46 protein-coding genes, 2 tRNA genes and 2 pseudogenes (1 of these 50 only partly in view) are annotated in these 50,660 nt (G+C 68.3%); 20 read left to right on the forward strand and 30 right to left on the reverse strand.

All coding sequences use genetic code 11. The features are described 5' to 3' along the window. Positions 1 to 1,459: the 5' portion of a 30S ribosomal protein S1 gene (gene rpsA, locus QJS31_RS29805; RefSeq protein ID WP_143980399.1), read on the reverse strand. It extends 2 nt beyond the left edge of the window; 1,459 of the gene's 1,461 nt are visible here — the first part of the coding sequence; the start codon lies at positions 1,457 to 1,459; its stop codon straddles the left edge of the window (only 1 of its three bases is visible, at position 1). Between the two features lie 283 nt (positions 1,460 to 1,742). Between rpsA and QJS31_RS29810 the strand changes: the two genes are divergently transcribed. Next, entirely contained in the window at positions 1,743 to 2,615 is an 873-nt protein-coding gene (locus QJS31_RS29810; RefSeq protein ID WP_306358266.1) for a class I SAM-dependent methyltransferase, read from the forward strand. 348 nt (positions 2,616 to 2,963) lie between these two features. Here the strand turns inward: QJS31_RS29810 and QJS31_RS29815 are convergent, their stop codons facing one another. The 9 genes and pseudogenes from QJS31_RS29815 to QJS31_RS29855 all read right to left on the reverse strand — a co-directional run bounded on the left by QJS31_RS29815 (position 2,964) and on the right by QJS31_RS29855 (position 11,739). Further along, the gene (locus QJS31_RS29815; RefSeq protein ID WP_282786648.1) at positions 2,964 to 3,128 is read right to left on the reverse strand and encodes a toxin-antitoxin system HicB family antitoxin; all 165 of its coding nucleotides are present in this window, start codon (positions 3,126 to 3,128) and stop codon (positions 2,964 to 2,966) included. Positions 3,129 to 3,130: 2 nt separating this feature from the next. Then, positions 3,131 to 4,015 (reverse strand): SPFH domain-containing protein, encoded by an 885-nt coding sequence (locus tag QJS31_RS29820; protein ID WP_282786650.1) that lies wholly within the window; start codon positions 4,013 to 4,015, stop codon positions 3,131 to 3,133. A 45-nt stretch (positions 4,016 to 4,060) separates the two neighbouring features. Next, on the reverse strand, positions 4,061 to 4,306 hold the full coding sequence (locus tag QJS31_RS29825; protein ID WP_306358267.1) for a hypothetical protein: 246 nt from the start codon (positions 4,304 to 4,306) through the stop codon (positions 4,061 to 4,063). Between the two features lie 32 nt (positions 4,307 to 4,338). Next, the gene (locus QJS31_RS29830; protein ID WP_306358276.1) at positions 4,339 to 5,439 is read right to left on the reverse strand and encodes an ABC transporter ATP-binding protein; all 1,101 of its coding nucleotides are present in this window, start codon (positions 5,437 to 5,439) and stop codon (positions 4,339 to 4,341) included. 183 nt (positions 5,440 to 5,622) lie between these two features. After that, positions 5,623 to 6,438, reverse strand: a pseudogene (locus QJS31_RS29835) (ABC transporter ATP-binding protein); the annotation flags it as partial. Beyond that, on the reverse strand, positions 6,435 to 7,454 hold the full coding sequence (locus QJS31_RS29840) for an ABC transporter permease (protein ID WP_372341641.1): 1,020 nt from the start codon (positions 7,452 to 7,454) through the stop codon (positions 6,435 to 6,437). The gene QJS31_RS29840 and the pseudogene QJS31_RS29835, both read right to left, overlap by 4 nt. Beyond that, complete coding sequence (locus QJS31_RS29845; protein WP_282785648.1) at positions 7,454 to 8,467, reverse strand: ABC transporter permease; 1,014 nt, start codon at positions 8,465 to 8,467, stop codon at positions 7,454 to 7,456. The genes QJS31_RS29840 and QJS31_RS29845 overlap by 1 nt, the downstream gene beginning before the upstream one ends. 83 nt (positions 8,468 to 8,550) lie before the next feature. After that, positions 8,551 to 10,104 carry an ABC transporter substrate-binding protein gene (locus QJS31_RS29850; RefSeq protein ID WP_282785646.1) on the reverse strand — a complete coding sequence of 518 codons (1,554 nt, stop codon included), beginning with the start codon at positions 10,102 to 10,104 and terminating at the stop codon, positions 8,551 to 8,553. 234 nt (positions 10,105 to 10,338) lie between these two features. Beyond that, positions 10,339 to 11,739 carry an FAD-binding oxidoreductase gene (locus QJS31_RS29855; RefSeq protein ID WP_306358268.1) on the reverse strand — a complete coding sequence of 467 codons (1,401 nt, stop codon included), beginning with the start codon at positions 11,737 to 11,739 and terminating at the stop codon, positions 10,339 to 10,341. 71 nt (positions 11,740 to 11,810) lie between these two features. On the opposite strand from QJS31_RS29855, the gene QJS31_RS29860 reads away from it, so the two are divergent. After that, positions 11,811 to 12,704 carry a LysR family transcriptional regulator gene (locus tag QJS31_RS29860; protein WP_306358269.1) on the forward strand — a complete coding sequence of 298 codons (894 nt, stop codon included), beginning with the start codon at positions 11,811 to 11,813 and terminating at the stop codon, positions 12,702 to 12,704. A gap of 270 nt (positions 12,705 to 12,974) precedes the next feature. Here QJS31_RS29860 and QJS31_RS29865 read toward each other — a convergent pair whose 3' ends face one another. The 4 genes from QJS31_RS29865 to QJS31_RS29880 all read right to left on the reverse strand — a co-directional run bounded on the left by QJS31_RS29865 (position 12,975) and on the right by QJS31_RS29880 (position 16,865). Next, positions 12,975 to 13,727, reverse strand: coding sequence for an amino acid ABC transporter ATP-binding protein (locus QJS31_RS29865; RefSeq protein WP_029929023.1), 753 nt, complete (start codon positions 13,725 to 13,727; stop codon positions 12,975 to 12,977). 26 nt (positions 13,728 to 13,753) lie between these two features. Continuing rightward, positions 13,754 to 14,716, reverse strand: a complete 963-nt coding sequence (locus tag QJS31_RS29870) for an amino acid ABC transporter permease (protein ID WP_306358270.1) — start codon at positions 14,714 to 14,716, stop codon at positions 13,754 to 13,756. A gap of 9 nt (positions 14,717 to 14,725) precedes the next feature. Next, entirely contained in the window at positions 14,726 to 15,640 is a 915-nt protein-coding gene (locus QJS31_RS29875) for an ABC transporter substrate-binding protein (protein WP_282786208.1), read from the reverse strand. A gap of 142 nt (positions 15,641 to 15,782) precedes the next feature. Further along, positions 15,783 to 16,865 (reverse strand): isocitrate/isopropylmalate dehydrogenase family protein, encoded by a 1,083-nt coding sequence (locus QJS31_RS29880; RefSeq protein ID WP_306358271.1) that lies wholly within the window; start codon positions 16,863 to 16,865, stop codon positions 15,783 to 15,785. 119 nt (positions 16,866 to 16,984) lie between these two features. Here QJS31_RS29880 and QJS31_RS29885 point away from each other — a divergent pair, with 119 nt between their 5' ends. Both QJS31_RS29885 and trxA read left to right on the forward strand, forming a co-directional pair. Next, positions 16,985 to 17,485: a 2'-5' RNA ligase family protein gene (locus tag QJS31_RS29885; protein WP_282786210.1), complete on the forward strand. Its 501-nt coding sequence runs from the start codon at positions 16,985 to 16,987 to the stop codon at positions 17,483 to 17,485. Positions 17,486 to 17,542: 57 nt separating this feature from the next. Continuing rightward, the gene (gene trxA / locus QJS31_RS29890) at positions 17,543 to 17,908 is read left to right on the forward strand and encodes a thioredoxin (protein WP_029929033.1); all 366 of its coding nucleotides are present in this window, start codon (positions 17,543 to 17,545) and stop codon (positions 17,906 to 17,908) included. 143 nt (positions 17,909 to 18,051) lie between these two features. On the opposite strand, the gene QJS31_RS29895 is transcribed toward trxA, so the two are convergent. Then, complete coding sequence (locus tag QJS31_RS29895) at positions 18,052 to 18,495, reverse strand: 2-keto-3-deoxygluconate kinase (RefSeq protein WP_282785845.1); 444 nt, start codon at positions 18,493 to 18,495, stop codon at positions 18,052 to 18,054. Between the two features lie 385 nt (positions 18,496 to 18,880). On the opposite strand from QJS31_RS29895, the gene QJS31_RS29900 reads away from it, so the two are divergent. Continuing rightward, the gene (locus QJS31_RS29900; RefSeq protein WP_282785844.1) at positions 18,881 to 19,222 is read left to right on the forward strand and encodes a hypothetical protein; all 342 of its coding nucleotides are present in this window, start codon (positions 18,881 to 18,883) and stop codon (positions 19,220 to 19,222) included. 271 nt (positions 19,223 to 19,493) lie between these two features. On the opposite strand, the gene polA is transcribed toward QJS31_RS29900, so the two are convergent. Continuing rightward, a complete protein-coding gene (polA, locus tag QJS31_RS29905; RefSeq protein WP_282785843.1) occupies positions 19,494 to 22,235 on the reverse strand; it encodes a DNA polymerase I in 2,742 nt (913 codons plus the stop codon). A gap of 144 nt (positions 22,236 to 22,379) precedes the next feature. Between polA and QJS31_RS29910 the strand changes: the two genes are divergently transcribed. Continuing rightward, positions 22,380 to 22,979: a hypothetical protein gene (locus QJS31_RS29910; protein WP_282785842.1), complete on the forward strand. Its 600-nt coding sequence runs from the start codon at positions 22,380 to 22,382 to the stop codon at positions 22,977 to 22,979. A 56-nt stretch (positions 22,980 to 23,035) separates the two neighbouring features. Next, positions 23,036 to 23,108: transfer RNA gene (locus tag QJS31_RS29915), tRNA-Trp, on the forward strand. 57 nt (positions 23,109 to 23,165) lie between these two features. Here the strand turns inward: QJS31_RS29915 and QJS31_RS29920 are convergent. The 6 genes and pseudogenes from QJS31_RS29920 to QJS31_RS29945 form a co-directional block, all read right to left on the reverse strand. Further along, a complete protein-coding gene (locus QJS31_RS29920; RefSeq protein WP_228812569.1) occupies positions 23,166 to 23,879 on the reverse strand; it encodes an ABC transporter ATP-binding protein in 714 nt (237 codons plus the stop codon). A gap of 360 nt (positions 23,880 to 24,239) precedes the next feature. After that, positions 24,240 to 25,148: pseudogene (locus QJS31_RS29925) on the reverse strand (ABC transporter ATP-binding protein); the annotation flags it as partial. After that, the gene (locus tag QJS31_RS29930) at positions 25,145 to 26,377 is read right to left on the reverse strand and encodes a branched-chain amino acid ABC transporter permease (RefSeq protein ID WP_282785451.1); all 1,233 of its coding nucleotides are present in this window, start codon (positions 26,375 to 26,377) and stop codon (positions 25,145 to 25,147) included. The pseudogene QJS31_RS29925 and the gene QJS31_RS29930, both read right to left, overlap by 4 nt. Then, the gene (locus tag QJS31_RS29935) at positions 26,374 to 27,402 is read right to left on the reverse strand and encodes a branched-chain amino acid ABC transporter permease (RefSeq protein ID WP_282785450.1); all 1,029 of its coding nucleotides are present in this window, start codon (positions 27,400 to 27,402) and stop codon (positions 26,374 to 26,376) included. The genes QJS31_RS29930 and QJS31_RS29935 overlap by 4 nt, the downstream gene beginning before the upstream one ends. A 92-nt stretch (positions 27,403 to 27,494) precedes the next feature. Then, positions 27,495 to 28,685, reverse strand: coding sequence for a branched-chain amino acid ABC transporter substrate-binding protein (locus tag QJS31_RS29940; protein ID WP_282785449.1), 1,191 nt, complete (start codon positions 28,683 to 28,685; stop codon positions 27,495 to 27,497). A 247-nt stretch (positions 28,686 to 28,932) separates the two neighbouring features. Then, positions 28,933 to 29,559, reverse strand: coding sequence for an ANTAR domain-containing response regulator (locus QJS31_RS29945; RefSeq protein ID WP_029929050.1), 627 nt, complete (start codon positions 29,557 to 29,559; stop codon positions 28,933 to 28,935). Between the two features lie 218 nt (positions 29,560 to 29,777). Here QJS31_RS29945 and QJS31_RS29950 point away from each other — a divergent pair. The 5 genes from QJS31_RS29950 to QJS31_RS29970 all read left to right on the forward strand — a co-directional run bounded on the left by QJS31_RS29950 (position 29,778) and on the right by QJS31_RS29970 (position 33,712). Next, positions 29,778 to 29,864: transfer RNA gene (locus QJS31_RS29950), tRNA-Leu, on the forward strand. Positions 29,865 to 30,226: 362 nt separating this feature from the next. After that, entirely contained in the window at positions 30,227 to 30,406 is a 180-nt protein-coding gene (locus QJS31_RS29955) for a hypothetical protein (RefSeq protein ID WP_282785448.1), read from the forward strand. A 41-nt stretch (positions 30,407 to 30,447) separates the two neighbouring features. Next, the gene (locus QJS31_RS29960; RefSeq protein WP_282785447.1) at positions 30,448 to 30,906 is read left to right on the forward strand and encodes an NUDIX hydrolase; all 459 of its coding nucleotides are present in this window, start codon (positions 30,448 to 30,450) and stop codon (positions 30,904 to 30,906) included. 94 nt (positions 30,907 to 31,000) lie between these two features. Then, on the forward strand, positions 31,001 to 32,638 hold the full coding sequence (locus QJS31_RS29965; protein WP_306358272.1) for an HNH endonuclease signature motif containing protein: 1,638 nt from the start codon (positions 31,001 to 31,003) through the stop codon (positions 32,636 to 32,638). Positions 32,639 to 33,139: 501 nt separating this feature from the next. Beyond that, complete coding sequence (locus QJS31_RS29970; protein WP_282778190.1) at positions 33,140 to 33,712, forward strand: GNAT family N-acetyltransferase; 573 nt, start codon at positions 33,140 to 33,142, stop codon at positions 33,710 to 33,712. Between the two features lies 1 nt (position 33,713). Here QJS31_RS29970 and hutC read toward each other — a convergent pair whose 3' ends face one another. Beyond that, the gene (gene hutC / locus QJS31_RS29975; protein ID WP_282778191.1) at positions 33,714 to 34,487 is read right to left on the reverse strand and encodes a histidine utilization repressor; all 774 of its coding nucleotides are present in this window, start codon (positions 34,485 to 34,487) and stop codon (positions 33,714 to 33,716) included. 206 nt (positions 34,488 to 34,693) lie between these two features. On the opposite strand from hutC, the gene hutI reads away from it, so the two are divergent. Continuing rightward, the gene (gene hutI, locus QJS31_RS29980; RefSeq protein WP_306358273.1) at positions 34,694 to 35,875 is read left to right on the forward strand and encodes an imidazolonepropionase; all 1,182 of its coding nucleotides are present in this window, start codon (positions 34,694 to 34,696) and stop codon (positions 35,873 to 35,875) included. Between the two features lie 138 nt (positions 35,876 to 36,013). Beyond that, positions 36,014 to 36,511 carry a hypothetical protein gene (locus QJS31_RS29985; protein ID WP_282778195.1) on the forward strand — a complete coding sequence of 166 codons (498 nt, stop codon included), beginning with the start codon at positions 36,014 to 36,016 and terminating at the stop codon, positions 36,509 to 36,511. 35 nt (positions 36,512 to 36,546) lie between these two features. Here QJS31_RS29985 and QJS31_RS29990 read toward each other — a convergent pair whose 3' ends face one another. Continuing rightward, positions 36,547 to 38,118, reverse strand: a complete 1,572-nt coding sequence (locus tag QJS31_RS29990) for a bifunctional phosphatase PAP2/diacylglycerol kinase family protein (protein ID WP_282778197.1) — start codon at positions 38,116 to 38,118, stop codon at positions 36,547 to 36,549. 357 nt (positions 38,119 to 38,475) lie between these two features. On the opposite strand from QJS31_RS29990, the gene QJS31_RS29995 reads away from it, so the two are divergent. The 6 genes from QJS31_RS29995 to QJS31_RS30020 all read left to right on the forward strand — a co-directional run bounded on the left by QJS31_RS29995 (position 38,476) and on the right by QJS31_RS30020 (position 44,066). Then, complete coding sequence (locus QJS31_RS29995; protein ID WP_282778199.1) at positions 38,476 to 39,411, forward strand: hypothetical protein; 936 nt, start codon at positions 38,476 to 38,478, stop codon at positions 39,409 to 39,411. Between the two features lie 306 nt (positions 39,412 to 39,717). Further along, complete coding sequence (locus QJS31_RS30000) at positions 39,718 to 40,554, forward strand: helix-turn-helix transcriptional regulator (protein WP_282778201.1); 837 nt, start codon at positions 39,718 to 39,720, stop codon at positions 40,552 to 40,554. Between the two features lie 322 nt (positions 40,555 to 40,876). Further along, a complete protein-coding gene (locus tag QJS31_RS30005) occupies positions 40,877 to 41,806 on the forward strand; it encodes an SDR family oxidoreductase (RefSeq protein WP_282778203.1) in 930 nt (309 codons plus the stop codon). 95 nt (positions 41,807 to 41,901) lie between these two features. Beyond that, the gene (locus tag QJS31_RS30010; RefSeq protein WP_282778205.1) at positions 41,902 to 42,402 is read left to right on the forward strand and encodes a monooxygenase family protein; all 501 of its coding nucleotides are present in this window, start codon (positions 41,902 to 41,904) and stop codon (positions 42,400 to 42,402) included. Positions 42,403 to 42,821: 419 nt separating this feature from the next. Then, on the forward strand, positions 42,822 to 43,541 hold the full coding sequence (locus tag QJS31_RS30015) for a low molecular weight phosphatase family protein (RefSeq protein ID WP_282778206.1): 720 nt from the start codon (positions 42,822 to 42,824) through the stop codon (positions 43,539 to 43,541). Positions 43,542 to 43,703: 162 nt separating this feature from the next. Then, the gene (locus QJS31_RS30020) at positions 43,704 to 44,066 is read left to right on the forward strand and encodes a hypothetical protein (RefSeq protein WP_282778207.1); all 363 of its coding nucleotides are present in this window, start codon (positions 43,704 to 43,706) and stop codon (positions 44,064 to 44,066) included. 194 nt (positions 44,067 to 44,260) lie between these two features. Here QJS31_RS30020 and QJS31_RS30025 read toward each other — a convergent pair whose 3' ends face one another. The 6 genes from QJS31_RS30025 to lgt form a co-directional block, all read right to left on the reverse strand. Next, on the reverse strand, positions 44,261 to 45,172 hold the full coding sequence (locus QJS31_RS30025; RefSeq protein ID WP_244961812.1) for an acyl-CoA thioesterase II: 912 nt from the start codon (positions 45,170 to 45,172) through the stop codon (positions 44,261 to 44,263). 1 nt (position 45,173) lies between these two features. Then, complete coding sequence (gene pyk, locus QJS31_RS30030; RefSeq protein ID WP_172544850.1) at positions 45,174 to 46,598, reverse strand: pyruvate kinase; 1,425 nt, start codon at positions 46,596 to 46,598, stop codon at positions 45,174 to 45,176. 120 nt (positions 46,599 to 46,718) lie between these two features. Continuing rightward, positions 46,719 to 47,387 carry an amino acid ABC transporter permease gene (locus QJS31_RS30035; protein ID WP_029929080.1) on the reverse strand — a complete coding sequence of 223 codons (669 nt, stop codon included), beginning with the start codon at positions 47,385 to 47,387 and terminating at the stop codon, positions 46,719 to 46,721. A gap of 14 nt (positions 47,388 to 47,401) precedes the next feature. Beyond that, positions 47,402 to 48,157 carry an amino acid ABC transporter substrate-binding protein gene (locus QJS31_RS30040; protein ID WP_282785547.1) on the reverse strand — a complete coding sequence of 252 codons (756 nt, stop codon included), beginning with the start codon at positions 48,155 to 48,157 and terminating at the stop codon, positions 47,402 to 47,404. Between the two features lie 206 nt (positions 48,158 to 48,363). Next, positions 48,364 to 48,852 carry an NINE protein gene (locus QJS31_RS30045; protein WP_306358274.1) on the reverse strand — a complete coding sequence of 163 codons (489 nt, stop codon included), beginning with the start codon at positions 48,850 to 48,852 and terminating at the stop codon, positions 48,364 to 48,366. A gap of 38 nt (positions 48,853 to 48,890) precedes the next feature. After that, positions 48,891 to 50,231, reverse strand: a complete 1,341-nt coding sequence (gene lgt, locus QJS31_RS30050; RefSeq protein ID WP_306358275.1) for a prolipoprotein diacylglyceryl transferase — start codon at positions 50,229 to 50,231, stop codon at positions 48,891 to 48,893. Between the last annotated feature and the right edge of the window lie 429 nt (positions 50,232 to 50,660).

The following is a 50,660-nucleotide window of genomic DNA, read 5'->3' on the forward strand; positions in this document are numbered from 1 at the left end:
AGGCGTTGCCCGACAGCTTCTCGCGCAGCGCGGCCAGCTGGGCATCGCTCGCCAGCGAGCCACCGGCGGACTCGTTGGTCTGCGCGGCCTGCGCGCCGCTCTCGGAGGAGTAGTTGGACGAACCACCGTTGGCGGCCTCGGCGGCGGCGTCGGCGGCCATCTTCTCCATCTGAGCGGTGTGCATCTTGTGGCGACGCTCCGCCTCGGCGTAGCGGGACTCCCACTCCTCGCGCTGCTTGTCGTAGCCCTCGAGCCATTCGTTGGTCTCGGGGTCGAAGCCCTCGGGGAAGATGTAGTTGCCCTGCTCGTCGTAGCTGTCGGCCATGCCGTACTTCGACGGGTCGAACTCGGCGGAGTAGTCCTCGTTGGCCTGCTTCAGCGACAGCGAGATGCGGCGACGCTCGAGGTCGATGTCGATGACCTTGACCATGGCGTCGTCGCCGACGGCCACGACCTGGTCCGGCACCTCGACGTGGCGCTCGGCCAGCTCGGAGATGTGCACCAGGCCCTCGATGCCCTCTTCGACGCGGACGAACGCGCCGAACGGCACCAGCTTGGTGACCTTGCCGGGCACGATCTGGCCGATGGCGTGGGTGCGGGCGAACTGACGCCACGGATCTTCCTGGGTCGCCTTGAGCGACAGGGAGACACGCTCGCGGTCCAGGTCCACGTCGAGCACCTCGACGGTGACCTCGTTGCCGACCTCGACGACCTCGGACGGGTGGTCGATGTGCTTCCAGGACAGCTCGGAGACGTGCACCAGACCGTCCACGCCACCCAGGTCCACGAAGGCGCCGAAGTTGACGATGGAGGACACGACGCCCTTGCGGACCTGACCCTTCTGCAGCTGGTGCAGGAACTCGGAGCGGACCTCGGACTGGGTCTGCTCCAGCCAGGCGCGACGGGACAGCACCACGTTGTTGCGGTTCTTGTCGAGCTCGATGATCTTGGCCTCGATCTCCTTGCCGACGTACGGCTGGAGGTCGCGGACACGGCGCATCTCGACCAGCGACGCCGGGAGGAAGCCGCGCAGACCGATGTCCAGGATCAGGCCGCCCTTGACGACCTCGATGACGGTGCCCTTGACGGCCTCGTCACGCTCCTTGAGCTCTTCGATCGTGCCCCAAGCCCGCTCGTACTGAGCACGCTTCTTCGACAGGATCAGGCGGCCTTCCTTGTCCTCCTTGGTGAGAACGAGGGCCTCGACCTCATCGCCCACGGAAACGACCTCGGCCGGGTCGACATCGTGCTTGATGGACAGTTCGCGGGAAGGGATGACGCCTTCGGTCTTGTAACCGATGTCGAGAAGGACCTCGTCGCGGTCGACCTTGACGATGGTGCCTTCGACGATATCGCCGTCGTTGAAGTACTTGATCGTCTTGTCGATAGCGGCGAGGAAGTCCTCGGCAGAGCCGATGTCGTTGACGGCTACCTGCGGCGAGGTGACAGTGGTGGGCATGTGTTGGGAGGCTCCGGACGGATTGTGGTCGGTAGTGGACATGTGGGCTTTCGGTATTGCTGCGAACACACAGCGATGGAACTAACGTTGGCTCATGCCACAGCGCGTCGCTGTGGCGGAGCACAACGCTGCACTCAAAGCATGCGGACTCACAGCACGAATCTCCGCCGATACCCGGGTCCTGCGATCCGAGTACAGTAGACACTCGCGGAAAACAGCGTACGCGACGTCAGTTGCACCAAGCAAACACGGGTCTACCCGCGCGGGTCGATAGGGTGCTGCCATGTCCGAAGATCATCGCGTGCTGCCCGACGATGCCCGCCACGCCGAGGCCAATGCCCTGCTCGGGACCATGGGGGTGACCCGCGCCAAGATCGACTCGGCGGCGAGCCAGCGCGCCAGCCGCCGCTGGTGGGACGCCGATGCCGGACAGTATCACGATACCCACGCGGACTTCCTCGGCGTGGACTCGCCGACCGGGGAGTTCGTGTGGTGTCCGGAGGGGCTGCACGAGGGTGACTGGCGGCTGCTCGGCGACATCACCGGCAAGCGCGTGCTGGAGATCGGCTGCGGGTCCGCACCGTGCTCGCGCTGGCTGGCCGCGCACGGCGCGCATCCGGTGGGCCTCGATCTGTCACGCGGCATGCTGGAGCGCGGGCTCGCGGCCATGGCGGCGGGCGGGCCGCGGGTGCCGCTGGTCCAGGCCGGTGCCGAGGAGTTGCCCTTCGCCGACGCGTCGTTCGACATCGCCTGCTCGGCCTTCGGCGCGGTGCCCTTCGTGGCCGACTCCGCCGGGGTGATGCGGGAGGTGGCGCGGGTGTTGCGGCCCGGCGGGCGCTGGGTGTTCTCGGTCAACCACCCCATGCGCTGGATATTTCCCGACGACCCCGGCCCGGAGGGGCTGCGCGCGACCATCCCCTACTTCGACCGCACCCCTTATGTGGAGGTGGACACCGACGGCGAACCCACCTACGTCGAACACCACCGCACCATGGGCGACCGAGTCCGCGAGATCGTCGCCGCGGGCCTGACCCTCCTCGACGTCATCGAACCCGACTGGCCGGAATGGCTCGACCGCGAATGGGGCCAGTGGAGCCCCCTGCGCGGCGAGATATTCCCCGGCACCGCCATCTTCGTCACCGAGAAACCGGCCTGAGACGAACCGATCTCACCACCGCATCGGCGCGACGGCCGTGCAGGGACCACGACGCCACGGCATACCGGCCGCAGCCGCGACACCGCCTCCAGGTGGCGATCCACGCCGAGGAGACGCTCGGGCCGCACCGCACGTCGGGCCATGACCTCAGGACGCGCAGGTCCGCCGCGATCACGACACCCGGCCGATACAGCCGACGGACACATGGCACCCGAACTCGTGGCGACCTGCGCGCACCCGGCGAGGGCGGCTCGCGGCGGCCCTGTCCGCGCACGCCGGGCCACACCGCCGCTCCCCCACACACCGCGTGCCCCTCCCGCTCACGGGAGGGGCACGTTTCCCCTTGTCCTACTTCGGTTCTCGGCCTGCCTGTTTGAGCGCCAGGCGTAGGGCGTATTCGATTTGGGCGTTGACGCTGCGGAGGTCGTCGGCGGCCCACTGGGCGATGGCCTCGTGGACCGCCGGGTCCAGGCGCAGCAGCACCTTCTTCGGCTCGCGCTTGCCCTGGGCCATGGTCAGTTGTAGAGAGTGCCGGTGTTGACGACGGGCTGGGTGGGCCGGTCACCGCAGAGCACGACCAGCAGATTGGAGACCATGGCGGCTTTGCGCTCCTCGTCGAGTTCGACCATGCCCTGGTCGGTGAGGCGTTCCAGGGCGAGCCCGACCATACCGACCGCCCCCTCCACGATGCGGGTGCGGGCGGCCACCACCTGGGCGGCCTGCTGGCGGACCAGCATGGCCTGAGCGATCTCCGGGGCGTAGGCCAGGTGCGTGATGCGCGCTTCCAGGACCTCGATTCCGGCCATCTCGGTGCGGTCGCGCAGTTCGGCGGTGAGCTCCTCGGCGATCTCCTTGCCGTCGCGCAGGCTGGTGCGGTCGTCGTCGTGGGCGTCGTAGGGGTGGATGGTCGCGAGGTGGCGCACGGCAGCCTCGGACTGGGTCTCCACGTACTGCTCGTAGTCGTCCACGGCGAAGGCGGCCTTGAAGCTGTCGACGGCCTTGTAGACGACCACCGCCGCGATCTCCACCGGATTGCCGTCGGCGTCGTTGACCTTCAGCTTCTGGGTCTCGAAGTTGCGCACCCGCAACGAGATTCGCCGCCGGTCGGTGAGCGGCACGGTCCAGAAGAAGCCGGGCTCACTGACCGATCCGATGTAGCGGCCGAAGAACTGGATGACCCGCGCCTCATTGGGGTTGACGATCACCAGGCCGCTCAGCGCCAGCAGCGCGGAGATGCCGATCAGCCCCGCCACCCCGGCGACCGCGAAGGCCCCCGCATTGCCCTTGTCGGCCCCCGCCCCGATACAGACCGCCGCCACCGCGCTCGCCGCCACGACGACGGCGACCAGCACCGACAGCATGAGGAACCCGTTCATCCGAAAGGCCGGACGAAGCTCCATGACATCCTCCCAATATCTAAGTGATATCACGACAATAGCGCAGAGCTAGCACCCTGCCAAGCCGGACGTGCACTGCCAGCTGCGGTGCGAGACGGCGAGCAGCGGACGCATGCCCGCGAGATCGCGGCGGGCGGCGACATCGCGGCGGGTGTCGACATCGCGGCGGGTGTCGACATCGCGGAAGGTGTCGACATCGCGGCGGGCGTTGCACCGCGGCGGGCGAATCGCGACGGCATGCAGTACGCCCCCGGGAATGACAGCGCCCGCGATCCTGCGATCGCGGGCGCTCATCCGGTGTGTTATCCCTTGTCAGGCAGCCGGGTTCAGCCGCCGTGGTCGGCGGCGAACAACTCGGCGGTGGCCGCGCGGCGACGGCGCTGCTCGACCGGGTCCGGGACCGGCACCGCCGCGACCAGCCGCCGGGTGTACTCCTGCGTCGGATGCCGCAGGATGTCGTCGCGCCCGCCCGCTTCGACCACAGCACCGTTGCACAGCACCACGATCCGGTCGGCGAGCTGGTCGACCACCGCCAGATCGTGGCTGATGAACAGGCAGGCCCAGCCGAATTCGGCCTGCAGTTGCGCGAACAGTTCCAGCACCTTGGCCTGGACGGAGACATCCAGCGCACTGGTCGGCTCGTCGGCCACCAAAATGTCCGGATTGAGCACCAGGGCGCGCGCCAGACTGGCCCGCTGCCGCTGCCCGCCGGACAGTTCGTGCGGATACCGGTGCTCGGTGCCCGCGGGCAACTGCACATCATCGAGCAGGAATCGCACCCGATCGCGCAGCGCCTGCCCCTTGACCACCTTGTGCACGACCAGTGGTTCGGCCACACAGTCCCCGACCGTCATGCGCGGATTCAATGACGTCGCCGGGTCCTGGAAGACGAACCCGAGCCGCCGCCGCAGCGGCCGCAGCCGCCGCTCCGACAGCCCGGTGATCTCCTGCCCCAGCATCCGCACCGACCCCGACGAGGGCCGCTGCAGGGCCGCCACACAGCGGCCGATGGTGGACTTCCCGGAGCCGGATTCGCCGACCAGGCCCAAGGTTTCGCCCTTGTCGATGGTGAGGCTCACCCCGTCCACCGCCCGGAAGGCCGGGCGGCCCAGCGCACCGGGGAACTCGACCACCAGATCGGCGACCGCGAGCACCGGCTCACCCCCCACCGGCGTGGGCGACGTGCGCGCTTCGGGGGCAACGGGTTTCGCCACCGGGATTCGACCGGCGCGAGTGGCGGGCGAGCCGCCCGCACCCGGCAGCGCCTCCGCCGATCCCGACGATCCGACCGCGCCCGAACGCACCTCCTCGTTCGCACTCCGGCGCGTCGCCTCGGGACTCGGCGAACCGCCCGTGCCCGCCGCCTCGGCTGCTGAGCCTCGCGGCCCCACCATGCGCGCCCCGTCCGCTGCGTCCAGCGCTCCCATGGTGCGCGGGCCATCCGCCGCATTCGGACCATCCGCTGTGTCCGACCCGGCCACGGTGCTCACCCCATCGACCGCGCTCGGCCTGTCCGCCGATTCCGCACCCAGCTCCGCATGCTCGGATTCCCCGGACGCGAGCGCCCGCTCCTCGGGCGGCAGTACCGCCGTATCCGTAGGCGCTTCGATCCGCCGCCCGCCCAGATGCGGTACGGCCGCCAGCAGGGCCCGCGTGTATTCGTGTTTCGGGTCGGCGAACAGCTCGTCCACGGACGCTGTTTCGACGACCCGCCCCTCACGCATCACCACCACCCGGTCGGCGAGGTCGGCGACCACGCCCATATTGTGGGTGATGAGCACGATGGCGCTGCCGATGCGGGTGCGCAGATCCCGCAGCAGTTCCAGGATTTCGGCCTGCACGGTGACATCCAGGGCGGTGGTCGGCTCGTCGGCGATGATCACCTTGGGTTCGCAGGCGATGGCGATGGCGATCATCACGCGCTGCTTCTGCCCGCCCGAGAGCTGATGCGGGAAGTAGTCCACGCGATGGTCCGGGTCCGGCAACCCGACCATGCGCAGCAGTTCCACCGCGCGCACCCTGGCTTGTTTGCGCGTCAGCTCGGTATGCGCACGCAGCACCTCCGCGATCTGATAGCCGACCGTGAACAGCGGATCCAATGCGGCCCCGGGCTCCTGGAACACCATGGAGATGGCCCCGCCGCGCAGCGCGGTGAGCTGCCGCTCCGACATGGCCGTAATGTCCTTGCCGCCCAACGACACCAGGCCCTCGACATGTGCCGTGGCGGGCAGCAGGCCGATGGCGGTGCGCGAGCTCACCGACTTCCCGGAACCGGATTCGCCGACGATCGCGAGCACCTCCCCCGGCCACACCTCGTAGGACACCTCGCACACCGCCCGCACCGCACCGGCGTCGGTGGCGAAGCTGACCGACAGCGAGTCGATGGCCAGCGCCGGTCCGGCGGCGGTGGTGCTGGTTTCACTCATGCGTCGGCCTCCCGTGCCAGCGCCGCCCTCTCCACCGAGGTCGGCGCGTTCACCGCTCGGCGGGTGCGCAGCAGCGGATTCAGTACTTCGTTGAGGCTCTCCCCCGCCAACGTGAGCCCGAGCACCACCAGCACGATCGCCGAACCGGGCAGGATGCACGTCCACCAGATGCCATTGGACACGTCGACGATCGACTTGTTGAGGTCGTATCCCCATTCGGCGGCCTGGGTCGGTTCGATGCCGAAGCCCAGGAAGCCCAGGCCCGCGAGGGTGAGGATGGCCTCCGCGCCGTTGAGCGTGACGATCACCGGCAGCGACTGGGTGACGTTGGCGAGGATGTGCCGGAACAGGATGCGCGGCGTGGACGCCCCGGTCACCCGGGCCGCGTCCACATACGGCTCGTTCTTCACCGCGACCGTGGCATTGCGCACCACCCGGAAGTACTGCGGTACGAAGATCACCGTGATGGCGATCGCGGCCGACAAGATGCCGCCCGCACCGCTGGATTGGCCGCCCGCCACCATGACCGACACCACGATGGCCAGCAGCAGCGGCGGGAAGGCGTACATGGCGTCCATGAACAGCACCAGCACGCGGTCCACCCAGCGCCCGACGTAGCCGGACACCAAACCCAGTGGCACGCCGACGAACAGCGACAGCGCCAGGGAGACGGCGATCACCGCGAGCGCGGTGCGCGCACCGTAGATCACCCGGGAGAACACGTCCTCACTGCGCACCGAGGTGCCGAACCAGTGTTCGGCCGAGGGCGGCTGCTGTGCCGCGAAGGCCACGCCGTCGGCCGACTGGTCGGCGAATCCATAGGGCGCCAACACCGGTGCGAATACCGCGACCACGATGAACAGCGCGACCAACCCCAGTCCGAACAGCAGGGTGACGCGTTGCAGCCCGTGTGTCATGCCGATGAGACGCAGGCCCGGCAGCCCGCGCCGTCGGCGCACCACGGGCGGGGTGGACACCGGGGTGCTCGTCTCGGTGACCGTTTCCGATGCGGTCATCAGAACCTCACTCTCGGATCGACCAGCGCGACGACGACATCGATGAGGAAGCTCGTCACCGCCACCAGCACCGCGATGAACGCGACGATGCCCTGCACCGCGATGAAGTCCCGGCTGCTCAGATATTCGGCGAGTTGATACCCCAATCCCGGCCAGTTGAAGGTTCTCTCGGTCAGCACCGCCCCGCCGAGCAGCATGGCGACCTGCATGCCCATCACCGTCACGACCGGAATCAGGGCGTTGCGGAAGGCGTGTCGCCCGGTCACGGTGCGCTGGGAGAGCCCGCGCGCCCGGGCCGCGTCCACGTAGTCGCTGCGCAGGGTCTGGATCAGATTCACCCGCACCAGGCGCAGGAACACGCCACCGGTGAGCAGTCCGAGCGAGATCGCGGGCAGCACCGCGTGCTTCAGCACATCCGCGAGATGTCCCATATCGCCGTACAGGATGGCGTCGATCACGAGGATGTTGGTCTTGGGTGAGACGTGCATGAGATCCAGTTCGACCCCGGCGCTGGCCCGCCCGGACGCGGGCAGCCAGCCCAGCTGCACGGCGAAGATCAGCTTGAGCACCAGGCCCACGAAGAACACCGGTGCCGCGTAAGCCAGGATGGCGAACAGCCGCAACCCCACATCCGAGCTCGAATCCCGGTGCGTGGCAGCGTATCTACCCAGTGGTATGCCGACCGCGAAGGCGATGAGCAGCGACCAGAACACCAGTTCCACGGTGGCCGCGCCGTAGGTCAGCACCACGTCGGTGACGACCCGGTTGTCCTGGGTGCGCCCGAAGTCCAGGCGCACCAGGTCGGTCAGGTAGTCCCAGTACTGGACCAGGATGGGCCGGTTGAATCCGGCCGCCTCCTTGCGCGCCTCGATCTGGTCGGCGGGCAGCCGTCCGCCCACCGCCGCGGTGATCGGATCGCCGATCACCCGCATGAGGAAGAAGACGACGGTCACCAGAATCCACGCGGTCGGCACGATCAGCAGTGCGCGCACACCGAGGTAGCGCAACAGCACGCCGTACCGAGAACCGCCGCCGCCCTTGTTCTTCCGGCGGGAAGGAGCCGAGGCGGCCGGCTCCTCCACCTTGGCCGCGGCCGTCACTTGCTCAGCACGCCGAACCGGAATCGGAAGGAGGGATCGAGTGTCTGCTCCAGACCCTGGATATCGTTGCCCGCCACCGCGATCTGCTTACCGGCCAGCAGCGGCACGATGGAGATGTGGTCGCGGGCCAGGTCGGCCTGCACCGCTTCGATGATCGCCAGGCGCTTGGTCTTGTCGGGTTCGGTGGCCTCGGCGACCAGCTGCGCGGTGATGGCCGGGTCCTCGAAGTGGTTCTGCAGGAAGTTGTTCGGTCCGAAGAACGGCGTCAGGTAGTTGTCCGGGTCGGCGAAGTCCGGGAACCAGCCCAGCTGATAGATCGGGTAGGCGTCGCGGGCGCGTTCGCGCTGGTAGCTCACCCATTCGGTGGACTGGAGGTTGACCCGGAACAGGCCGGTGGACTCCAGCTGGGTCTTGATGGCGGCGTACTCCTCGGAGCTGCTGCTGCCGTAGTGATCCGAGTTGTACTGCAGGTTCAGATCGACCGGGGTGGCGACTCCGGCGTCGGCCAGGAAGCGCGCTGCGGCGTCCTTGTTCGGCTGCGCCCCGTAGATCTCCTTGAACGGCTCCACCGCACCCGGGAAGCCCTGCGGCACCGAGGAGTACGCCGGCGTGTAGGTGCCCTTGTACACATTGGTCGCCAGCGCCTCACGGTCGATGGAGGAGGCGATGGCCTTGCGGATGGCGAGCTTCTGTTCGGGGGTGTCGCCCGGCATGGTGTTCATGTTGAAGACGAAGTACCGCAGTTCACCACCGGGTCCCTCGTGCACCGTCACATTGCTGTCGGCGCGCAGCGAGTCCACGTCGGTCGGGGTGAGGCTGCGCCACGCCACGTCGATCGCGCCGTTCTGCACGTCGAGCTTCATATTCTCGGTGGTGGCGTAGTACCGGGTGGAGATGGTGTCGGTCTTCGGGGTACCCAGCGCCCCGTTGTAGTCCGGATTCGCCTGGTACTCCACCAGTTTGTTCTTGTCGTAGCTGACGATGGAGTACGGGCCCGAGAACGGCTTGCCGTTCACCACCTCGTTGTCGTCCAGCACCCGGTCGGCGGGGAAGACCTTCTCGTCCACGATGGGCCCGGCCTGCGTGGTGAGCACGGCTGGGAAGGTCTGGTCGTTCGCCTCCTTCAGGGTGAAGCGGACGGTGCGTTCGTCGACCGCCTCGGTCTTCTCCAGATTGCCCAGCAGCGAGGCCGGTCCGTTGGGGTCGTTGATCCCCAGCATGCGGTCGAACGAGAACTTGACGCTGGCGGAGGTCAGCGGGTTGCCATTGGCGAACGTCAAACCCTCACGCAGCGTGCAGGTATAGGTGGTGGGATCGGTGAATTCACACTTCTCGGCCGCGTCCGGCGTAGGGGTGGTCTCCCCCGGCGGCAGATTCAGCAGGAATTGATAGACCTGGGTCTCCGGCAGTAGCGACCCGTTGTCGTAGGCGGCGGCGGGGTCCAGCGAGAAGATCTTGTCGGTGGTGCCGACCACGATCCCCTCACCGCCCCCGCCGCCCGTGCGGCCCGAACCGCAGCCCGCCACCGCGAGCACCGCAAGGCCCGTCATCCCCAGCGCCGCAACGCTTCTCGCTAGCCCAGGCCGATTCGGCCACCCGCGTCCAGCCGGTCTTCTCATCTCGATCCCTCATCTCGAAACCGCCGCCGACGACCCCGGATCACAAGACCGATGCGACAACGGTGAACTTTCGGTATGGCGGGCACAGTACCGACGAGTAATTGCCGTTACGTTGCGTTTGTAAAGAATCGTGCCCGGATTGATGGGATGATGATGGAAAAATTGTCACGCCCGCGTTACTTCACGATCGACCTCGGGTTTCCGCACCGTCACAGGTTGCGCCGGACGGATATTCCGGTTGCTCCGGAACAGATTCCGGGGGTCGTGGGTCGCCTTGAGCGCGGCGAGGCGTTCGTAGGTGTCGGACGCGTAGCCTCGCCGCGTCTGCTCCTCGTCCGCCCGCGCGCCACCGCCGTACAGAAAGTTCGGATGATGGCCGATGGTCCAGGGGGCCAGTCCGGCGCGGATATCCGCCAACCGCTCGTCGACTCCCGGTTCGGGTGCGGCGATGACGCGGGCGACGTATTCGGCCTCCCGGTGGTCCACCGCGATACCGGCCGGTCCGCGGCGACGCAGCGCACCGCCCAGGTGCCGGAGTCCGGCGACGACGGGGACGCCCGAATCCGGCCCGGTGCGGTCGAGGAAGGTCGCGGCCGCCTGCGTGGGTAGCGCGATCAGCAGGGCATTGGTGGCGGTGTAGGCGTGCGGATCGGCCGGATCCCGGTGTATGCCATGACTTTCGGTGTAGGGCATGGTGCGCAGATCGTCGGCGAGCCGGGCGCCGACCGCCCGCAGCGGGGCCACGAGGCGCTCCCCCTCGGCCGCGTCACCGGTGTAGGCGAGGGCGATCGTGGCGGTGTAGCGCCCACGCAGCGGTTCGGGCACCTGCGGGATATTCGGGATGGTGAGCATGGTGATGGCGGAAGTCACCTGTTCGGGCAGGTCTGCTGTCCACAGTCGCCAGGCTTCCAGCGCCGGTTCCACCAAACGGGTATCGAAGGTGAGCTGGCCGCCGTACACCTCGGTGAGCGGCAGCAACTCCAGTTCCAGCGCGGTGACCACACCGAAGTTGCCGCCGGTGCCGAGTACGGCGCCGAACAGCTCGTCGCCGGGGGTGAGGCGGCGCAGGCGGCCGTCGCCGGTCACCAGTTCGACGGCGCGCACATGGTCGGCGGCGTAGCCGAATTCGCGGGCGAGGATGCCGATCCCGCCGCCGAGGGTGTAGCCGACGACGCCGACCGTCGGCGAGGAGCCGTTGAGCGGGGCCAGTCCGTGCGCGGCGGCCGCCTCGACCAGCGCCCCGGAGCGGACACCGGCGGCTACCCGGCCGGTGCGGGACGCGGGGTCGATCCGGATATCGGTCATCCGCCGGGTACTGATCAGCACACCGCCGTCGGCGGCCACCGACAGGCCGTGGCCGGTGGCCTGGACCGCGATCGGAAGTTCATGGCGGGCAGCGTATTCCACGGCAGCACGCACGTCCTCGGCATGCAGTGCGCCGACGATGAGGGCGGGTCGGTGAGTGTAGGCGGTCTGGAAACCGGCGAGTTCCGCGTCGAAGCCGGGCTCGCCGGGACGGAACACCGGGCCGGTGGTGGTGGGTTCTGTCGTGGCTGTATTCGTCATGACTCCGACTCTGCCGACGCGAGCGCGATAACTCCAACAGATAGTTCTGCTTGCTTCTAGAATCAGTAGTTATGGAACTGCGGCAGCTGCGCTACTTCGTCACCGTGGCCGAGGAGGCCAACTTCACCCGTGCCGCCGCGCGCCTGCACCTGGCCCAGCCGGGCCTGAGTGCCCAGATCCGCCAGTTGGAACGCGAACTCGGACAACAGCTTCTGGATCGGTCCGGCCGCACGGTGACGCTCACACCGGTGGGTGCGGCGGTGCTGCCGCTGGCGCGTGCGGCACTGACGGCGACCGAGCGCATCATCCACACCGTCGACGAGTTCACCGGACTGCTGCGCGGCCAGGTTCGGGTGGGCATGATCTCCGGGGCCGCCACCGACGAATTCGACGCGGCCGGGGTGCTGGCGGCCTTCCACCGCGATCACCCCCAGGTCGGGATCAGCCTCACCGAGGACACCTCCGACCGCATGCTCGCCGCCCTGGGACGCGGCGAACTCGATCTGGCCATCATCGGCGACAGCGGGGCGGAGCTGGATCCCGCCGTAGCCGCCGAGACCGTCCTCGACACCGCCATCGTCGCCGCGGTGGCCGCCGACGACGCGCGGTTCGGCCCCGGACTCACCCTGTCCGAGCTGTGCCGCTACCAGCTCATCGCCCTACCGCGCGGCACCGGCATCCGAGGAGTCCTCGAACGCGCCTGTGCCGCAGCGGGACTCACCCCCGATATCGCCTTCGAAGCCGCCGCTCCCCCACTGCTCATGCGATTGGCGGCCTACGGTCTCGGGGTGGCGGTCGTACCGGAGCCGACCGAGACCGAGGCGGCGGCGACGGGCGTGCGCACCCTGCCGCTGACCCCCGCCATGCGCGGCCGCCTGATCCTGACCTGGCGCACCGACCGCCAGCTCGCGCCGGCAGCGAAAGTCCTACTGGGACAGCTGCGCATCGCCCTCACCGCCCGCTGACACCCCGCGGAAACACCACACGACGCGAGCCCGTCGTACGCGACAGCGACACGACAACATCCCACCCGGGCCGGTGGAGCCGCCCCAACCGCCCCCGCGACAACTCGGCCCCGCGACAACTCGGCCCCGCGACAACTCGGCCCCGCGACAACTCGGCCCCGCGACAACTCGGCCCCGCGACAACTCGGCCCCGCGACAACTCGGCCCCGCGACAACTCGGCCCCGCTCCGGCGGTGCGGAGCGGGGCCGATCGGGTAGGGCGTTGCGTCCCTAGAGGATCCGGGACAGGAAGGTCTTGGTGCGCTCGTGCTTGGGGTCGGCCAGTACCTCGCGCGGGTTCCCTGCCTCCACCACTACCCCGCCGTCCATGAACACCAGTTGGTCGGCGACCTCGCGGGCGAAGCCCATCTCGTGGGTCACCACCACCATGGTCATGCCGTCGGCCGCGAGTTCCCGCATGACGCCCAGCACCTCGCCGACCAACTCCGGATCCAGCGCCGAGGTGGGCTCGTCGAAGAGCATGAGCTTGGGATCCATGGCCAGCGCCCGGGCGATGGCCACGCGCTGCTGCTGACCGCCGGACAGTTGGGCGGGATAGGTGTCGGCCTTGTCCGCCAATCCGACCCGGTCCAGTAGTTCCCTGGCCCGCGCCACCGCCTTGGCCTTGGCGATCCGCTTGACCTGGGTGGGCGCCTCGATGATGTTCTCCAGCGCCGTCCGGTGCGGGAACAGGTTGAAGTGCTGGAACACCATGCCGATATCGCGGCGCTGGCGGGCGGCCTCGCGCGGATGCAATTCGTAGAGCTTGTCACCCTTTTCGCGATAGCCGACCAGCTCGCCGTCCACGTACAGCCGCCCGGCGTTCACCTGCTCCAGATGGTTGATACAGCGCAGGAAGGTGGACTTGCCGGAGCCGGACGGGCCGATGAGGCACAGCACCTCACCGCGCTGCACCTCCAGCGTGATGCCCTTGAGCACCCGCAGCGCGCCGAAGTTCTTGCAGACCCGGTCGGCGCGCACCATGGGCGTCGCGGTGTCGGATGTCGCGGTCACTTGCCCTCCTCCACCACGTGCTGCTGAGAAGCCATGGCCCGCAACTGCTTTCCGGTCAACTGCCGCGACGAACCGCGCGAGTAGTAGCGCTCCAGGTAGAACTGGCCCACCATGAGCACGCTGGTGACCACCAGATACCAGGTGGCCGCCACCAGCAGCAGCGGCACCGGCTGGAAGTTCACGCCGTAGATGTCGCGCGCCCGGCCGTACAGGTCCGTGGTCAATGGAATCGCCGTGACCAGCGAGGTGGTCTTGAGCATGGAGATGAGTTCGTTGCCGGTGGGCGGAATGATCACCCGCATGGCCTGCGGCAGCACGGTGCGGCGCATGGTCTGCGACCAGGACATGCCCAGCGCCACCGACGCCTCGCGCTGCCCCTCGCCCACGGAATTCACACCGGCACGGACGATTTCGGCCATGTACGCGGCCTCGTTGAGTCCCAGGCCGATCACCGCGAACAGGAACGGGGCCCGCCAGTCCAGCACATTGAAATCCGCGAACGACGGACCGAAGGGCACCCCGACGGTGATGGTCTGGTACAGGCCCGGGAACAGGCCCCAGAACACCAACTGCACGTACACCGGGGTGCCGCGGAAGATCCAGAGGTAGACCCACGACACCGACCGCAGCACCGGATTCGGCGACAGCCGCATAATGGCCAGCACCACGCCCAGCACCACACCGAGCACCATGGCCAGCACGGTCAGCTCCAGCGTGACCAGCGCACCTTCCAGGATGCGCGTGTCGAACAGGTAGCTCGCGTAGGTGTCCCAGTGGTAGGCGGGATTGGTCCACGCGCCGTACAGGAACAGTCCCAGCAGCACCAGGATGATCGTGGCGGCGATCCACCGGCCCGGACGCCGCAAGGGGATGGCCTTGATCGGCTCCGGCTCGGTATCGGCCGCAGCCGCCGCCGCGGTGGCGGCGGCGGACTCCGGCTTCTCGAACTTATCGGACATCGTGTGTGATCAGCCCTGTGCGCCGTTGATGACCGACTTGGCGATCACGCCCTCTTCGACACCCCAATTCTCGGCGATCTGCCGGTACTGGCCGTTGTCGATCAGGTACTGCATGGCCTGTTGCAGCACCGGGGCCAGCGGCGAGCCCTTCTTGACCGGCCAGCCGTAGGGGGCGGAGTCGAAGATCGGACCGGCGGCCTCGATCACCTTCGCGTCCCGGTTGGCTTCCTTGATGGCGTAGGCGGTGACCGGCGAATCGGCCGACATGGCGTCCACCTGGCCCTGCACCAGCGCGGTGGCGGCGGCGCTCTGCTCGTCGTAGGCCACCTTCACGATCTCCGGCTTGCCCTCGGCAATGCACTTGGCGCTGCGCTCAGGAATCTCGTCGGTGTCCTGAACGGTGGTGCGCTGCACCGCGACCCGCTTACCGCAGGCGTTCTCCGGGTCCACGTCCGAGCCCACCTGGCGAGCCCACTGGCTGCCCGCGTTGAAGTAGGTGACGAAGTCGGCGGTCTGCTCGCGCTCCTTGTTGTCGGTGAACGACGACATGCCGAGGTTGTAGGTGCCGACCTCGATGGACGGGATGATCTTCTCGAAGTCGGACTCCTGGTATTCGGCGGTCACGCCGAGCACCTGGGCGATCGCGTCCATCAGGTCCACGTCGAAGCCGATGATCTCACCGGTGGCCGGGTCCTTGAACTCGTTGGGGGCGTAGGGCACATTGACGCCGACGATGAGCTTGCCCGAGTTCTTGATGTCCTCCGGCAGCTGCGCCGCGATGGCGTCCACCTTGCTGATGCCCTCGACCTTGGCGACCTCGGGGCCGCTGCTCTCGGTGTTGCTGCACGCGGTCAGCACCAGGACGCCGCCGGCGAGCGCACAGGCGGCCCGCAGGGCACGCCCGCGGAAAAATCGAACAGACACAGGTCCTCCACAGTTCGGTTACGCGACATCCGGGCGTCGCCCGCCGTTCGAAACGTAGACGAGTCGGACATTCCGCGCGGATCGGTAACGGAAGATTAATCCGCGACACGCTGGCGCGTGCCCGTTACGCGCCGGACATCGCTCACCAGCGGTGCAGACGTGCCCGCACCTGCTCGGTGAATTCGGTGGTAGATGCTAACCCACCCAAATCGGATGTGGCGACTCCGGCCCGCAACGTCTCCGCAACCGCGTTGTCGATGCGATCGGCGGCGCGGTGCAGTGCGGAACGGCCGTCGCGGTTGGCCAACCAGCGCAGCATCATGGCGGCGGAACGGATGAGCGCGAGCGGATTCGCCCGGTTGTGCCCGGCCAGGGTGGGTGCCGCGCCGTGCACGGCCTGCGCCATGGCGTGGGTGTCCGAGCAGTTCAGCGAGGGTGCCATCCCGAGCGAACCACTCAGCTCGCCCGCCAGGTCCGAGAGGATGTCACCGAACAGGTTCTCGGTGACCAGCACATCGAAGGCAGCGGGCGTGCGCACCAGCCGGGCCGTGATCGCATCCATGTGCTCATCGGTCACCTCGACATTCGGATACCGTTCGGCGACCTCGTAGCACACCTCGCGGAACAGTCCCGTGGTCATGGGCAGCACATTGGCCTTGTGCACTATGGTGACCTTCTTGCGCCGAGTCTCGGCCACCTCGAAGGCGAGCCGGGCGATGCGCTCGATGGCCGTGCGGGTGAAAACACCGACCGCCAGGGCCACATCCGGGGTCGGCCGGAACTCGCCCGCTCCGGCATACATATTGCGGTCGGCGTAGAGGCCCTCGCTGTTCTCGCGCACGATGACCAGATCCATCTCGGCGGCCACCGCCCGCACCCCCGCCATCGCGCGCGCCGGGCGGATATTGCCGTACAGACCGAACCGCTTGCGCACCGCGCCCGCGGGTGGCAGCCCGGTCCGGTACTCGGCCGCATACGACGCGCTGTCGTGCGGACCCATGATCCACGCGTCCACCCCTTCGAGGCCCTTCAGCGTCGTCTCGGGCACCGGATCCCCGAACTCCGCGATGGCGGCATGCCCGATCAGCAGCGGCACCCATTCCACCGCCGGCATCCGCACCACCTCCAGCGCGTCGTCCACCACCTCGCGGGCAGCGCGCACCACTTCCGGTCCGATCCCGTCCCCCTCGATCAGGCCCAGCCGCAGATTCCCGCCGTCACTCATGCCGGTAATCCTCCCGCAACCACCGCGATTCCGCCGAACCGGCCCGAATCATCCGCGTCCGGCCCGCGCGCCCGCGCCGCCGCTCGCCCGCTGCCGGTATCCCCGCGTATCGTCCACCTGTGGTCCAGTCGGTCGAACTGATCCTCGACGAGGCGGCGGAAGCCACCGTCCGCGAACAGTGGCGCCTGCTGGCCGACGCCGGCCTGCACTCCCCCGACGCGACCCACCGCCCCCACATCACCGTCGCCGTCGCCCGCGAAATCTGGCCCCGCCTGGACACATCCCTGGCCCGCCAGCCCTTCACCCCCCTCCCCGTCCGCCTCGGCGGCCTCCTCATCTTCGGCGCCCGCCGCCCGATCCTGGTCCGCGCCGTCGTCCCCTCCCTCCCCCTGCTGGATCTACAACGCCGATTGTTCGGTGTCATCTCCCCCTGCCCGGGTATCCCCTCGAACGTGCGTCCCGACGCGTGGACCCCACATGTCACACTGGCCAGGCGTGTGACCCCGGCCCAGTTGCCGATGGCCCTGGAGGCCGTCAGCCGGGACGGGGATTTCCCGGCTACGGTTGTGGGTATACGACGGTGGGACGGTGATCGGCGGCGCGAGTGGCCGGTCGGGTAGGGAACACAACCGCATCGTCCGGTGTTGGACCGGGCGAAACCGACACGAGAGGATGCCATGGCCACCCAGACTCTTACCGAGCAGAACTTCGATGAGGTCGTGACCGGAAACGACGTGGTGCTCGTCGATTTCTGGGCCGATTGGTGCGGCCCGTGCAAGAGCTTCGCACCGACCTACGAGGCGTCGTCCGAGAAGCACCCCGATGTGGTGTTCGGCAAGGTCGACACCGAATCGGAGCAGGGGCTCGCCGCCGCGGCGCAGATCCGCTCGATTCCGACCATCATGGCCTTCCGCGAGGGCGTGCTCGTCTTCGCGCAGCCCGGCGCGCTGCCCCCGGCCGCGCTGGAGGACCTCATCGGTCAGGTCAAGGATCTCGATATGGAAGAGGTCCGCAAGCAGCTCGCCGAGCAGCAGTCGCAGTAGCGCGCGGCACCGACGCATGCGCGCCGCACCCGAGATCGGGTGCGGCGCTGCTGTTTTCGAGACCCGTCGTTTCGAGGCCGTCGCTTCGAGGCCCGGGTAGCATCGCACCCCGCTACCGTCGGGTAGCGGGGTGCGGTGCTACCTCAGAAGTGGGTTCCGAGGTGGTTGATGCCCGCGATCATGGCGCGGATGGCGGATTCGGCGCCGTCGTCGGCGAGGGCGGCGCCCCAACCGCGGCGGTTGTTGAACTCGCATTGGACGAAGGTGGCGATGCCGTCGTCGGTGCGGCGCTGGTGGAAGGCGAGGAGCTCGACCGGGTAGCCCTCGTCGTAGAGGGCCGAGGTCAGCGTCGCCACCGGGCTGCCCGCCGCCACGACGGTGCGCAGGTGGTCGGCGATCTCAAGGGTCGCCGTGTAGCGCCCGCCGGGTCCGTGGTGCCCGATGGGCGTCCACTCACTGAGTTTGACCGGGCCTTCGTGTTCGCAGTACCGGTCGTAGAACTCGGCGGGGGTGAGGTCGCGGCATTCGGCCCGCAGGCTCGCGGGGGCAGCGGCGATGAACGTGTGGGTATCGATGGTGATGGTCATGGTGAGGTTTGGTCTTCCCGAATCTTCCGAGGAATGGCAGAGGGGACCAGCGAAAATCAAAGAGCAGAGTGGCCGCAGCGAGGGGGCCGGTCCGAATCAGACCCCGCTACGGCGGGCTACTACGAGAATTCGCGCCACAGCCACCATCGCGGTGAGCGGAAGAAGCGCGGCGCGGTCGCGGTCGGCGACGTCGAGCGCTGCGCTGCGGCTGTAGGCGGGATTCGGCACGGCGTCGAGCTTAAGGGGACATCTCGGGGATAGCAACCATATTCCGCGCCGACCCACGAGTAACTTTCACCACGGTCGCAGCGGCATGCCTGCGGGACTCTCCGACCCCCTTCCACGACAATGGGCAAATCAGCAGCTAATCAACGGAAGAGGTGCCATGACCGATCCCACGATCCAGCGCACCATCGACCATCTCCTCCGCTGCCACCGCGCCTGCCGACACCAGATCCACGCCAGTCCGGATCCCGACGCGGCCCACGTGGATCGGCGGCATACCGCCATGCTGACCGATGTGTCCGAACTGAGCCGCCACACGGCCGACCTGCTGGACCGCGACTCCCCCTGGGCAGCGTGGCTGTGCGAATTGACCCGCGACGCCTGTATCGACCTCGCCGAGCAGTGCGAACAGTACGGTGAGCGGGCCTGCGCGGACATCTGCCGTGCCACCGCGCTGGCCTGCGCGTCGATAGCGCCGAGCACCCTCCCGCAACACTCCTGACCGTCCACCGACGACCGCGCGCGCCACATTCCGGCGTGCAGCCGGAAACCGGTACGCCCCCGGCCGATAACGCCGAAACGCGGCCGCGCGCCCGACCCACGGGCGATCCGATCAGAGACTGTTCCGATTCACTCTGTCGATCCCGCGGCGGCGTCCGCCGATCACTCGATCCACCCCGCCACACGCCCGGTTGTGCCGGCCGCGACACACCGATTCATGCGGCGCACCGCCCGTGCACGAGATACTCGCGGGCGGTGCGCGCCACGGTCGGTCAGTGCGCGGCCGCGTCCCAGCTGCGGCCCACGCCCACCGACACCTCGAGCGGCACCGAAAGGTCGATGGCCTTCGACATATGTTCGCGGGCAAGTGATTCCAGCGCCTCACGCTCCCCCGACGCCACCTCGAAGACGAGTTCGTCATGAATCTGCAGGAGCATGCGCGACTTCAGGCCCGCGTCCCGGATGGCCCGCTGGGTGTCGATCATGGCGACCTTGATGATGTCGGCGGCCGTGCCCTGGATGGGCGCGTTGAGCGCCATGCGTTCGGCTGCCTCGCGGCGCTGGCGATTGCTGGAGTCCAGGTCCGGCAGGTAACGACGACGGCCGAACAGGGTTTCGGTGTAACCCACCTTGCGCGCCTGCTCGACGGCGTCGCGCAGATAGTCGCGGATGGCGCCGAAACGGTTGAAGTACACCTCCATCTGCGCCTTGGCCTCCTCGGCGCTGATCTTCAACTGCTGCGACAGGCCGTAGGCGGACAGACCATAGGCCAGGCCGTAGGACATGGCCTTGATGCGGCGACGCATTTCCGGGTGCACCTCCGACAGCGGAATGTCGAACGCCTTGGACGCCACGAAGGTGTGCAGGTCCTCACCGGAGTTGAACGCCTCGATCAGGCCCTCGTCCTTGGACAGGTGCGCCATGATCCGCATTTCGATCTGGCTGTAGTCGGCGGTCATGAGCGATTCGAAGCCGGGGCCGACCACGAAGGTGTCGCGGATGCGGCGGCCGGTGTCGGTGCGGATCGGGATGTTCTGCAGATTCGGCTCGGTGGACGACAGTCGCCCGGTGGCGGCGATGGTCTGATTGAAGGTGGTGTGGATGCGCCCGTCGTCGGCGACGGATTTGAGCAGGCCGTCCACGGTCACCTTGAGCCGGGTGGCGTCGCGATGCTCGAGCAGATGTTGCAGGAACGGGTGCTGGGTCTTCTCGTACAGGCCCTCCAGCGCGTCGGCGTCGGTGGTGTAGCCGGTCTTGGTGCGCTTGGTCTTGGGCATATCGAGCTTGTCGAACAGCACCACCTGCAACTGCTTGGGCGAGCCGAGGTTGATCTGCTCGCCGATCACCTCGTAGGCATTGTTCGCGGCCTCGGCGACCCGGTCGGCGAATTCGCGCTGCAACTGTTCGAGCTGATCGGCGTCGACGGCGATACCGGCCTGTTCGAGATCGGCGAGCACGGCCAGCAGCGGCAGTTCCATATCGCGCAGCAGGGCGGTGGACTCGATGCGCTCGAGTTCCTCGTCGAAGGCGGCGGCGAGGTCGGAGACCGCCTGGGCGCGCAGGATCTCGGCCTTGGCGAGCTCCTCGTCGACCTGGTCCTCGTCGTCGAGCAGGGACAGCTGGGCCGCGCCCGAATCCTCCACTCGCAGTTCGCGCTTGAGGTAGCGCAATGACAGATCATCGAGGGTGAAGGTGCGCTGGCCCGGCCGGACCAGGTAGGCGGCCAGGGCGGTGTCGCTGGTGAGGCCGCCGAGGGTCCAGCCGCGGGCGCGCAGGGCGTGCATGGCGGCCTTGGCCTCGTGCAGGGCCTTGGGGGTCTCCGGATCGGCGAGCCAGGCGCCGAGCGTGGCCTCGTCCTCCGGGGTGAGGGCGTGGACGTCGAGGTAGCCGCCCTCGCCGTCGGCGGCCGCGATGGCGATGGCCTTGGTGTCGCCATTGACCGGATTGCCGACGCCGACCACCGAAACGCCGTGGCGCTGACCGGCTTTGGCGTGTTCTGCCAGCCAGTCGGCGACCGAGCCCGGAGCCAGGGTGCCGCCGCTGATCTCGAATCCGGCCTCGGCCTCGGGTTCCACCGGGGCGAGGGTGTCGAACAGGCGGTCGCGCAGGACGCGGAATTCCAGATCGTCGAACAGGGAGTGGATCTTCTCCCGGTCCCACGGCTGCATGGCCAGCTGGTCGGGGGTGTAGGGCACCGGCACATCGCGCACCATCTCGGTGAGCTGCCGGTTGAGCACCACACTGGACAGGTTGGCGCGCAGCGCGTCTCCCACCTTGCCCTTGACGGTGTCCACCTTGTCCACCAGTGCGGCCAGGTCGCCGTATTCGCGCACCCATTTGGCGGCGGTCTTCTCGCCGACGCCGGGAATGCCGGGCAGGTTGTCGCTCGGGTCGCCGCGCAGCGCCGCGAAATCGGGATACTGCGCCGGGGTGAGCCCGTACTTCTCCTCCACCGCCGCCGGGGTGAACCGGGTCAGCTCGCTGACGCCCTTCTTCGGGTACAGCACGGTGACATCGTCGTTGACCAGTTGCAGCGAATCCCGGTCGCCGCTCACGATCAGCACCCGGTATCCCTGCGGCACCGCCTGCGTGGTGAGCGTGGCGATGATGTCGTCCGCCTCGTACCCTTCCATCGCCATGGTGGGAATCCCGAGCGCCCCCAGCACCTCCTGGGTGATCTCCACCTGCCCCCGGAACTCGTCCGGCGTGGTGATCCGGTTCGCCTTGTACTCCGGATACGCCTCGGTCCGGAACGTCTTCCGGTTCACGTCGAACGCCGCCGCCACATGCGTGGGCTTCTCGTCCCGCAGCAGATTGATCAGCATCGCCGTGAACCCGTACACGGCATTGGTGGTCTGCCCGCTCTGCGTCTTGAAATTCTCCGCCGGCAGCGCGTAGAACGCCCGATAAGCCAGCGAATGCCCATCCAGCAGCAACAACGTAGGCCGCTCCCCCACATCGGCGGTAGCGGTGGACGCAGCACTCGGACGCTGATCGATAGAGGCAGGAGTCACGCCCCAGAGTCTAGGGACGTCCACCGACAACCGTACGCACCGGGCGCGAACCGGTCCCGACGCCGACCGAATCGGTGCACTCCCACCGCCACCGGCCCGCCGACGACTCGGCATCGGACCGGTCGTCGCCGTATCCTCACAGCCGTGTGCGACCGGGCCGCGGCATTGCGTGAACTGTACGACGTGTTCGCACGGATCCCACGCCCCGACGTGATCGAGGGCTGCCCGCACTGCGTCGCACCGGACGAGGGACGCTGTCTACTGAATGAGCCGATCCGATCGCTCACGCCGGAGGCGTTGGCCCGATACGCCGCCAAGGCGATGAGTACCTGGGGCGGCGTCGACGACTTCCGCTACCTGCTGCCCCGGTTGCTGGAGCTGGCGGCCGACGACGCCTTCGCCTATCCGGATCCCGAAATCGTGTTCGGGAAACTCGAATACGGCCGCTGGCTCGAGTGGCCGGCCGCCGAGCGGGTCGCCATCGAGCGATTCCTGCGCGCCTGGTGGCGCGATACGCTGGCGTCCTATCCCACCCTGCCCAGCGCCGACACCGTGCTCTGCTCGATCGCCGCCACCGGCCTGGACCTGGAACCGTTTCTCGCGGAGTGGGCGGCATCCGACGGTCCGGCAGCGCAGGCGCAGCTGCTGGAGCTGGCGGCCGGGCGGGAGTGGCGCAGCTCGTACTGGTCGGGGGCGGCGGCGGGGCGGTTGAACGCGTGGTTGGAGCGGCTCGGTTTGGGGTGATGGAAAAGCGATTTCGTCCCGGCGCGTGATGTTGGTACGGTAGTCGCGCGCAACGAAGGGGCGTAGCTCAATTGGCAGAGCAGCGGTCTCCAAAACCGCAGGTTGCAGGTTCAAGTCCTGTCGCCCCTGCAAGAAGTGTCGGGCCGGTCATCCGTGGATGACCGGCCCGACGCGTATGTCGCCGGTTCAGCCGACGCCGAGGTAGGCGGATTTGATGGCGGGGTCGACCAGGAGGTCGCGGCCGGGGCCGGACTTGGTCACCTCGCCGGTTTCCAGGATGTAGGCGCGGTCGCTGCGGGTGAGGGCCTGCTGAGCGTTCTGTTCGACCAGCAGGACCGTGGTGCCGCTGTCGTTGATCTCGGTGATGATGCGGAAGATCTGCTGGATCACCATGGGGGCCAGGCCCATCGACGGCTCGTCCAGGAGCAGGAGCTTCGGGCGGGCCATGAGGGCGCGGCCGATGGCGAGCATCTGCTGTTCACCGCCGGAAAGCGTGCCGCCGACCTGGCGGCGGCGCTCGGCGAGGCGCGGGAACAGCTCGAAGACCCAGTCCAGGGTGGAGTCGTACTCCGACCGCTGCTTGAACGGCCGGGCGTAGCAGCCCATGTCCAGATTCTCCTGGACCGTCATTCCCGGGAAGACACCGCGCCCTTCGGGAGCCTGAATGAGCCCGGCCAGCACCCGCTCGTGCGCCTTCATGCGGGTGATGTCCTTGCCCTCGAACAGGATTCGCCCCCTGGTCAAGGGCAGCAGGCCGGACAGGGCGCGCATGGTGGTGGTCTTGCCCGCACCGTTGGCGCCCAGCAGGGTCACCAGCTCACCGGAGCCGACATTCAGCGAGATACCGTGCAGCGCTTGGATTCTGCCGTAATTGACGACGATGTCGTCGACCTGGAGCAGTGCGGACGCACCTTCCGGGGCCGTCGTTCCGGCGGGCTTGCGCAGTGTGACAGCCGATTCCGTCGACGAGGTCCGGTCGGACTCGCCGATGTCGGCCGCGGCCTCGTCGCCGCCGGACTCGCGTTCAGCCGACTCGGATCCGGACTCCGCGGACCCGCGCTCAGGAGATTCGGGCCCCGCGGACTCTGATTCAGCGGCTCCCGACTCGCCCGCGTCGGCCGCCGCGGAATCCGTACCCTCCGCCGTGGCGACATCGGCCGCGATCTCCTCGGCCTCGGCACCCTCCGCGACGTCCTCGGCAGCCACCTCGGCGGCCGGACTGTCCTCCGGCACACCCAGATACGCCGCGATCACCGCCGGATCCTCGCGGATCTGCTCCGGCAGCCCGTCGGCGATCTTGCGCCCGAACTCGAGCACCACGATCCGGTCCGTCACGCCCATGACCAGCCGCATATCGTGCTCGATGAGCAGCACGGTGAAGCCGTCGTCGCGGATCTTGCGGATGAGGTCCATGAGCGCGGACTTCTCGCTCGGGTTGAATCCGGCGGCGGGCTCGTCCAGGCACAGCAGTTTCGGCTCGGTGGCCAGCGCCCGCGCGATCTCCAGCCGACGCTGGTCGCCGTAGGACAGATTGCGCGCCTTCTCCACCGCGCGCGGCGCGATGCCGACGAATTCCAGCAGCGCCATCCCGCGCTCGATGGCATCGTGCTCCTCGCGCCGGTGGCGTGCGGTGCGGAACAATGCGCCGGGCACCGAAGTCCGGTGCCGCGCATCGGTTCCCACCACCACGTTCTCCAGCGCGGTCATCTCCTCGAACAGCCGAATGTTCTGGAAGGTGCGTGCGATGCCGAGCCGGGTGATCTCGTTGCGTTTGGTCTTGGTGAGCGGCTTCCCGTCGAAGGTGACGGTGCCCCCGCTCGGCCGGTAGACCCCGGTGATGGCATTGAAGCAGGTGGTCTTGCCCGCCCCGTTGGGCCCGATGAGGCCGAGGATCTCGCCGCGCCGGATCTCGAAACTGACCTGATCCAAGGCCGTCAGGCCGCCGAACCGCACGGTCAGGTCGTCGGTGCGCAGCAGCGGTGCGCCGACCGCGGTCTCGATCTCGCGATGCGGTGCGACCACCTCGGCGACGGCCGCCGCACTGCCCAGACCGGGCAGCACCTCGGAGACGTCCAGGGTGCCGGTGCTCTCGGCCTCCGGGGCCTCGGTGTATCCGGCCGCGAAATCCTCGTTGTCGTACAGCGCGTCGCCCGCGCCGGGCCCGGTCATCGCCGTGCTCCCGTCGTAGCGGACGCCACCGGTTTGTGCACCGCCCGGTACACCTGCCGCCCGTAGGCGAGCAGTCGCTGCCGGACCGGGAACAGACCCTGCGGCCTGAAGATCATCACCACCACCAACGCGAGACCGAAGAACAGATACTTGTAGTCACCGAGCGACTGGCCGCCCACCTCCACCGACATGAACCGGTTCGGCAGGTACACCACCAGGAACGCGCCCACGATCACCCCGAGCTTGTTGCCCTGACCACCGATGACCACGGCGCACAGGAACAGCATGGAGTTGATGATGTTGAACACGCCCGGATTGATGTACTGCACCTGGCCCGCGTACAGCGCACCCGACAGACCGCCGATGGCCGCGCCGATGGTGAAGGCCCACAGTTTGAACTTGAAGGCGGGCACCCCCATCATCTCGGCGGCGTCCTCGTCCTCGCGGATGGCCACCCAGGCCCTGCCGACGCGGCTGCGCTCGAGGTTGCCCACCAGCACCAGCACCACGATCACCAGCGCCATGCCGATCCAGAACCACCAGGTGCCGGAGTTGGCCCGGTCCAACAGATTTCCGCTCTCGGAGTCGCCGAGATTGCCGGAGGAGAAGTAGCCGCCCGGATGGTCCTCCGATTCGCCGACTCGCGGGTAGGCGATACCGGACAGACCGAGGCTGCCATTGGTGATGTCGCCGAGGTTGTCGGCCAGCAGCCGCACGATCTCACCGAAGCCGAGGGTCACGATGGCCAGGTAGTCGCCGCGCAACCGCAGTGTCGGCGTCCCCAGGATGAGCCCGGAGATGGCGGTGAGCAGAATAGCGATCGGCACACAGGCCAGCCATGCCCACTTGGTATTGAGGAAGCCGCCGTCGGTTTGATTCCACGGACTGTTCGGACTGGTGAGCAGGCCCACCGAGTAGGCGCCGACGGCATAGAAGCCGACATAGCCCAGATCGAGCAGACCCGCCTGTCCCACAACGACATTCAGGCCGATGGCGATGAGCGCCGTCATGGCGAACTGCGCCATCACACCGCCGAAGCTGGTGCCCGGGGTGTCGAGCAGCGGCGGCGGGAACAGTGGCAGCAGCGCCAGCGCCACGATGGCCGGTACGCCGACGGCCCACTGCGCGGGGCGGGACAAACCGCCCCACCAGGCGCGCAGCGCATCGCCGACGCCGCGCATGGTCCGTTCCGTGTCCTGTGGGCGGTCGGTCGTCTTCGGTTCGCTCATGCGCGGGCCCTCCCCAGACTCTCACCCAGAATGCCGGTCGGCCGGAACATCAGCACGGCGACCAGCAGTACGAAGGCGACCACGTCGCGCCATTCGGTGCCGAACAGGATCTGCCCGTACATCTCGGCCAGCCCGAGCAGCAGTCCGCCCAGCAACGCGCCCCGCAGGTTGCCGATCCCGCCCAGCACGGCGGCGCTGAACGCCTTGATGCCCAGAATGAATCCGCCGGAGTAGATGATGCCGTTGGGCACCCGCAGCGTGTACAGCAGCGCCGCGGCACCGGCGAGCAGGCCGCCGATGAAGAAGGTCAGCATGATGACCCGCTCACGGGAGACGCCCATCAGGGTGGCGGTATCCGGATCCTGCGCGACCGCGCGCACGCCGCGGCCGAATTTGGTTCGGTTGATGAAGAATTCGGTGGCGACGGCCAACAGGATCGCGGCCACGACGATGACGACCGCGGTATTGGTGACGGCGGCGTCGAAGATGGAGAACAGTTCCGTCGGCCGCACCAGCATGATCGGCTGCTGGGCATTGGTGCCGCCCATACCCGGCCAGATCTTCGGCAGCACGTAGTGCACGAACTCCTGGAGCACGAACGACATGCCGATCGCGGTGATCAGGAAGATGAGCCGTTTCGCGCCGCGTTTGCGCAATGGCCGGTACGCGACCCGCTCCAAACCGACCGCGGCGCCGCCGGAGACCAGCATGCCGATCACCATCGCCGTGCCGAGGTACACGATCGTCAATCCGGTGCCCTGCGCGTAGACATTTCCGCTGGCCCCGAAACCGAGCAGCATCAGTCCGATCAACTGACCGAACATGCCCAGCATGAATACTTCCGAATGGGCGAAATTGATGAGGCGCAGTACACCGTAAACGAGGGTGTAGCCCACCGCGACCAGAGCGTAGATCGAACCGTAGGTGAGACCGTCGACGGTGAGCCGCCAGAATTGGTCGATCACACCGGTGACATTGAAATCGATGGACCCGTTCGCCAGCAGGGTCACAGCTGGTGAAGACATTCGTTACTTTCGCCGTAGAGGAAACAGCGTGTGCCGGCCGGGCCCGACAACCGGCCCGTAATTCCGGCACACGCTGTTTCGAATCGGTGCTGCTACTTGACCTCGTACATCCAGATCAGCGCCTTCTCCAGTTCACCGGTCGGGCCCCACTTGTACTCGCGGGCCAGGCCCTGTCCCTGGTAGGTGCGCACGTACTCGACCATGTCGGCGCGGGTCACCTTGCCGGCGACGATGCCCTTCAGCATGATCGTGGTCAGGTCGTAGCCCTCGGTGGAGTAGGTGCCCGGGTCGTAGCCGTTGAGGTCCTTGTACGCCTGGGTGAACTCGTCCGGTGAGGGACCACACGGGCAGGAGATGAGCGCGCCCTCGGCGGCGTCACCGGCCTGGCGCACGAACTCCACGTCCTTGGCTCCGTCGTCGGAGATGAATTCGGCCGTCACACCGCCCGAGCGCAGCTGCTGGACCAGCGGGGCCGCCTCGGCGTAGTAGCCCGCGTAGTAGATGGCGTCCGGCGCGGCCGACGACAGCTTCGACACCGCGGCGGAGAAGTCCTTGTCGCCTTCCTTGACGTTCACCGCGCAACTCGGGTCGGCGACCGAACCCAGGGTTTCGGTCAGGGTCCGGGCCAGGCCGACACCGTAGTCGGTGTTGTCCGCGACGACGCAGATCTTCTTGTACTTGCCGGTCTGCAGCAGATAGTTGGCGACCGCCGGGCCCTGGATGCCGTCATTGCCGAGGCCGCGGAAGAAGGTCTTCCAGCCGTTCTTGGTGAGATCGACATTGGTGGCCGACGGGGAGAGCGCCAGCAGTCCGGCATCGCTGAGCACCTGACCGGTCGCCTTGGTCTCGCCGGAGAAGGTCGGGCCGAGCAGGCCGACGATCGACGGATCGTTGATGATCGTCGGGATCACCTGGGTGGCCTTCTGCGGGTTGCCCTCGGTGTCGAATTCCTTCAGCGTCACCTGACAGTCGGGATTGGCCTTGTTGAACTCGTCGACAGCCAGCTTGGCACCGCGGACGATGTTCAGGCCGAGGTTGGCATTGGGGCCGGTCAGCGGACCCGCCATGGCGATGGACTGCGGGGCGCACTTGGCATTGCCGTCACCGGCCGGATCCGCGGCGGCCTTGGAATCGGTGGCAGCTACCTCGTTGCCCTCGAGGTCGACCTGAACCAGCGGCTGGATACTCAGCCCCCCGCCCTCCGCACCACCGTCGGTCGATTTGTCGCTGCATCCCGCCAGCGCGAGCGCCGCTGCCGCCCCGATGACCACCGCGCGTGCCATGCGACCGCGCCGCAGGGAAGACGTGCGCGTCATTGAACCAAGCACGATTCACCTCTATGTTCTGTACTCCCCGGCTCGCCGAGGGGGCCGCCCTCATCATGTCGGCCCGGTCAGAACATAACCCCGCCGCGTTAGCTGCGCATCACATTCGCATCAGTCGTGTGACATCGAGACAAACTATTTCCCCGCCCGTGTTGCCAGGGCGTTAAGGATCTACGATCCACCCCGGCAACATAGCGGTTAACTATTACTTGGGTGCGAGATTCTCCAGCACCACTTCGGCGACCGCCTTCATGGTGGTGCGTCGGTCCATGGCCGTGCGCTGTATCCACTTGAAAGCCTGCGGTTCCGATAGCCCCTGCGTCTGCATGAGCACACCCTTGGCACGCTCCACCAGCTTGCGGGTCTCGAGCCGGTCCGCGAGATTGGCGACCTCCCCCTCGAGGGCCGTGATCTCGTGGAAGCGGCTGGCGGCCAGCTCGATGGCGGGCACCAGATCCGACTTCGTGAACGGCTTGACCAGGTACGCCATCGCACCGGCGTCGCGGGCCCGCTCCACCAGGTCGCGCTGGCTGAACGCGGTCAGAATCACCACGGGGGCAACGCGTTTCGAGGCGATCTCGGCGGCGGCGTCGATCCCGTCCCGCCGCGGCATCTTGACGTCCATGATCACCAGATCCGGACGCAGTTCCTCGGCCAGGTCGACCGCCTGCTGGCCGTCACCCGCCTCACCGACGACGTTATAGCCCTCCTCGGAGAGCATCTCGACGAGATCCATCCGGATGAGGGCCTCGTCCTCGGCGACCACCACCCGCTTGGGGGCGGACGGCGCGGAGTCCTTCTTCGCGCCCGCGCCCCCTGCTGTCGTTCCCATAGATAGACCCCTGTCGCTTCCGATAACCAACACCGATGCTGCTCGTCCGACGCCACCCTCGCCGACCGGCACGCATCCGAGTAACCAAAGACTACCGCCCACCTCCGCCCACAACCCATCTACCCAGCGCAAACCGACCAGTATCACAACGTCACCCCCCGATCCCCGGCGTGGTTAGGTCCCCAGCCAGATCACCCGCTATAGTTTTCACCCGGTGCGCCGGGTTGGCGGAACTGGCAGACGCGACGGTCTCAAAAACCGTTGTCCGAAAGGACGTGTGGGTTCGAGTCCCACACTCGGCACCAAGGTCAGGGGCCGTTTCCGAGATCAGCGGAACGGCCCTTCCTCATGCGGTACGCAGTTGGTACGCGGCAACCCGCGTATCGGCCTCCGTCCCCGCGACGACGGCGTCCAGGCCGTTCGGGAGCAGGTGCCCACAGCGGTCCAGGACCAGCAATGGCGGTCTTGCACCCCAGCATTCGCTGCACGACTTCGATATTCGCTCCGGCACCGACCGCCAGGGATGCCGCGGCGAGATGCGAACAACCAGTCAGGACAACCAACCGGGGACATTGAAATGACAGCACGGCGAAAGACCGCCATTCGTAGAGTCGCGCTCGCTCTCACCGCCGCTGTCGCGGTGCTTCTCGGAGCCTATTTCGCATGTATGGGCGTTCTGCTCTATGTGTGGACCAACGCGCTCTCCTACGAGTTCGAGGAACGCGAACCGCGCTGGACTTGGCTGCTACTGGTCGGCTCCGTCGGCGGGATCGCATTGATGGTGTCGGCCATCGCGGTCACGATCCGGTTGTGGCGCAGAACAGCAGCGCCAGCCGACGGGGCCTGAACGGACGCCAATGCCCAGGGGCGCCGATACCATGGCCACGCATGAGCACCGAGCCGGTTTCGCGCATGGCGGCTCCGCGCGTTGCCGCCGGGGCGGTCATCGTGCGGGAGTCGTCGGTACTGCTGGTGCGGCCCACTTACAAGGACCACTGGGATATCCCCGGTGGATATGTCGAGATCGGTGAGTCTCCCCTGGACGCCTGCCGCCGGGAAATCCGGGAGGAGTTGGGAATCACCGTGCGCGACTTGCGTTTCGCGGCGGTGGATTGGGCGCCGGACAGGGCGGGTGACAAGCTGCTCTTCCTCTTCGCGGCGCCCGAACTCGATGGTGTGGATGTCGCTCGGTTGCGATTTCCCGATGGCGAGTTGGCCGAGGCTCGTTACGTGCGACTTCCGGATCTGGAGCGATATACGGTGCCGCGGCTGGTACGGCGGATCAGAGCGACGGTTCGAGTTTTCGACTCGGGCAGGTTTCCGATCTATCTCGAGAATGGGGAATGAGACGGGGCTATAGCGGACAAAAGGCATGTGAAGATGTGCGGTTCAGATGATGTTTTCTGTTCTGCCGCAATAGGTTTCGCGGTAGAATAGCTGCATGAATTCGGAGGGGGAAATCCAGCAGCGCGATCCCGCGCTCGCCGCACTGGCGACCGCGATCGACGCACTGCTGGCCGAGGACCTGACCGGATTCACCGACACCGCATTCGCCGCCCGCGTGCAAGGACTGGAAGCATGCCGCCGTCGCCTCGAAACGGTCGGGCATCGGCACGTGGTCGAGATCAACGACCGACAGTTGTGGACCACCACCGGATCGGTCGGGCTGTACCGGTACCTGGTGGAAACCCTGCGCCTGGCCAAAGCCGACGCCGTCGCCCGCGTGAAGACCGCCGCGCAACTGGGAGCGATGACCAGCGCCTACGGCGAGCCGTGCGAACCCCGTCTGCCCGCCACGGCGGCTGCGCAGGCCGCGGGGGCGATCTCGGGGGATCACGCGCGGGCGGTGATGCGGGTGATGGACCGCATCCCCGACGCGGTCGATACCGAACACCGGGCGGTCGCCGAGGAACACCTCGCCGACGCCGCCCGGACCGGGACGCCGGAGATGGTGGGCAAGGTCGGTGACCGCATCCTGGGCTACCTCGACCCCGACGGGACACTCACCACCGCCAAGGACCGCGCCCGCCTGCGGGCAGCCACCTTCGGGGAACAACGCCTGGACGGGATGAGCCCGTTCCACGCGTGTTTCGATCCCGAACTGCGCGCCATGGTCGACACCGTGTTCGCGAAATGGGCACGCCCGGGCATGTGCATGCCCGACGACCCCGACAGCCCCCAGATGGGGACGCACGACACCGACGGGTTCGACCCGGTGCGGTTCGCGGCCGCCGTCGGGCGTGATGTGCGCACTCCGGCGCAGCGGCGCCACGACGCGTTGAAAGCGTTCCTCAGTGCCTCCGGCCCGGACAACCTGGGTTCGCATCGTGGCCTGCCGGTGTCGATCGTGCTGACGATGTCGGTCACCGACCTGCTGCGGGGTGCGGGGGTGGCACGGGCGGCGTCGGGGACGACAATCCCGGTGCGGGAAGCGTGGCGGATGGCGCAGGGCTCGATCCCGCTGCTGCTGCTCTTCGACGACACCGCGGGCAAGCCCCTGTATTTGGGGGAGGGTGCGCGGATCGCGTCGTCGTGGCAGCGGTTGGCCGCCATCGCCCGCGACCGCGGCTGCACCCACCCCGACTGCTCCGCACCCGCGACCGTGTGCGCGATGCACCACCTGATCCCGTGGGCCGCGCACGGTCCCACCGATATCGACAACCTCACCCTGGTCTGCGATGCCCATCACGCGCAGATCACCGCCGACCCCGAGGATCCGACCGGGTGGGCCACCCACCGCCTCCCGGCGGGGAGTGCGGATGCCGGGCGGACGGCGTTCTGTCCACCGGTCTCGGTGGATCCGCGACGGCGGGCGCGGGTGAATCGGTTCCATCACCCCGAACAAGTACTGGCCGAGAGTGTGCAACGCCGCCGCGCCCGACTACTGGCCGACCGCACGAGCGCATCCCGCCACAACCAAGAATCCCGCCCCGCGCGCGAGCCTCACCACCACGAACCGAACCACAGCGGATCCCGCCACGGCCGCAAATCCCAGCACCACGAATCCGGCCACACCCACGAAGCCCGTCGCCCTCGCGAACCCCACCGCGCCCGCGAACCCCACCGCGCCCGCGAATAGCACCGCCCCCGCACGACCCGATTCGACAATCACACCACGGTATCGACCCCCGGCACGGCGAAAACCCGTGCCGCACGGGGGCATTCGCCGTGACCCGAGCGAAGTCCCGCTACACCGGCATCGACACAGTCTCCGAGGCGCCTCATCGCACCGGAACCATCCCACCACGTCCGCGGCAATCCACCACCCGCATCGAGTCCGGGACACCCCCACAGGGCTCGAGACACATCCGGGTATCCGACCGCGCGCCTCGCGTCGAAACCATCCCACCGCACGACACCCACCCGCCGCCCCGGCACTCCACACATCTCGAAACGGGACCACAGCCAGTCCGTCGGCCGGAACCCAGCTCACGGCACCCCACCCGGCGTCAGCGAAAGCCAGGAAAGGCACCCGACGCCACCACACCTGAAATCTCTTGATCTCCACCACCCTTCTCCGCAGACGACGTCCATCGCGCACGCAATACCGCAGCCTCCCCATGTATCTCACACTGAACGTATGCATAGACACAGCGAGACAAGAGGACTGGCCGCAGAAGTCTTCAAAGGCGGCAGAGAGGATGCCGTCGCCCACCTCGACGCCATGGTGCGCCTGTACGCAACGGTCTTCGCCGAACCACCGTATCGAGAGCGCCCCGACGCGGCGCAACGGTTTCGACGGTGGCTGACCGATGAACTCGATGAGCCAGGTTTCGAACTCGTCGTCGGTGTCGACAGCGGCGAATTGGTGGGAATGGCATACGGATACCGCATGGCGGCGGGGCGATGGTGGTCGGATGCGGTCGAACCACCGCCCGTAGAGCTATCCGACGTGCCGACGTTCGCTGTCATGGAATGGGCGGTGCTCGCCGACTACCGGGGAACCGGTCTCGGCCGCGCGCTGATGGACACCCTGCTCACGGCGCGCACCGAGACCTACGCCTCGCTCTGTGCGAATCCCGCGGCACCGGCGCATGACACCTATCTGCGGTGGGGTTGGCGGGCGGTCGGCCGCACGACGCCGGGGCCGACACCGCCCATGACCATCATGGTCAAACACCTGGTAAGCGAATCCGACCGCCGGGCAGGGTGATTCAGCGCCCGAATACTCCTTCGAGGCGGTTGCGGGAGCCTGGGTGGAGGAGGCGGGCGACGCTTACGAGGCCGGTGGCGGACCAGGTGCGGCGGCGGATGAGCAGGCAGGGTTCGGTGGGGGTGATATCGAGGTGGCGGCATTCGTCCGGTGTTGCCAGGACGGCTTCGACTATGTGCTCACCGCGGATCAGTGGGGCCACGCGGCTGAGGTAGTCGTTGGGGGTGGTGGCGGTGAAGTCCTGGGCCAGGTAGTCGGGGGCGGCGGCGGGGTTGACGTAGCGGTCCTCCAGTTGGATCGGTGCGCTGCCCTCATAGTGGACGAGGATGGAGTGAAACGCTGTGGCACCGAGGGAATCTCGCAGGTGGGTGTGGTCGGCGTCGATGGTCTCGGCGCGGACCAGGATCACCTCGGTGCGGTGGCGGTGGCCGCGTCGGGCGATGTCGTCGGCGATATTGCGGACCTCGAACAGGGGTGACGACGCCTTGGCGCCGCCGACGAAGGTGCCCACTCCCGCCGTACGCACGATCAGGCCCTCGGCGGCGAGTTCGCGCAGGGCACGGTTGACGGTCATGCGGGACAGGCCGGTGGCGGCGACGAGCTGATGTTCCGACGGCACCTGATCACCCTCCACCCAGCGGCCCGAGCGGATCTGCGCGGACACCAGGTTCTTGACGCGCTCATAGGCGGGCACCGCCTCGCCGCCCGACCGTTCGAACAGCGCGGCGAGTTCGCCGTCGACCGCCGCCATACCGCCCAACCGCTCCTCGCCCATCCATTGCTCCGGCCCCGCAGCCTACCGGCCACACCACAGCCCTTGACGGCTGTATATACAGGAATATACAACTGGACGGCACCGCTTCCGGCGCGTCGCGGGTGCCGATCGCCCACGGCGGTGAGATCGGCATGGGACGCTCGACCACACCGGAGGCGTGGGCAGCGCGGCGCGGGCATCTCGCTCGAGGCGGAAAGGAATTCACCGTGACATCGTTCGTCGTCTCGAACATCGGGACGCTCGTCACCAATGATCCGGAACTCGGCGCGGGACCACTCGGGGTGCGCCGCGATGCGGCCATCGCCTTCGCCGACGGTCGGGTGAGCTGGGTGGGCGACAGCGCCGCCGCGCCCACCGCCGACCTCGGGGTGGATCTCGGCGGGCGAGCACTGCTGCCCGGCTTCGTGGAGAGCCACTCGCACCTGGTGTTCGCCGGGGACCGGGCCGAGGAGTTCGCGGCGCGCATGACCGGGACGCCGTACACGGCGGGCGGTATCCGCACCACCATCGAGGCCACCCGCGCCGCCGACGACACCCAGCTGGAGAACACGGTGCGGCGACTGATGGCCGAGGCACTGCGTTCGGGCAGCACCACCGTCGAATGCAAGACCGGTTACGGCCAGACCACCCGTGACGAACTGCGCGGCGCACTGGTGGCGGGACGGTTCACCGAGGAGGTGACCCTGCTCGCCGCCCACGTTCCCCCGCCGGAATACGCGGGCCGGGCCGACGACTACGTCACCATGGTGTGCGATGAGATGATCGAAACCGTTGCACCGCACGCCACCTGGATCGACGTGTTCTGTGAGCGCGGCGCGTTCGACGAGGAGCAGTCGCGCGCGGTGCTCCGGGCCGGCGTGGCACACGGGCTGGTACCGCGGGTGCACGGCAATCAACTCGGCACCGGACCGGGAGTGCGCCTGGCCGTCGAGATGGGGGCCGCGTCGGTGGACCACGTCACCTATGTGACCGATGCGGATATCGACGCGCTCGCGAGCAGTTCGACAGTGGCGACATTGTTGCCGGGAGCCGACTTCTGCACCCGCAACGCCTATCCCGACGCCCGCGCCCTGCTCGACGCCGATGTGACGGTGGCGCTGGGCGCGGACTGCAATCCCGGCACCAGCTACACCACCAGCCTGCCGTTCTGTATCGCGCTGGCGGTGCGGGAGATGAAGATGAGCCCCGAGGAGGCGGTGTGGGCGGCCACCCTGGGTGGCGCGATGGCGCTGCGCCGCACCGATATCGGACGATTGAGCATCGGCGCCCGCGCCGATGCGCTCGCCCTGGATGCCCCGTCCTATCTGCACCTCGCCTACCGGCCCGGGGTGGCGCTGGTGCGCGAGGTCTGGAAGGACGGCGATCTCGTCGGACGCCACACCGCGTGACCGGTCGACTCCGCTCGCGTCGCCCACCCACGGCCACATTCGCCGAGAATTAGCGATTCACTACTCTCGGTACCGGAAACTATTCCGAGCGAGATGGCACCATGCGTACGAATCTCCCAACCCGAGCAGGAGGTATGGATGCGCCGGACCTCGAAGTTCCTCATGATCGCCAGCCTGTTGCCCGTCGTCGCGGCAGCCGGTTGCGCCAGCGACGACGCGAAGACGAACTCCTCGCCGACCGGCACGACCTCCACAACCACCACGACAGTGCCGACCGCCACCGGCAACGACGATCCCGGTGAAGCGACCGGTGCGGAACGCATTCCGCTGGGTCAGACCAAGGTCGTGATCATGCCCGCCGACGCCGTCCTCGATATCAAGGGGCTCCAGGAGTGGGACAGGTCCGCGCTGCGGTGCACCGCGACCAGCGCGTCCGGCGAGGAGCTCGAACTGCTGCCCCCGCCCGCCGACGCCGAACCCGAGCAGGGCGCACAGGGCGCGACCTGGGTACCGCTGTGGACGGTCGGCGCGACACCCGGTGAACTGACCATCGGATGCAGCGACCCCGAGGGGAAGATCCCCGACGGCGCGACCAGCTTCGTGCGGGTGGTGCCGCGCGGCATCTGGTTCGGCTGAACTCGCCCCCCGGCGGCCTGAACCTCTGGCGACGCTCAGCTCGGACGGCGCGGGCGGAAGGCGTCGAGCAGCCAGGGAGCACGGCGGTGATGCGGGCGATAGCGGTTGGCCCACAACGGATTCGACTCGTCGCGACGGTACACGGCGAGCTCGCCCGCGATGGCGTAGCGCAGGTGGGTGGTGTCGCCGATGACCTCCCCGTCGGTGGCGAGGGCCTCCGGGGCGGGCAGCTGCACCAGCAGTTCCGGCAGCTGACGTTCGCCGTAGACCCGACTGTGGCCGATGGCTCCCAGCAGCAGCGCCACCACCGCCCGTGCCCGCGACCAGCGCAGGTCGGCGCGCAGCCAGCGCACGTCGAGCAGGCCGGAGTCGAGGCGGTCGCGGAAGGCGGGCACCGCGCCGTGCGGGTGATACGGGCCGTTGCCGACGAACAGGAACCACACCCGCTGCCAGCGGCCGTCCAGGCAGATCTCGATGGGTTGGGCGCGGCGCAGCGTCACCACCAGGGCCGCCGCGAAGGCGGGCCATTTGCCCCAGCGGTGCTGCCACCGCTCGCGCAGCCGCACCAGTTCGGGATAGGTGCCGATGCTGGAGGTGTTGATGAGATGGCGGGTGTGCGTCCCGCCCTCGGCTTCGTACTCGACGCTGGCGATATCGACGGCGACCGCCTCACCCACCCCGGTCGCGTCGATGACCTCGCGCAGGTCGTACACGCCGAGGTCCCGGGCGAAGTGATTGAGGGTGCCGGTGGGGATCACCACCAGCGGCAGTTCGTGGCGAAGCGCGACGGCGGCCACCGAGGCGACCGTGCCGTCGCCACCGGCGACGCCCACCGCCAGCACCGGCTCCGCGGCGTCGGCGATGGCGCGGGTGAGCTGCTCGGCGGCATCCAGGTCGCGCTGGGTGCGCAGGACGGTGGCGGCGGGCAGCGCGGCGCGGATGTCGTCGGTCGGATCGTAGTTGGGGTCGCCGGAGACCGGGTTCACCATGACGACGAGGCCCTTGCCCTCCACCAGCACGGGAGCCTCCCGCACCGGGCGGGCCAGCGCCTCGTCGGATTCCCGCACCGGCCACCAGCGCCGGGTGGCCAGGGCGATGCCGGAGCCGACCGCCGCGCCGACCAGCACATCGGAGCCCCAGTGCACGCCCGTGTGCACCCGCGAATAGGCGACGGTGGCGGCCAGCGGCGCGACCGCCAGCGCGGTGCGGGGGCTCTCCAGCGCGACGGCGGTGGCGAAGGCCGCCGCACAGGCGGCGTGGCCGGACGGGAAGGACGAGGATGTCGGAGCGGGCACCAGCCGCCGGTGCACCGGCAGCACCTCGGCGGCCGGTCGGCGGCGGGCGATGAGTGTCTTCAGGCCGACGTTGACGGTGAAGCTGGCCCCGGCCACCGAGGCCACGCCGCGCATGGCCGCGCGACGGGGTGACCCCTTGCGGGTGGCCAGCAGGGCCGCGATGCCGAACCACAGCATGCTGTAGTTGGCGCTGTTGGTCAGCCGCAGCAAACCGCTGTCCATTCTCGACGCGGGCAACTGCGCCACGGCACCCTCGATCGTTCGATCGAATCGGCCGACCTTCCGGAATTTGCTACGCACCCAGCTACTCACCAGCTCGACATTACCGATTCCCCCGGTACGAAACCGTGGTGGGCGGATTCGCCCCTGCCACAACCGTATTCGGCCACGCGCCGCCGCGCCACCGCTGTGGCGACATCGTGGAACCCGACCAGGTCATCCCGGCCGCACCGGCCAGCCGCTGGACCGCGTACGCGCCGCGCGCGCCACGGAGACGCGGAGGTGGACGCAGCGGTGCCTGCCGCCGACACCCGGCCGCCTGCGTGGGGGCGGCGGCACGCGCCGATATATTCGGCAGGAAAGGGCACGGGCACACGCGGGCGGCCGTTCGAGGTGCGACCGCAGCGGGACAGTCGTTGGACACCGAAAGGCGATATGCACTGGGATCAGATGACCGACACGGTCGAGGACCTACGCAAGCGGGCGACGCGGCTGCGGCGCGGCGTCGGACAACTCGGGGTGCTCGAGTCGATCATCGACGCGGCCGACGGGCCGTGGCTCGGGGCCATGGACGCCGATGGGCGCGGGGCGGCGGAGCTGCGCATGCATCTGGTGGGGCGCTACCGCCTCACCGTCGTGGTCACCAGCGCCGGGAAGATCAGCCACGTACAGCTGAACACGCCAGCCGGTGAGCGGGTGCTCTCCCCCAAGTCAGCCCTGCGCAAGGGCTGGGACGAGCACGAGAAGATGCCCAAGCAGCCCGCGTGGCTCGACTACGTGGTGGAGTGGGTGGAGAACGCGAGCGGCGCGGTGGGCCGCCACGCCATCGTGGAATGGCGGCTACGCGGAGCCGACCGCCAGCTGGCCGCCATGAACGACACCATCGACACCCTGCGCGCCAACCTCGTCGAGCGGGAGGCCGCCCGTGACGAACTCGCTGCCGAGGTCGCTGGGCTGCGCGCCGAATTGATCACCCTGGTGGAGGAACTGGAAGGGGTGATCTCCCGCAGCCGGGCCGAGGACGCCGCCACGGCGGAGACCGCCGACAGCCTCGAGCCACCGCGGACCGACCATGACTCGGCCGCCGAACCCGGGACACCTCGGTCCGCGCCCAACGCACCCCCGCCGACAGCCGTCGCGGCCGAACCCTCGGCGATACCGGAGACGGCGACAGCCGAGGCACACCCGCGCACGCCGGACGCCGGACCGGCAGCACGCCCGGAGACCGAGGCGGCCGCACCGGGTCGGGAGGCCGAGACAACGCGGCAGGAACTCCTGGCCGGGGAAGCTCGGCACGCGGCGGACCACGCGCCGACACCGCACACCGCGCGGACACCGCACACCGCGCGGACACCGCATACCGAGACGACACAACACGTGCTCTAGGAGAAGGCTCGGCGCGCGGCGCAGCACGAGTCGATACCGCACGCTGCACAACCACCGGAGTTCGAGACGGAAAGTACACGTCCGGAGTCGCGCCGAGTGCGGCCGTCGCCGTGTCGGTGACGAGCGTGGACAGCGGTGGGGGCGAGCAGGCGTCGCGGCGCTGAGACTGAGCCAGCCGAGCCCGAGCCAGCAGTATCGACGGCGGCCGCGCAGTCCTGGGCATCGTAGGGCAGGAATTGCGGGGCGGGCGGTTGACCGCGAGTGACGCCGGGATGGCGTGGTGGGTGCTCGTTGTTGGCGTGAGTTGTGATCAGTGCATCCGAGCGGCGGCGGGAGCAGCTGCGGGAGTTCTTGCGGAGTCGGCGGGAACGATTGACGCCGCGCGATATCGGCATGCCGGTGGTGGGGCGGCGGCGGACGCCGGGATTGCGGCGGGAGGAGGTCGCGGTGCGGGCCGGGGTGGGGGTGTCCTGGTATACGTGGCTCGAGCAGGGGCGGGATATCACGGTGTCGGGTGAGGTGCTGGACGCGATCGCCGGGGCGCTGCTGCTGAACGAGGTGGAGCGGGCGCATCTGTATCTGCTGGCGGGGTTGAATCCGCCACCGATGGCCGGGCGCACCGAGGGTGCGTTGACCCCGGCGGTGCGCCAGCTGCTCGATGCCTGGGGATGGCGGCCCGCGGTACTGCGGGACCGGGCCTGGAATGTGCTGGCGTACAACGAGTCCGCACGGACGGTGTTCGGTTTCGATGACCGAGCGCACAATTGCCTGCGGACCTTCTTCACCAACCCGCGCTATCGGGCCGTGCCCGAGGTGTGGGCCGATGCCGCGCCCGCCGTGGTGGCCGCCTACCGCGCCGACGCCGCGCACTTCCCGGGCGACCCCGCCTTCGACCGGGTGATCACCGAATTACGCACGGCCAGCCCCGAATTCGTCGCACTCTGGGACCGCCATGAGGTCGGGATGCCGGTGCAGGCCGTGAACGCCATGCGGCATCCCGAGGCCGGTGACCTGTTCTTCGACGCCACCACGCTCACCGTCACCGACCGCCCGGACTGGTCGCTCATCCTCTACGACCCGCGACCGGGCACCGCTACCGCCGCGCGTCTGGAAGCACTGCACCCGCACCTCGCCGACCGGTAGATCCGATACCGGTGGTCGCGATGCCCGCTGTGCGGCGCCGATCACGCACGCGGTGGCCCGGCGATGTCGATTGGCGGGACGGTCCGTCAGCCATTCGAGGCTGGTATCAGGCCGGGTCCGCCAGGATCGAGATCCATACGCCCGGTGTGCTGCTCATCGATGCGGCTGCCCCGCCGAGCGTGAGGCGTGGCTGTTCATCGCTTGCGAAGAAACCCGCACCGGCAGGTGGTTCGGCACCCGTCGCTGCCCACCAGCCGGGTGGTGCCACGCCTACGATAACTCCGCACTGTATCCGCCGCGCACCGCCGCGCACGCTGAAGCCATGACGCACAACAGTTTTCGCTACGACGGCAAGATCGCGCTCATTACCGGCGGCACCAGCGGAATGGGGCTGGCCACCGCGCGCCGCCTGCTCGCCGAGGGCGCGCGGGTGATCATCACCGGCCGCGACCAGACCCGCCTGGACGCGGTCGTCGCCGAACTCGACGGCCGAGGAGCAGGCCACGCCGCCGAACCGGGCGACCAGCGAACGCGGCACGCCGTCGAAGCGCGCCGCCAACGAGCGGGTCACGCCGCCGAACCGGGCAGCCAACGAGCGGGTCACGCCGTCGAAGCGCGCGACGAGTTGCCGGATGACGCCGTCGAACGTGCCGGGCGGGTGCTCGGGATCCCCGGCGATGCCGCCGATCTCGCTGATCTCACCGCCTTGGCCGCCACCATCCGCGAGCGCTTCGGCCGCGTGGACCTCGTCTTCGCCAATGCGGGCATCGGCGCGTTCCAGGCCATCGACGAGGTCACCGAGGCGGAGTTCGCGCGCGTGGTCGACACCAACTTCACATCGGTGTTCTTCACGGTGCAGCAGATGCTTCCACTGCTGTCCGATCGGGCCGCCGTCGTCATCAACGCCTCCTTCGCCGTGCACCGCGGCGCACCCGACGCCGCCCTCTACACCGCCACCAAGGCGGCGGTCCACAGCTTCGCCCGCACCGTCGCGGCGGAGCTGGCTCCCCGAGGGATCCGGGTCAACTCGATCAGCCCCGGCTATGTCGACACCCCGGCCTTCCGTGCCGAAGCCTCCCCCGAGGCGCAGGCGGCGGCCGCGTCGCTGGTCGCCGCGGGCCGGATCGGCGACCCCGACGAGATCGCCGCCGCCGTCGCCTTCCTCGGTTCCGACGAGGCCGCCTACATCAACGGCCAGGATCTGCGGATCGACGGCGGCCTCACCACGGTCATCCCGGCGGCCATGGTGTGATCCGGAGCGGCCGCTCGCGGACACGACCGCGGCGTGAACCGCCGCGGCGCGCGTATCGTATTCCCTGGGCAGCAGGCTCATCACGGAGGTCGCGCGTGCGTGTCAACAGGGTGACGGTCGATCTGTCGGAGTATCCGGATCTGGTGGTGATCTACCTCGGGATGCGGGTGCGCACGCCCCGGGGCATGCTGCGCCTGCTCGGGGTCGGCCCCAAGCTGTACAGCTCACACCGGGACCGGCCGGACGGGCTGCTGCACCACGAGGACATCGTCTGGTCGCTGTTCCCGCCGCACTGGGGTGCGCGCCAGTACTGGCGGGATCTGGAGAGCCTGGAGCGGTGGACGCGCTCGGATCCGCACCGGCAGTGGTGGCGGACGTTCCTGCGCGACTCCGGCGGCACCGGCTTCTGGCACGAGGCGTATTTCGCGCGCGGGGGCATCGATTCGGTGTACGACGATATGACCCCGGCGACGGGGCTGGCGCGGTTCGCACCCGTCATCCCCGCGCGGGGGCGCATGTTCTCCACCCGCGGGCGCGTCCAGGCGGCCGACCCCACCGTCGCGCCCGTGGTCGACGAGGACACCTACTATCGGTGATCGCCCGCCACGCGGTTCACGCGCACCGCGCCACCGCGCACAATTCACCAGCGCCACCGCGCACAAATTCACCACAGCCACCGCACAGATTCACCACAGCCACCGCACAGATTCACCACAGCCACCGGCCAGATTCACCACTGCCCGTGCACAGATCCACCACTGCCCCGCGCACAGATCCACCACTGCCCCGCGCATAAATTCGCCACTGCCACCACCGCGCACAGATTCAACAGGGCCGCCACGCAAGTCCGACCAGCGCCGCCGCGGACATCCCCGCGATCAGCGTGCGCTCGGAAATGCGTGCGCCAACACTGGGCGACAGACACCGAACGCGCGGATGAATATCCTGGTCGAGCGGTGTGATTCGGTCACCGGAGCATTCCCAGCGGTGGTGAGTGCCGAATACGGTTACCGCCATGCACGTCCTGTTCGTCTGCTCCGGAAATGTCTGCCGATCGGTGATCGCGGAGCGACTGACGCTCGCCGTCGCCGCCGAGCACGGACTGTCCGATCTGACCGCTGAGAGCGCCGGGGTGCGCGCCCTGGTCGGATTCCCGGTGGAACCCTTGGCCGCGGAGACCATCGCCGGACTGGGCGGCCATATCGAGGGTTTCAAGGCGCGCCGACTGAAGCCGGAGATGGTGCGCCGCGCCGATCTGATCCTGGCCATGACCGAGCAGATCCGGGAGAAGGTGCGCGAGATCGAACCCTCCGCCGCACCACATACTTTCACCCTGCTGGAGGCGTACCGGATCGCGAAGGTGAGCGGGGCGCGCACGGTCGCGGCCCTCAATCAGGCCCGCAACGATCTGGCGCTGGTCGGCCGGGAGAACATCGCCGATCCGGTCGGGCTGTCCCCGCAGGCGTATTGCGAAGTGGGCGATCGGATCGCCGAAGCGCTGGTTCCGCTGCTGTTCGCCCTGCACGCGCATGAGCATCCGCAGGCGACCATCCACCCTCGCGCGGCCGTCGAGGAGGCCGGTGCGGCGCGACCGGCCCTGCTCCTGCTCCCCGGCGGTCGCGATTCCTCGGCCCGGCACGCGGAGGGCGCACCGCGCGAATCCGGTGCGGCATCCGGAGAACCGGTGCGATCCGGCACGGAATCGACCGTGAGGGTTGCCTCTTCGCGGTTCTAGGCGCAGACTCACAACAGAACACCAGCGTGTCAATGGACCTGTCTGCCGGAAACGTCCGCTGAGGGGCTACACTCCCCCCGCGGATACTCCACCCGGTTAGACACCAGAACAGGACTGAAGGACATGCCGAAACGCATTTCGGATGTTTCGCTCCATGTTTACGTGACACCGCAGACCCTCGACCGCGTCGTGGGCACCGTCTGCCGCGTAGTGGATGAGCATGTGGCCGATCGCGATCTGTTCGCCTGGCGGTTCACGCTACCCGTGGAAGCCGACGATCCGACCCACCGCCTGCTCGAAACGCAATGGCGGATGGACCATCCCGACGCGGAGCCCGGCGAGCGGCGCACCTACGAGATCGCGCTCAACCTCGTCGGCGACGCCCGCCTGCTGACCAAGGCGGCCATCGCCCGCCTGGAGCAGCGGCTGGTGCTGGGGCTGTCGGCGGATGAACCGCTCCCCTACGTGATTCACGCCCTCCAGCGCGAGAGTTTCGACCTCGAGGAAAACCGCGAACGCCTCTGAACATCGGGTGCACGCCGCCGGGCGAGACCACCGCCGCGAGATCGAGGTCGCGGGTATCGACGTCATGCGGATGCCCGCGAGTTCACGTCGATGCCCGCGAGGTCTCGTCGATGCCCGCGAAATCACGTGGGGTGCCGGGAACGACACGGGCCGTACCCCGTGGGGTACGGCCCGAAGCCATGTCGGCGTGCGGCTCAGCGACGCGCCGGGAAGTGGCGGATCACGCCCTCCTGCACCGTACTGGCCAGCAGTTCACCGGCGCGCGAATAGAAGTGCCCACGCGCCAGCCCGCGCGATCCGGCGGCCACCGGCGATTCCGTGGCGTACAGCGCCCAGTCGTCGAAGCGGAAGGGACGGTGGAACCAGATGGAGTGGTTCACCGTCGCCGCGATGATGCGGTCCAGCCCCCAGGACAGGCCGTGCGTGGTGATGATCGAGTCCAGCACCGTGGTGTCCGACGAATACGCCAGCGCCGCAACGTGAATCAGCGGATCGTCGGGTAGCGCCCCGTCGGTGCGCATCCACACCCGATTGTGGTTGAGCTTCTCCCCCGTGCCCTTGAGGATCCAGGCCGGATCGTTCGTGTACCGCATATCGATGGGATGCGGTGCGTTGACGAACATCTCCAGCCGGTCCTCGAGTCCGGCGAAGGTCTCCTCGATCCGCGGCAGTCCCTCCGGATCGGGCACCTCGGGCAGCGGCACCCCGTGCTCGAGGCCCTTGCCCCAGTCCTGGAAAGCCGCCAGCATGACGAACAGTTCCTGATCGTCCTGGAAGGCGGTCACCGTCCGGTTGGCGAAGGCGCGCCCGTCGCGGTGGCGGTCCACCCGGTACTCGATCGGCTTCTTGGGATCGCCGCCGCGCACGAAATGCGCGTTGACGGCGTGCACCGGGCGTTCGGGTCCAACGGTGCGGCCCGCGGCGATGATCGCCTGCGAGACCAGCTGCCCGCCGAAGGTGCGGCTCCACACCTTCTCCGGATGGTGGCCGATGAAGATGTCCGGCCCGGCCTCTTCGAGGTCGAGCAGCTCCAGCAGCACTTCCAGATCGGCGGCCCGGGACAGCGCTCCCGGCTCCGCGATCTCCTCGCCCAGTGACGCACTCACCTCAGTGATCCTCCTCGCCGATACGGTGAACGTGAATCATATTGGTGGAGCCCACGGTTCCCGGCGGCGAACCCGCCACGATGACCACCAGATCGCCCTTCTTGTACCGCCCGATGGACAGCAGCGCGTGATCGACCTGATGGATCATCTCGTCGGTATCGGCCACCCGCGGCACGATGAAGGTTTCGGTGCCCCAGGTCAATGCCAGCTGGCTGCGGATCTCCGGCTGCGGGGTGAAGGCCAGCAGCGGCAGCGGGGTGTGCAGGCGGGCCAGGCGGCGCACCGTGTCACCGGACTGCGTGAAGGCGACCAGGGCCTTGGCATTGAGCCGCTCGCCGATATCGCGGGCGGCGTAGGAGATGACGCCGCGCTTGGTGCGGGGCACATGCGTCAGCGGCGGCACCCGGCTGGAGGTCTCGCCCTCGACCGCGTGCACGATGCGGGCCATGGTGCGCACGGCCTCGATCGGGTACGCGCCGACGGAGGTCTCACCGGAGAGCATGACCGCGTCCGCACCGTCCAGCACCGCATTGGCAACATCGGAGGCCTCGGCGCGGGTGGGCCGGGAATTGGAGATCATCGACTCCAGCATCTGGGTCGCCACGATGACCGGCTTGGCGTTCTCGCGCGCCATCTGGATGGCCCGTTTCTGCACCAGCGGCACCTGCTCGAGCGGCAGCTCCACGCCCAGATCGCCGCGCGCCACCATGATGGCGTCGAAGGCGAGCACGATGGCCTCGAGATTGTCGATGGCCTCGGGCTTCTCCAGCTTGCCGATCACCGGAACGCGGCGGCCGACGCGATCCATCACGTCGTGCACCAGCTCCACATCCGAGGGCGAGCGCACGAAGGACAGCGCGATGAAGTCCACGCCCAGCTTGAGGGCGAATTCCAGGTCGTCGATGTCCTTCTCGGACAGCGCCGGGACGGAGACGTCCATCCCCGGCAGCGAGACGCCCTTGTTGTTGGAGACCGGGCCGCCCTCGGTCACCCGGCACACCACGTCGTTACCCTCGACGTGGTCCACGGTCAGCCCGACCTTGCCGTCGTCGACCAGCAGCCGGTCGCCCGACTTGGCGTCCGCGGCCAGTTCCTTGTAGGTGGTCGACACCCGGTCGTGGGTGCCCACCACATCGTCGACCGTGATGCGGACGACCTCGCCGGTCGCCCAGAAGGTCTTCCCGTCTCCTTCGAACCGGCCGAGGCGGATCTTCGGTCCCTGGAGATCGGCGAGAATACCTACCGCGCGGCCCAGATCGTCGCTGGCCTGACGCACCTTCTTGTAGTTCTCGGCGTGATCGGAGTGCTCGCCGTGGCTGAAGTTCAGCCGCGCCACATCCATTCCGCTCTCGACGAGTTCCCGAATCCTTTCCTCGGACGACACCGCCGGTCCGAGCGTGCATACAATTTTCGTCCGTCGCATCACACGTCAACCCTAGACCTGCCCACACACTCCCGCTCACCGGGCACACCGCAACAGTGGGCGGCGGCCGGGTGAACAGCGAGCGTGGCGCGCGTCACGCTTGGAGGAATGCCCAGCAACCCCTCAGCGAGCGACGTGACGCGCTAGACGAGTCTCCAGGCCGGACTGCGCGAATCCGAGGATCAGGCAGATGACCCAGTAGTAGACCGCGGCCACGCCGTAGAGGGCGAAGAAGTCGAAGGTCGGGGCCGCCGCCAGCTGGGCGGTGCGCAGCAGTTCGGTCACCAGGATGGTCGATGCCAGCGAGGTGTCCTTCACCAGCGAGATGAGAGTGTTGGACAGCGGCGGCACCGCGATGCGGGCGGCCTGCGGCAGGATGATCATCCGCAGCGCCTGCGGATAGGTCATGCCGACCGCGTACGACGCCTCCCACTGCCCGTGCGCCACCGACAGGATGGCCGCGCGGATCACCTCGGCGGCGTACCCGCCCACATTGAGGCTGAACGCGATGACCGCCGCCGGGAACGGGTCGATCACGATATCCAGCTGGGGCAGCGCGTAGAACACGATGAACAGCTGCACCAGCAGCGGCGTACCGCGAATGATCGAGATGTAGAACCGGGCCGGCGCGGACAGCAGCCGGACCGGCGACATCCGCGCCAGCGCCACGAACAGCGCGAGCACCAGCCCGATGACGAAGCTGATGGCGGTCAGCGGCAGCGTCTTGGTGACGGTGGCCTCCAGCATGGGCCAGAGGTTCTGCCGAATGAGATCCCAGGTGGCGGCATCCATCTTCGGTGCGGCGTCTACTCGGAGACGTCGACGCCGAAGTACTTCTCGGAGATCCGCGCCAGGGTGCCGTCGGCCCGCAACTCCGCCAGGGCCTGATTCACCTGGTCGATGAGCTCCTGGGAATCCTTGCGGGCGGCGAACACCTGCTGGGAGACCTCACCGGTCTTGCCCGCGACCCGCACCTCGTTGGTGCTGTGCTGCTTGGTGTACTCGGCCACGGCCAGGGAGTCGTTGACGGTGGCGTCCACGCGGCGGGTGTTGAGCAACTGGATGGCCTGCACGAAGCCCTCCACGCCCTCGACCTTGCAGCCCGCGTCACCGGCCACCTTCGACCAGTTGGAGGTGGTCGACTGCGCGCAGACCTTGCCGTTCAGATCGGCGAGGGAGGCGATGTCGGTGGTGTCCTGGCGGGTGACGATGACACCCTCGGAGACGGTGTAGGGCTGCGACAGCGCGTACTTCTCGGCGCGGGCGGGGCTCGCGGTCACCTGGTTGGCGACCAGATCGAAGCGCTTGGATTCCAGGCCCGCGAAGATGGCGTCCCAGGGGGTCTGCACGAATTCCACGGAGCGGCCGAGCTTGTCGGCGACGGCGGTGATGACCTCGACGTCGTAGCCGGTGAGTTCGCCGTTCTGTTGGTAGCTGAACGGGGAGTAGGTGCCCTCGGTGCCGACCTTCAGCACGTTCGGGTCGTCGTCGTTGCCACCGCAGGCGGTGAGCCCGGCGGCGGCGACGATGGCGAGTACGGCGGCGAACAACTTACGGCGCACGGTGAACCTCTCCTCGAGCGTGGACAGGCCACGCGACAGACAACCGGTACAGGGTACGCCGGGAACCGACCGTCCGGGACCTCAACGATTGCCGCGCGCGCAAACCTGGTGCGATCGACGAGCAGATGATAACGATGGGCGGGCGGCATCGGCGTTCGATGCCGCCCGCCCGGGGCGCGTGTCCGCTGAGATCAGTCGCGCACGAATCAGTCGCGCAGCGGACGACCGTAGGGGTCGGGCACCTTGCCGATGAGAATCAGAATGCCGTCGATCAGACCCCAGATGCTGCCGATACCGCAGGTGAGCACGGTGACCACGATCTGCCAGACGGCGATCTGGTTGTAGCCCAGATAGAAGCGGCCGATGCCGAAACCGCCCAGGAAGATCTGCAGCAGGCCCGCGATGAGCTTCTGCTTGTCCGACAGCGGGGTGCCGTAGATATCGCGGCCGTACGGCGCTTCGGGATCGACGCCCGGGCCGAACTGCGCGGGCGGGTAACCGCCGGGCTGACCGTATCCCGGCTGCGGGTAACCGGGCTGACCGTAACCGGGCTGCGGATACTGCGGCTGCGACTGGCCGTAGGGCTGCTGGTGCTGCTGGGCGTACGGATCGGCGCTTTTACCCAGATCCGGACCGGTGCCCGGCGCACCGTACTGCGGCCCTTGGCCGGGCTGCTGCTGATAGGGATCGGTCACGGTGTTCTCCTCATCGATACTGCGATACCGCGCGGGGGTCAGGGCTTGGTGTCGTCCGAGTCACCGGACTTCGTGGGATCGGGTCGGGCTGTGGTGGGGTCGGTCTCGCCGGGCTGGTCCGTCGTGGGCGCTGCTGGCTCGGGCTCGGTGGGCTCGGTGGGGTCGGGCCGCGTGGGTTCCGACTTCGCGGTCTCGGATGGGTTATCGTCCGCGGACCCGGTTTCGTTGTCGTCGGTCACCGTGGATCCCGAACCGGGCTCCTTGTCCGTGGCCTCCTTGACAGCTGCCTCCCGATCCGCGGGTTCGGTGTCTGCGGCCGCCGTGGTCTCGGTCTCCTCGCCCTGCGTCGGCGTCACACTGTCGGGCTCGGCGGCGTCACCGGCGCTGGCGTCCGCGGCGGTATCACCATCCCCGGCGGTCGCCGCGGCTCCGGCCGCACCGTAGGCGCGCAGCTTCGACAGCTGCCACGGCCACGGGCGGTCCTCCTTGGAGCGCAACTGCTCCACCGTCTCGCGGCCCTTGGTCGCGAGCACGAAATAGGCTATCGCACCGAAGAATACGATCGCGGAGGTGAAGGAATTGATGCGGATGCCCGCGATATGGGTGGCCTCGTCGTCGCGCAGCAGCTCCACCCAGAAGCGGCCGAAGCAGTAGATCGCCACGTAGAGCGCGAACAGGCGGCCGTGGCCGATGCGGAACTTCTTGTCCAGGTAGAGAAGTGCGGCCACGCCGAGCAGATTCCACACCATCTCGTAGAGGAAGGTGGGGTGCACGACCTTCTCCACCACGCCGGTGGAGACGCCGTCCATCATGTCGAGCTGGCCGTTGGAATCGAAGCGCAGGTAGATCTCCAGGCCCCACGGGACCGTGGTCTCCCGGCCGTAGAGCTCCTGGTTGAACCAGTTGCCGAAGCGGCCGATGGCCTGTGCCAGCAGAATGCCGGGTGCGATGGCATCGCCGAAGGCGGGCAAGGAGATTCGATAGACGCGACAGGCGATCCACGCGCCGACGCCGCCGAGCAGCACCGCACCCCAGATCCCGAGGCCGCCCTCCCAGATCGCCCACCAGTCGCCCGTGGCGTTCTCCCCGAAGTACTTCTGCCAATCGGTGGCCACGTGATAGAGCCGCCCGCCGACGAGGCCGAACGGCACCGCGAACATGGCCACATCGAGGACCGTGCCGCCCTCTCCCCCACGCCGCAGCCACCGCTTCTCGCCGAGCCAGATGGCCGCGACGATGCCGATGATGATGCACAGCGCGTAGGCACGCAGCGGGAACGGCCCGATATCCCAGACACCGCGCGGCGGTGAGGGAATATAGGCCAGGACGTCGGCGGCACTGCCGGACAGGACACTGTCAGCCAGGACTCGATAGGTCACGGCCCCAACCGTAGCGGAAGCGGCCCGCCACGCACGGAACGCGGGCACGCCCCGCCGACTCGGCACGCCGCGCACCGCCGCATCCGCCCGCCCACCGCACGCGGATCGAACGGCTCGAACGGCCGGATGATCCGCACGGCCGGAGCCGCCCATGCGGAATCCGGAGAGCCCCGATGAACCGCGTACCCGGTCGTAGCGCGGGCGTTGAGCGTGGAAGCGCAAGCGGCGAAATCCCACCCGACGAACGGGTGCGACGGTCGCGGGAGGTCCGGATGTGGCGCGGGCGATCTCTCGCGATCACCGCCGGACTCGCGGGCACCGCCACGGCTACCCCGACAACCGGCGCGGGATGAGAAGGCCCTGGAACCGCCGCACCTCAGTCGCGCTGGCCGCCGCACCTCAGTCGCGCTGGCCGCCGCACCTCAGTCG

Origin of the sequence: Nocardia sp. CC213A, from assembly GCF_030766805.1 — a bacterium.
Classification (GTDB): Bacteria; Actinomycetota; Actinomycetes; order Mycobacteriales; family Mycobacteriaceae; genus Nocardia; species Nocardia otitidiscaviarum.

Coding starts and splice junctions, on each gene's coding strand:
- QJS31_RS29860 (WP_306358269.1), top strand. CDS start 11,811: ATGGAACTGCGGCAGCTGCGCTACTTCGTCACCGTGGCCGAGGAGGCC.
- QJS31_RS29895 (WP_282785845.1), bottom strand. CDS start 18,495: ATGACCATCACCATCGATACCCACACGTTCATCGCCGCTGCCCCCGCG.
- QJS31_RS29880 (WP_306358271.1), bottom strand. CDS start 16,865: ATGAGTGACGGCGGGAATCTGCGGCTGGGCCTGATCGAGGGGGACGGG.
- QJS31_RS30035 (WP_029929080.1), bottom strand. CDS start 47,387: ATGGATGCCGCCACCTGGGATCTCATTCGGCAGAACCTCTGGCCCATG.
- QJS31_RS29935 (WP_282785450.1), bottom strand. CDS start 27,402: ATGTCTTCACCAGCTGTGACCCTGCTGGCGAACGGGTCCATCGATTTC.
- QJS31_RS29830 (WP_306358276.1), bottom strand. CDS start 5,439: ATGGGAGCGCTGGACGCAGCGGACGGGGCGCGCATGGTGGGGCCGCGA.
- hutC (WP_282778191.1), bottom strand. CDS start 34,487: ATGGGCGAGGAGCGGTTGGGCGGTATGGCGGCGGTCGACGGCGAACTC.
- QJS31_RS29995 (WP_282778199.1), top strand. CDS start 38,476: ATGACCGACACGGTCGAGGACCTACGCAAGCGGGCGACGCGGCTGCGG.
- QJS31_RS29820 (WP_282786650.1), bottom strand. CDS start 4,015: ATGGAGCTTCGTCCGGCCTTTCGGATGAACGGGTTCCTCATGCTGTCG.
- QJS31_RS29825 (WP_306358267.1), bottom strand. CDS start 4,306: ATGAGCGCCCGCGATCGCAGGATCGCGGGCGCTGTCATTCCCGGGGGC.
- QJS31_RS29855 (WP_306358268.1), bottom strand. CDS start 11,739: ATGACGAATACAGCCACGACAGAACCCACCACCACCGGCCCGGTGTTC.
- QJS31_RS29955 (WP_282785448.1), top strand. CDS start 30,227: ATGGGCGTTCTGCTCTATGTGTGGACCAACGCGCTCTCCTACGAGTTC.
- trxA (WP_029929033.1), top strand. CDS start 17,543: ATGGCCACCCAGACTCTTACCGAGCAGAACTTCGATGAGGTCGTGACC.
- QJS31_RS29970 (WP_282778190.1), top strand. CDS start 33,140: ATGCATAGACACAGCGAGACAAGAGGACTGGCCGCAGAAGTCTTCAAA.
- QJS31_RS29960 (WP_282785447.1), top strand. CDS start 30,448: ATGAGCACCGAGCCGGTTTCGCGCATGGCGGCTCCGCGCGTTGCCGCC.
- QJS31_RS29815 (WP_282786648.1), bottom strand. CDS start 3,128: ATGGCCCAGGGCAAGCGCGAGCCGAAGAAGGTGCTGCTGCGCCTGGAC.
- QJS31_RS30005 (WP_282778203.1), top strand. CDS start 40,877: ATGACGCACAACAGTTTTCGCTACGACGGCAAGATCGCGCTCATTACC.
- QJS31_RS29870 (WP_306358270.1), bottom strand. CDS start 14,716: ATGTCCGATAAGTTCGAGAAGCCGGAGTCCGCCGCCGCCACCGCGGCG.
- QJS31_RS29930 (WP_282785451.1), bottom strand. CDS start 26,377: ATGAGCGAACCGAAGACGACCGACCGCCCACAGGACACGGAACGGACC.
- QJS31_RS29840 (WP_372341641.1), bottom strand. CDS start 7,454: ATGACCGCATCGGAAACGGTCACCGAGACGAGCACCCCGGTGTCCACC.
- QJS31_RS29900 (WP_282785844.1), top strand. CDS start 18,881: ATGACCGATCCCACGATCCAGCGCACCATCGACCATCTCCTCCGCTGC.
- QJS31_RS30015 (WP_282778206.1), top strand. CDS start 42,822: ATGCACGTCCTGTTCGTCTGCTCCGGAAATGTCTGCCGATCGGTGATC.
- QJS31_RS29810 (WP_306358266.1), top strand. CDS start 1,743: ATGTCCGAAGATCATCGCGTGCTGCCCGACGATGCCCGCCACGCCGAG.
- QJS31_RS29940 (WP_282785449.1), bottom strand. CDS start 28,685: ATGGCACGCGCGGTGGTCATCGGGGCGGCAGCGGCGCTCGCGCTGGCG.
- QJS31_RS29865 (WP_029929023.1), bottom strand. CDS start 13,727: ATGGTGCGCGCCGACCGGGTCTGCAAGAACTTCGGCGCGCTGCGGGTG.
- QJS31_RS29965 (WP_306358272.1), top strand. CDS start 31,001: ATGAATTCGGAGGGGGAAATCCAGCAGCGCGATCCCGCGCTCGCCGCA.
- QJS31_RS29850 (WP_282785646.1), bottom strand. CDS start 10,104: ATGACGGGCCTTGCGGTGCTCGCGGTGGCGGGCTGCGGTTCGGGCCGC.
- QJS31_RS29985 (WP_282778195.1), top strand. CDS start 36,014: ATGCGCCGGACCTCGAAGTTCCTCATGATCGCCAGCCTGTTGCCCGTC.
- QJS31_RS29945 (WP_029929050.1), bottom strand. CDS start 29,559: ATGGGAACGACAGCAGGGGGCGCGGGCGCGAAGAAGGACTCCGCGCCG.